Annotated in this window: 39 protein-coding genes and 1 pseudogene (1 of these 40 running past the window's edge); 20 read left to right on the forward strand and 20 right to left on the reverse strand. The window is 62.0% G+C overall.

The window, feature by feature from the left end; genetic code table 11:
• The first annotated feature begins 38 nt into the window (after nucleotides 1-38).
• From JNK74_14470 to JNK74_14500, 7 genes are all read left to right on the forward strand, one after another.
• Nucleotides 39-665, forward strand: a complete 627-nt coding sequence (locus JNK74_14470; protein ID MBL7647387.1) for a cyclase family protein — start codon at nucleotides 39-41, stop codon at nucleotides 663-665.
• An 11-nt stretch (nucleotides 666-676) separates the two neighbouring features.
• Nucleotides 677-1,807 carry an HlyD family efflux transporter periplasmic adaptor subunit gene (locus tag JNK74_14475; GenBank protein ID MBL7647388.1) on the forward strand — a complete coding sequence of 377 codons (1,131 nt, stop codon included), beginning with the start codon at nucleotides 677-679 and terminating at the stop codon, nucleotides 1,805-1,807.
• Entirely contained in the window at nucleotides 1,807-2,757 is a 951-nt protein-coding gene (locus tag JNK74_14480) for an ABC transporter ATP-binding protein (protein MBL7647389.1), read from the forward strand. The genes JNK74_14475 and JNK74_14480 overlap by 1 nt, the downstream gene beginning before the upstream one ends.
• Complete coding sequence (locus JNK74_14485; protein MBL7647390.1) at nucleotides 2,750-3,865, forward strand: ABC transporter permease; 1,116 nt, start codon at nucleotides 2,750-2,752, stop codon at nucleotides 3,863-3,865. The genes JNK74_14480 and JNK74_14485 overlap by 8 nt, the downstream gene beginning before the upstream one ends.
• Nucleotides 3,866-3,955: 90 nt before the next feature.
• The gene (locus JNK74_14490) at nucleotides 3,956-4,351 is read left to right on the forward strand and encodes an HNH nuclease family protein (protein ID MBL7647391.1); all 396 of its coding nucleotides are present in this window, start codon (nucleotides 3,956-3,958) and stop codon (nucleotides 4,349-4,351) included.
• Between the two features lie 177 nt (nucleotides 4,352-4,528).
• On the forward strand, nucleotides 4,529-5,221 hold the full coding sequence (locus JNK74_14495) for a TetR family transcriptional regulator (protein ID MBL7647392.1): 693 nt from the start codon (nucleotides 4,529-4,531) through the stop codon (nucleotides 5,219-5,221).
• A 14-nt stretch (nucleotides 5,222-5,235) separates the two neighbouring features.
• Complete coding sequence (locus tag JNK74_14500) at nucleotides 5,236-6,081, forward strand: TIGR02757 family protein (protein ID MBL7647393.1); 846 nt, start codon at nucleotides 5,236-5,238, stop codon at nucleotides 6,079-6,081.
• 17 nt (nucleotides 6,082-6,098) lie between these two features.
• Here the strand turns inward: JNK74_14500 and JNK74_14505 are convergent, their stop codons facing one another.
• The 8 genes from JNK74_14505 to JNK74_14540 all read right to left on the reverse strand — a co-directional run bounded on the left by JNK74_14505 (nucleotide 6,099) and on the right by JNK74_14540 (nucleotide 15,054).
• The gene (locus tag JNK74_14505; GenBank protein ID MBL7647394.1) at nucleotides 6,099-7,325 is read right to left on the reverse strand and encodes an aminotransferase class I/II-fold pyridoxal phosphate-dependent enzyme; all 1,227 of its coding nucleotides are present in this window, start codon (nucleotides 7,323-7,325) and stop codon (nucleotides 6,099-6,101) included.
• Nucleotides 7,326-7,595: 270 nt separating this feature from the next.
• Nucleotides 7,596-8,822 (reverse strand): oligosaccharide flippase family protein, encoded by a 1,227-nt coding sequence (locus JNK74_14510; GenBank protein MBL7647395.1) that lies wholly within the window; start codon nucleotides 8,820-8,822, stop codon nucleotides 7,596-7,598.
• Entirely contained in the window at nucleotides 8,806-9,645 is an 840-nt protein-coding gene (locus JNK74_14515; protein ID MBL7647396.1) for a glycosyltransferase, read from the reverse strand. Before JNK74_14515 ends, JNK74_14510 begins: the two co-directional genes overlap by 17 nt.
• Before the next feature lie 80 nt (nucleotides 9,646-9,725).
• Nucleotides 9,726-10,937, reverse strand: coding sequence for a glycosyltransferase family 4 protein (locus JNK74_14520; protein MBL7647397.1), 1,212 nt, complete (start codon nucleotides 10,935-10,937; stop codon nucleotides 9,726-9,728).
• On the reverse strand, nucleotides 10,934-11,860 hold the full coding sequence (locus JNK74_14525) for a hypothetical protein (GenBank protein ID MBL7647398.1): 927 nt from the start codon (nucleotides 11,858-11,860) through the stop codon (nucleotides 10,934-10,936). The genes JNK74_14520 and JNK74_14525 overlap by 4 nt, the downstream gene beginning before the upstream one ends.
• Nucleotides 11,861-11,878: 18 nt before the next feature.
• Nucleotides 11,879-12,964, reverse strand: coding sequence for a glycosyltransferase (locus tag JNK74_14530; protein ID MBL7647399.1), 1,086 nt, complete (start codon nucleotides 12,962-12,964; stop codon nucleotides 11,879-11,881).
• Between the two features lies 1 nt (nucleotide 12,965).
• Nucleotides 12,966-14,093 (reverse strand): glycosyltransferase family 4 protein, encoded by a 1,128-nt coding sequence (locus JNK74_14535; GenBank protein ID MBL7647400.1) that lies wholly within the window; start codon nucleotides 14,091-14,093, stop codon nucleotides 12,966-12,968.
• A 4-nt stretch (nucleotides 14,094-14,097) separates the two neighbouring features.
• Nucleotides 14,098-15,054: a glycosyltransferase family 2 protein gene (locus tag JNK74_14540; GenBank protein ID MBL7647401.1), complete on the reverse strand. Its 957-nt coding sequence runs from the start codon at nucleotides 15,052-15,054 to the stop codon at nucleotides 14,098-14,100.
• A gap of 207 nt (nucleotides 15,055-15,261) precedes the next feature.
• Between JNK74_14540 and JNK74_14545 the strand changes: the two genes are divergently transcribed.
• From JNK74_14545 to JNK74_14555, 3 genes are all read left to right on the forward strand, one after another.
• Nucleotides 15,262-15,894 carry a hypothetical protein gene (locus JNK74_14545; GenBank protein MBL7647402.1) on the forward strand — a complete coding sequence of 211 codons (633 nt, stop codon included), beginning with the start codon at nucleotides 15,262-15,264 and terminating at the stop codon, nucleotides 15,892-15,894.
• Nucleotides 15,895-15,900: 6 nt separating this feature from the next.
• Entirely contained in the window at nucleotides 15,901-18,654 is a 2,754-nt protein-coding gene (locus JNK74_14550) for a glycosyltransferase family 39 protein (protein ID MBL7647403.1), read from the forward strand.
• Nucleotides 18,655-18,769: 115 nt separating this feature from the next.
• Complete coding sequence (locus tag JNK74_14555) at nucleotides 18,770-20,506, forward strand: hypothetical protein (protein MBL7647404.1); 1,737 nt, start codon at nucleotides 18,770-18,772, stop codon at nucleotides 20,504-20,506.
• A gap of 16 nt (nucleotides 20,507-20,522) precedes the next feature.
• Here the strand turns inward: JNK74_14555 and JNK74_14560 are convergent.
• A pseudogene (locus tag JNK74_14560) lies at nucleotides 20,523-20,750 on the reverse strand (hypothetical protein).
• 65 nt (nucleotides 20,751-20,815) lie between these two features.
• On the opposite strand from JNK74_14560, the gene JNK74_14565 reads away from it, so the two are divergent.
• Nucleotides 20,816-22,255 (forward strand): DUF1501 domain-containing protein, encoded by a 1,440-nt coding sequence (locus JNK74_14565; protein ID MBL7647405.1) that lies wholly within the window; start codon nucleotides 20,816-20,818, stop codon nucleotides 22,253-22,255.
• A 391-nt stretch (nucleotides 22,256-22,646) separates the two neighbouring features.
• Here JNK74_14565 and JNK74_14570 read toward each other — a convergent pair whose 3' ends face one another.
• The 3 genes from JNK74_14570 to JNK74_14580 all read right to left on the reverse strand — a co-directional run bounded on the left by JNK74_14570 (nucleotide 22,647) and on the right by JNK74_14580 (nucleotide 28,698).
• Nucleotides 22,647-26,192 carry an AAA family ATPase gene (locus JNK74_14570; GenBank protein ID MBL7647406.1) on the reverse strand — a complete coding sequence of 1,182 codons (3,546 nt, stop codon included), beginning with the start codon at nucleotides 26,190-26,192 and terminating at the stop codon, nucleotides 22,647-22,649.
• Nucleotides 26,189-27,454 carry a DNA repair exonuclease gene (locus tag JNK74_14575; protein MBL7647407.1) on the reverse strand — a complete coding sequence of 422 codons (1,266 nt, stop codon included), beginning with the start codon at nucleotides 27,452-27,454 and terminating at the stop codon, nucleotides 26,189-26,191. Before JNK74_14575 ends, JNK74_14570 begins: the two co-directional genes overlap by 4 nt.
• Before the next feature lie 119 nt (nucleotides 27,455-27,573).
• Nucleotides 27,574-28,698 (reverse strand): hypothetical protein, encoded by a 1,125-nt coding sequence (locus JNK74_14580; protein MBL7647408.1) that lies wholly within the window; start codon nucleotides 28,696-28,698, stop codon nucleotides 27,574-27,576.
• A 376-nt stretch (nucleotides 28,699-29,074) separates the two neighbouring features.
• Between JNK74_14580 and JNK74_14585 the strand changes: the two genes are divergently transcribed.
• A complete protein-coding gene (locus JNK74_14585; GenBank protein MBL7647409.1) occupies nucleotides 29,075-30,475 on the forward strand; it encodes a serine hydrolase in 1,401 nt (466 codons plus the stop codon).
• Nucleotides 30,476-30,540: 65 nt separating this feature from the next.
• Nucleotides 30,541-31,854, forward strand: coding sequence for a Gfo/Idh/MocA family oxidoreductase (locus JNK74_14590; protein ID MBL7647410.1), 1,314 nt, complete (start codon nucleotides 30,541-30,543; stop codon nucleotides 31,852-31,854).
• Between the two features lie 136 nt (nucleotides 31,855-31,990).
• Here the strand turns inward: JNK74_14590 and JNK74_14595 are convergent, their stop codons facing one another.
• From JNK74_14595 to JNK74_14605, 3 genes are all read right to left on the reverse strand, one after another.
• Nucleotides 31,991-33,037 (reverse strand): OmpA family protein, encoded by a 1,047-nt coding sequence (locus JNK74_14595; protein MBL7647411.1) that lies wholly within the window; start codon nucleotides 33,035-33,037, stop codon nucleotides 31,991-31,993.
• 116 nt (nucleotides 33,038-33,153) lie between these two features.
• Nucleotides 33,154-35,679, reverse strand: coding sequence for a HAMP domain-containing protein (locus JNK74_14600; protein ID MBL7647412.1), 2,526 nt, complete (start codon nucleotides 35,677-35,679; stop codon nucleotides 33,154-33,156).
• Between the two features lie 180 nt (nucleotides 35,680-35,859).
• Complete coding sequence (locus tag JNK74_14605; protein ID MBL7647413.1) at nucleotides 35,860-36,726, reverse strand: inositol oxygenase; 867 nt, start codon at nucleotides 36,724-36,726, stop codon at nucleotides 35,860-35,862.
• A gap of 231 nt (nucleotides 36,727-36,957) precedes the next feature.
• Here JNK74_14605 and JNK74_14610 point away from each other — a divergent pair, with 231 nt between their 5' ends.
• On the forward strand, nucleotides 36,958-38,841 hold the full coding sequence (locus JNK74_14610; protein ID MBL7647414.1) for an MFS transporter: 1,884 nt from the start codon (nucleotides 36,958-36,960) through the stop codon (nucleotides 38,839-38,841).
• A gap of 75 nt (nucleotides 38,842-38,916) precedes the next feature.
• On the opposite strand, the gene JNK74_14615 is transcribed toward JNK74_14610, so the two are convergent.
• Nucleotides 38,917-39,882, reverse strand: coding sequence for a type II secretion system F family protein (locus JNK74_14615; protein MBL7647415.1), 966 nt, complete (start codon nucleotides 39,880-39,882; stop codon nucleotides 38,917-38,919).
• Nucleotides 39,883-40,340: 458 nt separating this feature from the next.
• Here JNK74_14615 and JNK74_14620 point away from each other — a divergent pair, with 458 nt between their 5' ends.
• Complete coding sequence (locus JNK74_14620) at nucleotides 40,341-41,765, forward strand: MBOAT family protein (GenBank protein ID MBL7647416.1); 1,425 nt, start codon at nucleotides 40,341-40,343, stop codon at nucleotides 41,763-41,765.
• A 240-nt stretch (nucleotides 41,766-42,005) separates the two neighbouring features.
• Nucleotides 42,006-43,163, forward strand: coding sequence for a hypothetical protein (locus tag JNK74_14625; protein MBL7647417.1), 1,158 nt, complete (start codon nucleotides 42,006-42,008; stop codon nucleotides 43,161-43,163).
• Nucleotides 43,164-43,222: 59 nt separating this feature from the next.
• Here the strand turns inward: JNK74_14625 and JNK74_14630 are convergent, their stop codons facing one another.
• Nucleotides 43,223-43,822 (reverse strand): ATP-dependent Clp protease proteolytic subunit, encoded by a 600-nt coding sequence (locus JNK74_14630; GenBank protein ID MBL7647418.1) that lies wholly within the window; start codon nucleotides 43,820-43,822, stop codon nucleotides 43,223-43,225.
• Nucleotides 43,823-43,946: 124 nt separating this feature from the next.
• On the reverse strand, nucleotides 43,947-48,029 hold the full coding sequence (locus JNK74_14635) for a hypothetical protein (GenBank protein ID MBL7647419.1): 4,083 nt from the start codon (nucleotides 48,027-48,029) through the stop codon (nucleotides 43,947-43,949).
• Nucleotides 48,030-48,175: 146 nt separating this feature from the next.
• On the opposite strand from JNK74_14635, the gene JNK74_14640 reads away from it, so the two are divergent.
• Complete coding sequence (locus tag JNK74_14640; protein ID MBL7647420.1) at nucleotides 48,176-49,759, forward strand: sialate O-acetylesterase; 1,584 nt, start codon at nucleotides 48,176-48,178, stop codon at nucleotides 49,757-49,759.
• A 194-nt stretch (nucleotides 49,760-49,953) separates the two neighbouring features.
• Here the strand turns inward: JNK74_14640 and JNK74_14645 are convergent, their stop codons facing one another.
• Together JNK74_14645 and JNK74_14650 are read right to left on the reverse strand one after the other, a co-directional pair.
• Nucleotides 49,954-50,703 carry a glycosyltransferase family 2 protein gene (locus tag JNK74_14645; GenBank protein MBL7647421.1) on the reverse strand — a complete coding sequence of 250 codons (750 nt, stop codon included), beginning with the start codon at nucleotides 50,701-50,703 and terminating at the stop codon, nucleotides 49,954-49,956.
• A 278-nt stretch (nucleotides 50,704-50,981) separates the two neighbouring features.
• On the reverse strand, nucleotides 50,982-53,474 hold the full coding sequence (locus JNK74_14650) for a CehA/McbA family metallohydrolase (GenBank protein ID MBL7647422.1): 2,493 nt from the start codon (nucleotides 53,472-53,474) through the stop codon (nucleotides 50,982-50,984).
• 210 nt (nucleotides 53,475-53,684) lie between these two features.
• On the opposite strand from JNK74_14650, the gene JNK74_14655 reads away from it, so the two are divergent.
• The 3 genes from JNK74_14655 to JNK74_14665 form a co-directional block, all read left to right on the forward strand.
• A complete protein-coding gene (locus tag JNK74_14655) occupies nucleotides 53,685-54,275 on the forward strand; it encodes a hypothetical protein (protein ID MBL7647423.1) in 591 nt (196 codons plus the stop codon).
• Nucleotides 54,276-54,364: 89 nt separating this feature from the next.
• Complete coding sequence (locus tag JNK74_14660) at nucleotides 54,365-57,079, forward strand: glycosyltransferase family 39 protein (protein ID MBL7647424.1); 2,715 nt, start codon at nucleotides 54,365-54,367, stop codon at nucleotides 57,077-57,079.
• Between the two features lie 133 nt (nucleotides 57,080-57,212).
• A protein-coding gene (locus JNK74_14665; protein ID MBL7647425.1) for a type IV pilus twitching motility protein PilT crosses the window boundary here: on the forward strand, nucleotides 57,213-57,671 show its 5' end (the start). 624 nt of this gene lie beyond the right edge of the window; only the first 459 of its 1,083 coding nucleotides appear in the window; its start codon is at nucleotides 57,213-57,215; its stop codon lies off the right edge, out of view.

A 57,671-nucleotide genomic window follows, 5' to 3' on the forward strand; every position in this document is an offset into this window, starting at 1 on the left:
GTCCTGTGCGATAATAGGCCCCCATGGAGACATCCCCGATGAACGTGCGCTGGCACGACGTAAGCATCCCCATCCACGACGGCACGACGGTGTGGCCCGGCGACGACCCCGTGCGTCTGGTGGCGGCGAGCCGTATCGCGGAGGGTGCGAGCTGCAACACCTCAACGATTACTCTGCCCACGCACACGGGCACCCATTGCGACGCGCCATGGCACTTCGAAGAAGGGGGGCGAAAGTTGCATGAAATAGACCCGGAAGTCTATTTCGGCGAGGCGACGGTCATTCATTTGCCCGATGTGGAGCGGATCGAAGCTGAACACCTCGGCGCCAGCCCCCTGCCCCGCCGTGTGCTCTTCAAGACGAAGAACAGCGACTACCCGGTGAACGGCCCCTTCAATACCGCCTTTGTGGCCATAGCGCCGGAAGCCGCACGGCGACTGGTGGACGAAGGCGTGCGCCTTGTGGGTATAGACTACCTCTCCATTGCCCCCTACAAGAACTCCGGCCCAACCCACCACACCTTCCTGGAGAACGACGTGTTTGTGGTGGAGGGGCTCTGCCTGCGCGACGTGCCCGCCGGAACGTATCCATTTGTTGTGCTGCCCATGCCCATTCACAATGCGGATGGCGCTCCCTGCCGGGCCTTTGTGGGCCTGCCTCGATAAGGAAAACTCCCTTGTTTAGAATTCTCTGCCTCGCCGGATTGCCACTGATACTCTTGCTTGCCGGGTGCCCAAACACCGACAACGGGGCGATCCACGTCACGGGTGAGATCGAATCGCGCCACACTACGGCGGGTTCCCGAATCGGGGGACGGGTCATGGCCGTGCTGGCGGAAGAAGGCGACACGGTCGCGAAGGATGCGGTGGTGGTCCAGTTGGACGATGCCGAGGCGAAGGCCCTCGTCGCGGCCGCCGAGGCCCAGCTCGCGAGTCGGGAGGCCCTGCTGGCGAAGCTTGTGGCCGGCGCCACACCGGAGCAACTGCGCCAGGGGGAGGCCGCCGCCGCGGCAGCAGCCGCCCAACTCGCCATGGCGCTGAAGGGGGCAAGAAATGAAGAAATTCGGGCCGCCGCCGCCGCGCTGGACGCCGCCCAGGCCCAGCGCGACGTGGCCGTGAAGGAGTTTGACCGCGTCAAGAACCTGCTGAGTCAGGAGGTGGCCTCGCAGCGCCAGTTTGATCAGGCGAAGGCCGCGCTGGATGCGGCCGAGGCCCAGTTCAAGGGCGCGAAAGAGCAGCGCGATCTGGTGCTCAGCGGCGCGCGGGTGGAAGAGATCGACATGGCCCGGGCCTCGAATGACAAGGCCCAGGCCGCACTGGAGGAACTGAGAATCGGCCCGCGGGTGGAGGATATTGACGCCGCCCGCGCCGCGCGGGAAGCCGCCGCCGCCGACCTGGAGCGGGCCCGTGTGGGCCTCCGCGAAATGGCTATCGTCTCGCCGCAGAACGGGGTCATCGAGTCCCTCGATGTGCGTCCCGGTGATTTGGTGAAGCCCGGCCCCGTGGTGCGGATTGTGGATCCGGAAGATCTCGAAGTGACCCTTTTCGTCGGCGCGAAGATGCTCGGCCACCTCCAGCTCCAGCAGGAAATCACCTTTACGGCGGATGCTTTCGGCGCGGAGACCTTCACGGGCAAGATCAAGCAGATTGCGGCGGAAGGTGAATATACCCCGCGCAACCTCCAGACCGAGGAAGAGCGCGTGCAGCAGGTCTTTGGCGTGACCGTTGGCCTGGACTCCCACGGGGGCAAACTCCGCCCCGGCATGGCCGTGACCGCGCGCCTGCCCAAGATAAACGGGGCCAACTGATGGCCAGTGTCATCGAGGTCAAGAATCTCACGCGGCGCTTCGGCGGCATGACGGCTGTGGACAGCGTCAGCATGGAGATCGTGGAGGGCGATATCTACGGCTTTCTCGGCCCCAACGGCTCGGGCAAGACCACGCTCATCCGCATGCTCTGCGGCCTGCTCCACCCCACTTCAGGCACGGGGTCGGTGCTGGGCTACCAGCTTGTGCGCGACAGCGAGGCGATCAAGCGGAGCATCGGCTACATGTCCCAGCAGTTCAGCCTCTACGCTGATCTATCGGTGATGGAGAATCTGAAATTCTATGCGGGTATCTACGGCATCCCTCGTCGTGAGCGCTCGGATCGCATCGATGAAGTCATCGACATCGTGGGCATTGGCGATTTTCGAAAGCAGCTTGCGGGCCGGCTCTCGGGCGGCTGGAAGCAGCGCCTCGCCCTGGCCTGCGCCCTGGTGCACAAGCCCCGCCTCATGTTCCTCGATGAGCCCACGGCGGGCATCGACCCCGTGGCGCGCCGGGACCTGTGGAACCTGCTATTTGACCTGGCGGGCCAGGGCGTGACCTTTTTCGTCACCACGCACTACATGGACGAGGCGGAGCGCTGCAGCCACCTGGGCTATATTTACTATTCGAAACTAATGGTGCACGGCACACCCGGCGAGCTGAAGGCCCTGCCGGAGGTGACGCCCGAGGGCACGGCGCGCTATGAACTGCGCCTCCCCCGCGTTGCCGTGGCCATGCGACGCCTCAATGAAATGCCCTATGTAATGGATGCCACGATTTTCGGCGACGCGCTTCACGTGCTTGCGGAGAGCGGATCGGGCCCCCATCTGAAACGAGATCTGGAAAAGGACGGATTTCCCTCGGCGGAGGTCCGCGAAATTCCCGCCACACTGGAAGATGTCTTCGTAACCCTTACGCGGCTGCGGGCGAAGGAGCGCGCCGGTGTTTAAGGGTCTCGTCTCCATCATGTACAAGGAGTCCCGCCACATTTTGCGAGACCCGCGCACCCTCTTCCTCATGCTGCTGGTGCCCGCGGCCCAGTTGACCGTCTTCGGCTACGCGATCGACATGGATGTGAAGAATATCGCGACGGTGGTCTACAACCTGGACGGCCGGGCCGAGAGCCGGGCGCTCATAGACAGCTTTACCAATTCGGGCTATTTCACCATCAAGCGCGAAGTGACTTCCGGTGCCGAAGTGAACCACGCCATCGTCCGGGGCGAGGCCAAGATCGGCCTGATCATCCCCCACGACTACAGCGATCGCCTTTTGACGGGGGAACATACCGAAATTCAGGTATTGATCGACGGCAGCGACTCCACGGTGGCCATGCAGGCCCTCAACGTGAGCAACGCCATCGCCCTGCGTAAATCCATCGATTTGCTGGCCGATGTTTCCGGCGGTGCGACGGAACCGCCCATCGCGGCCCAGCCCCGGGTGCTCTTCAACCCCGACATGCGCACGGCGAACTTCATGGTGCCGGGCCTCGTGGGCATTATTCTCCAGATGATCACCATGCTGCTGACCGCCTTCGCCATCGTGCGGGAAAAGGAGACCGGCACCCTGGAGCAGCTCATGGTGACCCCCGTGTCGCGGCTGGGATTGATCCTGGGAAAGCTCCTGCCCTACGGCCTGGTGGGCATCATGGAAACCGTGTCGGTGCTGGTGCTCATGCGCTTCCTCTTCCAGGTGCCCATCGCCGGAAGTGTTTTCCTGCTGGCGGGCTTCACGCTCATTTTTCTCTTCACGGCGCTGGGCCTCGGACTCCTCGTCTCTACCTTTGCGGGCAACCAGATCCAGGCGCTCCAGTTCTCTTTCTTCATCATTCTGCCTTCGGTGCTCCTGTCGGGATTCATTTTCCCGCAGGACTCCATGCCCCACATCATCTACCTGATCGGACAGGCGGTGCCCGCGACGTATTTTATCCAGATCCTGCGGGGTATCATCCTGCGGGATACGGGCTTTGAAGACTTGTGGATGAACGGCGTGATCCTGGCGTGCATGGGCGTATTTGTGCTCACCCTGGCCACCCTGCGCTTCCGGAAGAACCTGGGGTAAATCCAAGCATTTGTACCGCTACCTCCGGGACACAAACTTTATGAAAATCGTGAACAGCCAGCACTATTTGCTCAACCCATGGAGCATCTCATGCGACCCAGAAAAGTGAAGATCGACCCCGCGCGCCGAGCGCAGATTGTGGCCAATGCCCGAAAGCATCAGGCGGAGCGGGCGGGTGGTTATCGCGAACAGGCCCTGAAGCTATTCCCCCATGTCTGCGCCCGTTGTGCCCGTGAATTCGAAGGGCCGAATCTTCGCGAGTTAACCGTCCACCATAAGGATCACAATCACAATAACAATCCGCCGGACGGCAGCAACTGGGAATTGCTCTGCCTCTACTGTCACGATGACGAGCATCAGGATGCGGTCCAGCGCGAAGCCGGTACGAGCCCCGGCGCGATCGGGCGCACGGAAGTAACGCTGGGCTTCAATGCCTTCGAGGGTCTGAAAGGCTTGCTGGGAACGGCGGACGAGGACAAGGACTGAAGCCGTAAGGGATTGAAAGTACAAGGCGGTTGCAGTGTGATTCATTGTCCAAGGCTCTGCTATCCCATTCTGCCGCATCGGTCGTTTAAGTCCCTTCCGTCCTTTAAGTCTCTTTCTCCGATTGACCGCACCTTTCCCCCGTGCTAAACTCCGAACACGTTCAGAACGGAGCACCCCATGAGCACCCCCAAGCCCAAGAAAAGCGAAGTTACCAAGGCCCACATCCTCAATACGGCCCTTGCCCTTTTTCAGGAGCATGGCTTCGAAAAAACCACCATGCGCATGATTGCAGCCGCTTGCGAACTATCCCTCGGTGCGGCCTACTACCACTTTGAAACCAAGGAAGCGCTGGTGCTGCACTTCTATGCCCAGACCAGCGCCGAGGCCCGCGAATACAACCAGCAAATCGTGGCCCGTTCTCACGACTTCAAGGAGCGCATGACCGCGCTGCTCCAGTTCAAGCTGGAGCAGATGACCCCTTTTCGGGAGCTGGCCGCCGTCCTCGCGCGGCAGGCGGCGGACTGGAATCACCCCCTTTCCCCCTTCAGCGCCCAGTCTACCCCCATGCGCAACGAGGCCATCAGCCTTATTGACGATGTGATTGCCGGAAGCAACCTGAAAGCCTCGGCTGTGCTGCGCCCTCACCTGGCAAAGATCCTGTGGCTCTACCAGATGGGGATCATCCTCTTCTGGGTAAACGACACCTCGGCGGAGCAAGAGCGCACGAAAAATCTCATCGGGGTCAGTCTGGGCCTCATCGAGAAATTCATCCGCGCCTCTGCGCTTCCCTTCATGCGCGGGCTGAACCAATCCGCGGTGAAAATCGTGGAACTGGTGGAAAGCAGCGCCACCCGCACAACCCCGTCTTGACCGCCCGTCGCCCCATGCCGCCCCGACAAGCAACCTCAATCTTCCTGACGGCGGCACGCAAGCGCCGAATCGCAGCGCTCCACACACCCCTTGAGGACCTCTACGCGCGGTACAACCAGCGCTGCTACGTGGACCCCGATCCGCTGGCACCACTTTACGGCTATTCGGCCCCGCAGGATCAGGAAATCATCGGGCTGATCACGGCTTCCCTGGCCTTTGGCAATGTGAAACAGATTCTGAAGAGCATTGAGCTGGTCCTCCACGCGCTGCCAGAGCCCGCGCAATCACTTCCCGGCCTGTCGAATAGCGAACTGAATCGGCGCCTCGCCGGATTTCGCCACCGTTATGTCACGGGGGTGGAAATGGCCTCGCTGCTGACGGGCGCGGGCACCCTTCTCCGGGAACACGGAACCCTCGGCGCAGCCTTTACCGCGATGGATGAGCCCGAATCACCCACGATTCTGCCCGGTCTCACCCGCTTCGTCCATGCGCTGCGGGACAAAGGACCGCTGGCAAAGAACTATCTGTTGCCCGATCCTGCGCTGGGCAGCGCGTGCAAGCGGTGGTTCATGTATTTGCGATGGATGGTGCGGTGTGACGCGGTGGATCTAGGCCTCTGGCGTTATCTGGGCGCCCACCGGCTTGTCATTCCCGTGGACACGCACATGCACCGCGTGGCCCTCGGCCTCGGCCTCACGAAGCGCAACAGCGCCGACCTCAAGACTGCGCTGGAGATCACCCGGGCCTTCCAGGTGGTGTGTCCCGAGGACCCGGTGCGCTACGACTTTTGTCTGACGCGTCTCGGCATTCGCGACGACGGAGACATGGCTGGGTTTCTTTGCGAGGCGATGAAGAAGTAAAGCGCGGGTCGCCGCGCTTACGCTCCCTCGGCCAGTTTCATTTTCACTTCGCCCGCATGGCGCACGGCGGTCCAGATCACATCGCACACGGCGTCGATCGTGGCTTCGCACATCGCGGTGCCGGTGGGCAGGCAGAGCACCCGCTCCGACAAACGCTCCGTATGGGGCAGGCGAAGACGCGCCTCGGGGAAGAGGGTCTTGTAGGGCTCCATGCGGTGGCAGCAGGGATAAAAATAGCGCCGCGCGAGAATATTCTCCGCGTGAAGCACCTTCAGCAGCTCGTCCCGGCTCAAGCCCGCGCTCTCTTCGTCTACTTCGACGATCACATACTGGTAATTGCGCTGCTCCAGGGTTTCATCGGTGAGCAGCACGACGCCGGGCAGGTCCGCGAGACGGAGGTCGTAGCGCGCCATGTTGCGGCGGTTCACTTCAACGAAGGTGTGCATGCACTCCAGCGAGGCCAGCCCCATGGCCGCGCTGGCCTCGGTCATCTTTCCGTTGATTCCCAAATAGACCACGGAATCCGGGCCATCGAAGCCGAAATTTTTCATCAATCGAAGTCGCCGGGCCAGATCGCCGTCGTTGGTGACAATGGCGCCGCCTTCAAAGGCGTTCAGGAACTTCGTCGCGTGGAAACTGTACACCTCGGCATCGCCAAAGCTGCCGATCATTTTTCCTTTGTGCGAGCATCCGAAGGCGTGGGCCGCGTCGTAGAGCAGCTTCAGATTGTGGCGCTGAGCCACTTCCGCAAGTCCCTCCACATCGCAGGGCTGGCCCCAGAGATGGACACCGATAATGCCGGTGGTTCGCGGGGTAATCAGCGACTCCACCTTTTTCGGATCGAGGGTGCGCGTGCGGGGATCGATATCACAGAAGACCGGCGTGATTTCCTGCCACTGGAGCGCATGGGCCGTGGCGACGAAGGTAAAGGACGGCACGATGACTTCGCCCTTCATCCCCAGCGCGCGGATGGCCAGCTCCAGGGCCACGGTGGCATTGCACGCGGCGATGCAGTGCTTCACACCGGCGGCTTCCGCGATGCGCGCTTCAAATTCCTGCACAAAGGGGCCGTTGTTGCTGAGCCAGTTTCGATCCAGCATCTCCTCCATCCGCGCCAGAATCGCCTTGCGATCACCAATATTCGGGCGCCCGACGTGGAGCGCTTGCTCAAATGCAGGCGGGGCGCCAAACACGGCGAGGGACTCTACTGCGAAGATGGTTTCTTTGACGGTGGTAGGTGCCACGATGATCTGCCTCGACGTCCGGATGCCACCCCGCACAACGGGCCAGCGGGGACCAGTGAACTATACCTGCAAGTGGACCCGAATTTCACGAAGGGGACAGGATGAAGGATGAAGGATGAAGGGTGAAGGATGAAGGATGAAGGGTGAAGGATGAAGGGTGAAGGGTGAAGGATGATACGCGTCGTCAAATCCGCGCCCCCATAAGACCCATAAGACCCATAAGACCCATAAGACCCATAAGACCCATAAGACCCATTCATAATTCATGATTCATAATTCATAATTCACCTTCCCCCAGCGCCACACGTGCAGCACAAAAAGCAGGCCCTGCTCCACGAACTTCATCGCGACCAACCCAGTCAGCCCGGCCCCGTACCACGCTGGCACCGCGAGCGCAAGGCTGGCCACGCGCGAGATGAGCGTGGGCACCATAATCCCGCCGCGATCACCCACAGCGCGGAAGTAGACATTGAAGGTCAGATTCGCCGGCGTCACGATCAACACCAGGGAACAAAGCTGCACCAGGGCCATGGACTCGGGAAACTTCGGGAAGAAAAACTGGATGATGAGGCTGCTGAGTACAAAGGAGGCCGCCGCCGTTGCCATACCGCCCAGGAGCAGATACAGCAGTTTTCGCCAGGTGAGCTTCATTGTTCCGTTGGCGAAGCGCGCAGTAAACACGGCGAATGCCGGGATGAGCACCGAACGCAGCTTCGTGTAGGGCAGCAGGCCGAGATAGAGAATCTCCAACTGCCGCTCCGAACCGAGGCTGCCCACGAGCACCTTGTCAAAATGGTTTTCCACCATGACCACACCACTCACCAGCGTCACAAAGGTGGCAAAGGAAAAGAGGTCGGGGTCATTGCGCCGATCCGTGATGGCGCCCGCGCAATGAAAACAGATGAAGCCCGCGAGCAGCACGTGGGAACCAAAATAGGCCGCGATGGCCGCCCACGCATCGTCGGGACGCCAAAGGGCCGCGAGAATAACGGCAATAACTCGACCGGTGAACAGGAGGGTGGTCCAGGCGCTCTCCCGCGCGAACTGCTGCTTGCCGTTGAGGTAGGCGGTGTAGTTCAGCAGGGGCCGGTAGAGCGGAAAAAAGAGGGCGCACAGGGCCACGCTGATTGCCGTCTCCCGATTGCCCGTCACGCCCCAGTTCCACGCGGCCAGCCCCGCCAGCAGGACGGCCCCGCTGAAGGACACTAGCGCCGCGCGCCGAGTTCCCACGATGAAAGAATAGTCATAGCCGCGCGCCACGGATCGGGAAAGGCTGTCGCCGATACCCATGTAGGAAAAGACCGCGAACAGCTCCATGAGCGAGATGGCGTAGATATAGCCCCCGAAGAGATTGCCTCCGGTAAAATTGGCAAGATACCATGTAAGCACGACGCTCGAAACAAGCTGCGCGCCGGTTTGCATCAATTTCCACGGCGCGCCGCTCACGAAAAAGCGCACATCCCCGTGGGACCAGATGCGGCTAAGCCTCGCGCGCATGACGTTGACTCCCGAGGCGCTGCTTCAGCCCCTTGAATGATGCGGGAACGAGCAGGCGCAACATGTCGGGCACCAGGTGCATGAGCTCATGCCACGGACGCCGGTGCAGGCGGTGATATTTCCATCGGATCGCCAGGCTGCAGCGCAACTGGGGCTTCCAGCGCGCGTAGGAAATGGCAGAGAACTCGTGGGTACTTCGCTGGCAGAGGGGCTCGGGCAAATTATGGCCGCGGGTGCACTCGAGCAGGCGGAAGTAAAGATCGTAGTCCTGAGCGTAGGGGAACGCGGGATCATAACCGCCGCACGCGCGCAGGCAATCGAGGCGCACCACGATTGTTGAATGAATAAAGGGGCAGAAGCGCGGGAGTGCACTCGCAATGGCGTCGTGCTCAACGGGTTTCCGCTTCACCACGACGGCGCCGGTCTGGCGGTTGGTGTCCTCGCTCCAGCACCCGATCAGGCCTGTATCCGGATGCGCCGCGCAATACGCGAGCTGTCGCGCCAGCTTTGCGGGATGCCAGGTATCCCCCGCGTCAATGCGGGCAAGCCAAAGGCCCCGTGCTTCGTCCACACCCCGCTTCAGCGCGCGGGTCAGCCCTGCATTGGCCTCCAGCGTGATAAATCGCACGCGCGGGTCCCGCGCGGCAAACTCACGGATTATGTCACCCGTTTCATCAGTTGACCCGTCATCCACTACGATGCATTCCCAATCCGCCATGGACTGAGCAAGCACGCTATCCAGCGTGGCGGACAGCGTCGTAGCGGCGTTGCGGGCCCCGATGACGATGGAGACCGTGGGCGATGTGGTGAAATCAGGGGACATGGTTGGCTCAAGGTGGCGGCTTCGGCGCGTATTCTACGGCGCGCGGGTGGGCAAAACAATTTGCCGCATGGGACTGTTGCTTAATGCAGGCTGATTCGCGCGGACCAATTGCGGACCCAGCGGCTGTTACGAATCTGCCGCCAGAGGCGACCGGTCGCGCCGGGTGGATGGTGGGCATCGTGGATGAAGTCCTCGGTCATGCGCCGCTCTTCCGCCGCGATCCAGGCCGCAGGCCAGGGCCTGAGCGGGGTGCTTGGTGACACGCGGTCGATTCGATTGGAGAAATTATTGAAAGCGGTGGCATACAGCTCCGTGGCGTGAAGTGCGGACTGTTCCCAGCGGTAGCCATTGATTATCGTGGTCACCGCCGCGCGGGCAATAGACGCGCAGCGCGTCGGATCGCCCATCAGGGTCGCCGTGCACGCTGCAAACGCAGGGGCATCGTCGAAGGGCAGCAGGAAACCGTTTTCGCCATTTCGGATCGCTTCGGGCACCATCCCTACTTGCGTCGAAAGACAACAGACACCGGAGGCCATGGCCTCCAGCACAGGCACCGGGCCGCCCTCGATGGTGGAGGTGCACCAGTAGACGTCCATGGCGCGATAGAGGGCCGCGAATTCCGCCTCGCCCACGACAAAGGGCTTCCAGAGACACTGGACGCCCGAGGAAGACAGGGACGCGATGAATTCCCCCCATCCTGGACCGACTATCAGGACTTGCGGGACGTGGCCCATTCCGAGTAACACCCGCATGCCTTTCACGAAGGTGTCGGTGCCCTTGCGCCCGCCCGCGTCGCTCGATCGCTTCCCCACGAAGCCTATAGTGAAGCATCCCGGATCCAGACCGAGTGCGGCGCGTATTGCAGGCTTCTCTTCCACCGCCGGTGGTCGAAAAGTTTCCGCTTGGATGCCATAGGGAACGATGGCAAGTTTCTGCTCGTCCACGCCGGATTCACACAGGCGCCCGTACCACTGGCGAGAAGCGGTCATTACAGCGTCGGCGCGATCAACGCTGCCCATGCTCGAAGCACCCTGCACGTGGTGGATCGTGGTCACCGTGGCAATGCGCCCGCAAAACGCGTCGATGGTCTTGTTGGCGTCTTGTGGCGTAAGAAAGTGCGCCAAATCAAAATGCCCGGCGTAACGTTCCAGCCCAGGCAGCGCGCGGAGCACGGGTCCTGAGCATAGGGTGGCGTCGATGCCGGGTGTATGGGTCGCGATGGCCCGGGCGATAGTGCCGCAAATCCAATAGGGCACATCGGGCACGAGCAGCACGCGCAGGGGTTGGTTCACGGTACGCCGCCCTGTGAAACGTCCACATAATTCAAGTCACGAATCAATTCAAACTGGCTTTTCCAGTCCCGCAGTGGCGTACACCAGTCTCCCGCGCGGCGAACATCTTCCGTGGCGCCATTCCGGTCGCTGAGATTGTCCTGGAACGCGAGCCCCTCCAAGCTATCTGCAAAGCCGTCTTGAAAGCGGCGGGGGTGAATGAAAAAAGCATTGACGCCATTGGAATCGACCGTGACGAAGCGATAGCCCCGAGAGCCGAGGAGCGCATGCCAGGCTTCAAGTGAGGCGCCATAATAAAGTCGCGTCGGGTGCGCCGCCATCCGCGAAAAACCGGGATCATAAGGTACGGTGATCGCCCTTTCGGGGCCGAAGGCGCTGTTGTACTCGACCACGACAATGCCGGGGCTAAAGCCGAGCGACAACACCGCCTCCAGAATATGGTAGTCGATGCCGTCAATATCGAGTATGAACACATCGGGGTTGCGATAGGGGCAGCGCTTCATCAGCTTCTCGATATTGTCCCGATCCACCAACTCCTGCACGGCGGAGACATTGTGGCAGCGCAGTTCACGGATCACCCGTTTGCAGCGCGCCGTCAGTCGCGGATTCCCCTCCACCATCACCCCGCCATAACGCCGCGCGAAGGCCAGCCAGGCCGAGCAATTCTGCAGACCATCCGCCGAGCCGATTTCCATGAAGAAACGATTTCGCTCCAGCATCCGAGCACAGAGATAATCGATGATGCCATCCTCCCCGTGCTGGCTGAATCCGGAAAACTCCCACGACAGGGGCCGCGTCGGGTCCACCTCGCGCGCCGCCGCCGTGGCCGCCGCGCGGGCATAGGCGGCCGCCACCCGTGACTGGCATTCCAGGCGCTCGGGCGTGCGCAGCACGTGGAGGATTTTCTTCATCATCCGATACATGGCATCTCTCGCAGATTCTCAGACAAGCGAACGGTAAGCCGCCGCGAACTCGGCCACTGTCTGGTCCAGGGTGAAATCCTTCAGCACGCGGTCCCGCGCGGCCGCGCCCCACTCCAGGCGCTTGTGGGGCGATTCTACACAGTCAGCGATGGCCTCGACCAGATGGCGGGTGCCACCACGCTGAAACAAGAGTCCATTTTCTCCGTCCACGATGATCTCCCGCGCGGATGGGAAGTCCGACACCAGACAGGGCAGGCCGGTGCCCATGGCCTCCAGCAAGGCCATCGGAAAACCCTCTGCCTCCGATGCCATTACATACCCGTCGAGGGCATGAAGTACGGGCAGGACATCTTCCCGGAAGCCCGCAAAGTGCACGCGATCCGTCAGGCCATGATCTCCGCACCAGGCTTTCAGCGCGCCTTCCTCCGGCCCGCTTCCCGCCACGAGCAGGCGCAATTGGGGATACCGTTCGCGACAGGCATGGAGGGCCTCGCACACCCGGCGCTGTCCTTTGTCCAACCTGATGCGGCCCGTCATGCCCAGCACAAAGTCGTCCGGCCCAATGCCGAAACACGTCCGGGCCTCCGCACGCTCGGCCGCACTCGGCGGGCAAAAGCGCGAGGGGTCAATGCCATTGTAGATGATTCGCGTTTGCACCGGCGTGATCACGCTGGCCGCCGCGGCTTTGGAGCAGGCCAGCAGCACATCGCATTTGCGATAGCGGGTGCGCTCCATCCACTGCTGGCTCAGGCTGCCGCCGCCGCGAATATGGTGAAGGTGCTCCACCAGTCGAGGGGGCCGCGCCCACTCCGAAAAGAGGCACGACGGCGCGCCGTGGGCATGGACGATATCCGGCGCTTCGGCGCGAAGCAGCCCGCGCAGTTTCCAGGGGATGCGCGGGTCCCATCGAGAGGCCGCCAGATGGCGCGGTGGAATTCCTCGCTCCGCAAAAGCTCCCGAAAAGGCCCCCGGCCCATGGAGTACCGCCAGGGTGCAGTCGATGTCCAGATCCGCCAGTCGAGGGAGCACGGAAAGCAGCAGGGTCTGGACGCCCCCCAATTTCATACTGTCCACCACATGGACCACGCGCAACCGACGCCCCATCTCAGGCACCCGACCCCGCGGCGGTGCGATAATGGGCAAGATAGGCCGCGGCAACATCGTTCCAGCCCCGGGCCTCCGCCTTCGCGCGGGAATGTGCGCCGTGGCTGCGGATCAACGCGGGCCGTTGCAGATAGGCGTTGAGCGCCCGGGCAATATCGGCACCGTCCGGTGCGATGAAATCGCCGTTAAGTCCCGGCTCGATCAGCTCCAGCGCACCACCCGTCCGCGTCTTGAGGATGGGCAGGCCCGAGGCCATGGCCTCCAGCACGGTGTTGCTCATCCCTTCATTCAGCGAGGGGAGCACGAAAACATCGTGGGTGCGATAGACCGACGGCAATTGCTCGTGGGGGACCGCCCCCAGAAAGCGCACGCGCTCACCCAGTTCCGCCGCACGCGCCGCCAGGGCTTCGCGCTGGTTGCCCTCGCCCACGATGGTGAGGGTCGCGCGGTCATCGCCCAGTTGCGTCATGGCATCGATGACGTGCTCGATGCCCTTGCGCTGGATCAGACGCGCCACGGTGAGTATCCGCAGTCCGCCGTTGGTGTCCAGCGGTTCGCCCGGCCGGAAGGTGGTCGTATCCACACCATTGGGGATCACGTCGATGGTCTGGCCCGGCGCGGATTGCAGGGCGAGGTCGCGCAACCCCTCGGAATTCGCCACCACGACGGCCGCCCTGCGCCACACGTGGGCACTGAGTCTCTTAAATAAAAGCGTGTCCGCGACGCGAAAGCGCGCATTGTAAAAGGGCACATCAGAGCCTCGCAGCGAAACGATATAGGGCAGGTTCAGCCGCCAGGCCATGACCCCGCAGGGAATTCCAAAGAAGGCATGGCACAGGTCGTATCGGTGCCGCTTTGTCAGTACACGCGCATAGCGGTAAGCCCTCAGGCTGTAGGTCATCAAATCGCGATTTGTCTGGTAGTGGAGACTGCCGCGTTTGCCGATGTCCACAAAGTGAACGGTCTGACCGGGCGCGATTTGCTCCTGACGGCTCTCGCCCGCAGAGGAGGTGACCAGATCGATTACCAGATCGGCCTGGCCCGCCATCGCGCCAAGGATATTGCGATTGGCCTGGGCTGCGCCGCCGCCCAGCGGGGGAAACTCGTAGTTGAGCATGAGCACGCGCACGGGCTCAGTCTCCACCGATGATTTCACGTACCGTGTAAATAGTCTTGTTCTGACTCTCGTAGTAGGTGCGCACACTCAATTCGCCCAGGAGCCCCATGCCAATGAGCTGCAGCCCGCCGAGTCCGAACAGAATGCAGATGTACATCCACGCGTTGTCCGTTACGTCTTGTCCGTAGGCGAGTTTTTCCCCGAGTGTTATCGTCCCCGCGACAAAGCCCATGAAGAGCGCGTAGAGCCCCCACTTGCCAAATACCTGCATGGGCTTGGTCCGGTAGGACATCAGAAATTTGATCGTAATCAAGTCGAGCACCACGCGAAACGTTCGGTCGATGCCATATTTCGAATGGCCAAAGCTGCGGGGCCGGTGATTCACGGGAATCTCCACCACGCTGGCCCCCGCCCAACTCGCCAGCACTGGAAGGAATCGGTGCATTTCGCCATAGAGGTGCATGTGCTCCGCCAGGTCGCGGTTGTAGGCTTTCAGGGAGCAACCGTAATCATGAAGCTTGACGCCCGTAATCCGAGAAATGAGCCAATTGGCCACGAGGCTCGGGAGCCGCCGTGAAAAGAACTCGTCCTGACGCCGGGCACGCCAGCCACTGACCACATCAAAACCCTCCTCCATCTTCTCCAGCAATCGGGGAATGTCCCTGGGGTCATTCTGCAGATCGGCATCCAGCGGCACGATCACCGCGCCCCGCGCGGCATCGAAACCCGCCGCCATCGCCGCAGTCTGTCCGAAGTTGCGTCGGAATATAATCGCCCGCACGCCTGCACGGGCGGCCAGGGTGCGGCAAATCTTTGCGGAGCCGTCGGTGCTTCCATCATCCACGAAGATTACCTCGTAACGCCGACCAGGGAGCAATTCCATGGCTGCGCAGATCTCTCCATAGAGCTGGAGAAGGGAGTCCTCCTCGTTAAATACCGGTATGACAATGGATACGGCGTAAGGATGGTTCATCGGGCACCTGTTGGAAACCGCAGCGGGCGCGGCGGGGGGCGGCGCATCATACCCAAGGGGCCCCGGCCTGTTCAATGCGCCCGCAGTTCCGGAGCGATTGCGCCCGTGGAAGCGCCGTCGCCCGGCCTCCCTTTTGCATCCCACGGCGGGACTTACTATAATGCGCTCTCTCTCCTGAAGCCCTTTCCACCCGAACGCGAGGTATCCATGCATTCCGATACGGACGCTTTGCCCGCCGCCATCGACACGCCGGCAGCCCCCGCTCCAACGCGTCATACCTTTCCGGAGCATACCATCCTCTCGCTGGCGCTCATGCTGCTCTTGTCCTGCGGCGTGCTCTATGGCATGAATTGGGCCTATAAGGAAGACGTTAAAGTCGTACAGCAGTGGGACTTCTCCGCCCTGGCTGGTGAAGGCCCCTGGACCTTTCCAAAGGCGGATCAGTCCCGGACCGAATCAGGCATGGTCTATACCGCCGCGCAGACGGGTCCGGGCCCCGCGCTTACCCTCAATTTTGACGCCGCAACGGTGCGCAACATCCGCGTCACCATGGCCGTGAGCAGGGTGGAAGATGGCATGCCCATCCCCTATGCGCTGGAGTGGTACTGGGCAAGTCCCGACGACGTGGCGGCGGCCGGCGAAGGCTGGCCCTTTTCGACGGATCGAGGCACGCCTTTTGTGCAGCCCGACCGCCACAAGGAAGAGGAGCGCCTCGTGCGCATTCACGAGCACCCACGATGGCGGGGGCCGATTGCGAAGGCCTTTCTCAGTGTGAAGCTTCCGAACAGCGCCATCGGCCCCTTCAGGGTGGAAACGAAGAAAATAGAGTTTCTGGAGTAACGCGCCATGGGCGGATATTGGAACGATAAGCGAATTGCCCGGAGCGCGGCCTGCCTGGTGTTGTTCGCCATCGTGGGCTATGGGGCCTTTCTCCGGATTCATGATCTCGGTGTGAGCCTGTACGACGATGAACTGTATACGCGCGAGCGCGCCATGCAGTCCATTCCCTTCACACTTGAAACGCGGAGCTATCCGCTTTATTACCTTCTCGCGAAAGTCAGTCTGGCCTTCGGCGACACGGAAGCCGCCCTGCGCCTTCCCAGTTTCATCGCGGGGCTTCTCACCATCATTCTCGCTTATGGCGTGGTGCGCCAGGTTCATTCCCGCACGGCGGGACTCGTCGCGGCCGCCATCGTAGCCTTTGCCCCCTTCCACATTTACTACAGCACCTTCGCGCGCTATTACGCGCTGATGATGTTCTTCGCGCTCCTGGCCCTCTGGTATCTCTATGGCGTGCTGGAACGGGGCCGCCTGCGCGACTGGCTGGGCTACACCCTGGCCGCTTTCCTCGCTTTGGCCTCTCATGTCTGCTTTGCGCCCGCCCTCGCGATGATGAACATCGTGGCCGCCGTCTATCTCCTGTGCCAGCGTTCCCGGGGCTCCATCCGCCGTCGCGTGGGTCTCGTGAGTCTGCTGGCCCTGTGTACCTTGGCCGCAAGCAGCCTCCTGATTCAGAAAAATGTGGACCCATCGAAAATCTTCGCGCTGGCGTCGAAGTCAACAGTGGCCGCTCCGGCGGCGAGCGTTGCGACGGCGGAAGCGCCTCCGGCGCAACCAAACCCCGCAGTTGCACCCGCCGCCAGTCGCCCCCTGGGCGGCGGACTGGCCTTCACCGATCCCGCCACGGGAAAAACCCGCTATCGCCTCACCTTCTACGATTGCGTCGAGTATCTGAAGACCTATTTCTGGAATGACACCGACTGGCTCTGGCCCCTCCTGCTGGTGCTTGGGATCTGGGGCTTTGTAGACCTGTGGTATCGCGTGCCCGCCCTGGCCGCGCCCCTCACGGGAGGTCTTCTCCTGGGCCCGCTCAGTCTCTTCTTCGTCACCTCCGGGCATTGGTACCACTCGCGCTATCTCTCGTTCACCGCCGTTTTCGCCGTGGTCCTGGTGGCCTGCGGTGCCTGCGTGCTGCCGCGCTTCGTCGCCCGGCTGCTGACGGTCCCGAGGAGCATTCAACTGTGGCGTCGCACCGCCGCATCCGTCCCGGAGCGCAATCTATCGCGAACGAACCTGCTCCAGTCGGGGCTGATGCTGGGACTGGCCATTCCGCTGGCTCCCGTACTCAATGAGGCCTACAACACCTACCCCGTGGACGGCTACCTCCCCCGGGGGCCGCTCGTGACCAATCGGGCGCCCATCCGCGACTGGAAAAACCTGCACAGCCTCACATCGCAGACCGTGCGCGATGGCGACTTCTTCCTCTTCATGACCCCGGAGCATGAGCATGGCGCGCCCTACACCCGCTACTACATGAGCCGCTTCCTGCCCTGGCGCGAGGAGGAGATGCGCTTTGTGGAGCAATACGGCGCGCCCACCCCGGAACTGCTGCGCGATGTGGCGGCGAAGTATCCCTTCTCCAACCTGTGGTTCATCGGCTACCAGAACTACAACGCCCCCGACTTCCAGGACTTCTTCAACGATGCGGGGGCCGAGCAGTATAACTTCGCGTCGGGCAATGTGCCCAAGGGTCTCCGGCTCTTTATGCTGGGCGCACCCACGACCAATTACATTCACAATGGCGGCTTCGAAGGCCGGACCAGGGGCGAGCAACCGGAAGGCGTGAGCAAAACGGTGGACGATGTCTATGCGGGCAGCGTGGCGCTGCAGGTAGCATTGAAGGAGGAGGATGTGGCGGGTAAAGATGCCTGGGAAACCATGTTTCGCACGGCGGTCAGTCCTGCGAAGTACCGCCTGCGCAACAACGCCTTTGAGGCATGGGCTGGCGGCATGCCGGTGGGCTGGAAGATCCGGGGCGCTTCGGCCCTCTCCATGACGGAAGCGGGCTTCGAAGATACACGGGGACTGAAATTCGCCGTCGCACCGGAGACAACCATTGTGCAGCAATCGATTGACGTGGGTACGGCGCCGGGGCGTACGCTGGAAGTGAAGGCCATGGCCCAGAGCAGTTCGCCCGACAATCTTCATCTCGTGCTTCGCTATGCCGGTCCGGGTTTTCAAGAGGAGATTCACGCCGCCCATCCGGGCACGGGTGCCTGGGCCGAAATAAGACTTGAAGCCCCAATCCCCCCGGAGACCGATCCACGCAGTATAACCGTGGAAGTGTGGCGGTTGGCCGGTGGCGATGGAGACGCGCTGCTGGATGACGTACGTCTCAGCGTGTCCGGGGACAACCTCAGCCTCGATCCGTTGAAGCCCTATGTGCTTTCGTTGGCCACCTCGACGGAGAACCTCACCCACAAGAGCGGTTCCAACAGGATTCCCGCCGGACGCGTTCGCCTGGCCTGGATCGACCGGGAAGGGAAGGCGGGCGTCACCAATCTGCTCCACCTGAGCGATGAAGGCACGTGGCGCAAACTCGCGGTAGTGTTCCGGCCGGGTACGGATTTCCCGGCCGACTTGAAAGAGCTTTACCTCGAGGCCGGTATCGTGGACGGCACGGGAATAGTCCGCTTTGATCAGATCCAGATCGAGGAAGGCACCCGGCCGAGCCCCTTCACCAATACAACACGCCTGCCCCATGACGAAACGATCGGCCCTCGTGACCTGTCCGCCCATGCGGTCAAGGTGACCTGGTGATGACCTGCGCCCGGCGGGGCGGCGGCTTCGGAGGGCCGGACCGGCAACCAAGATCGCGCGAATAACCCAGTTCACCCTCGCCCTGGCGGCGCAACTCCAACGGCCCCGCGCCGCCGTGATAGCCGCTCTTCTGGTGGCCCTGCCCACCATCGGCGCGGGCTTCTTCTTTGACGATTATCTCCACCTGCTTACCCTTCGCGGCGATGGCTTCGGCGCCACCCCCCTCGATCTCTTCCTCTTCGCCACGGGCGATGAGACCGCCATGGCGAAATACATCAACACCGGCCCCTATCCCTGGTACACCTGGCCCGCGTTGAAGCTCCACTTCTTCCGTCCCCTTTCGTCCGCAACCATGATGCTGGACGTTTACCTTTTCGGTGAGCGCCCCGTCTTTCACCATCTCCACAGCATCCTGTGGTATGGCCTGCTGGTCTGGGCGGTCTTCCTGATTTACCGGCGCCTCTTTACCCTCCCCGTGGCGGGGCTGTGCATTCTTCTTTATATCGTCGACGAGGGCCACCTGCTCCCCGTGTTGTGGCTTTCAAACCGCAATGCCCTCGTTTCCGCCGCACCCGCGCTGCTGGGGCTCGCCGCGCACCTCCGGTGGCGCGAGGAAGGGTGGCGGCCCGGATTGCCCCTGTCGATTGCCGGCTATGCCACCGGTCTGCTCGGAGGCGAAACCGCCCTCGGGATTTTCGGCTTCGTCGCCGCCTATGAGCTGCTCGGTAGCGGCTCCTGGCGGACGCGCGCCCGGTGCCTCGCACCCGCCGCGCTGCTGAGTGTGGTCTACATCATCGGCTACAAGCTCGGCGGTTATGGCGCCGAAGGTTCCGGGGTCTATTTCGACCCCATCGGCGAGTGGCGTCTCTTCCTTGCTCAAGCCCCCGGCCGAATGCTGGAGCTGGCCGGTGCCCAGTTTTTCAGTCTGCCCGTGGAACTCTCCGTGTTTCTTCCCGGCGCGGGCCTTCTCATGCCCCTTCTCGCGCTCGCCCTGCTGGTGCTTTTCTCCGCCGCCGCCCAACCCGTCTGGCGCACCCTCGAAATCCGCACGCGACGGAATCTTTCATGGCTGCTGCTGGGTTCCCTCCTCGCGACCCTGCCCGCCCTCGCCACCTTTCCTTCCGGGCGCCTGCTCACGCTGCCTTCGCTCGGGGCCTGCGCGCTCCTGGGCGTCTTTCTCGATCCCTGCCTGCGCCGGGCCGCCGCCGTTATCCCAAGGCTCTCCCGCGTGATCGCTCTTGGACTAGTCATCATCCATGTGGTCCTCGCGCCTCTGGGCTGGTTGGGGGCGAGCGCGATCATTCCCGCCTTTACCCGACTCTCCGAAGACGCCTTCCGCGATGTGGAATTGGATACTGAAAAGGTGACCGGACAACGCGTTTTCTGCCTTTTCGCCGCCGACCCCTATACTGGTTTTTATCCCGTGGTCATGCGCCGCTACCTGAACTACCCGCGTCCGCTCGGCTGGCAAACTCTCAGCATGGCTCCGGCGGATCACGAGGTTACCCGCACGGGTAAGAACTGTTTCGAACTTCGTGTGCTGAACGGAGAAATGCTTGCGACACCTTTTGAAAGGCTCATGCGCAGCCATGCCTACCCGTACCAGGCCGGTGACGTGGTGTCGTGCGCTGGTTTCCAGATTCGAATCCTGGAGACCGGCGACTGGGGCCCCCGGAAAATCTCCCTGGAGTTCGACAAGGCGCTGGAAGACGATGCATATGCCTTTCTCGCCTGGCAGGAAGGCAAACTGAAGGGGTTTCACTGGCCCCCCATCGGAGAGAGCACCCACCTGAAGGTCAGTGAAGGCTATTTCGGGCCCAAATACTTCAAAACACGCCTGAGCGTGTTATAAGATCGGTGCACCGGACTCAGAGTGCGATCTGAGTCTTACGGGGCGGGTTTCGTGTCACCCAATCCCCACCAGTCCCACAAGACCCATAAGACCCATAAGACCCATAAGACCCATAAGACCCATAAGACCCATAAGACCCATAAGACCCATACCCATAAGACCCATAAGACCCATAAGACCCATAAGACCCATAAGACCCATAAGACCCATAAGACCCATAAGACCCATAAGACCCAAAAGACCCATAAGACCCATAAGACCCATAAGAACGCTCTGCATTCCGTGCACCGCACGTGGAGAAATATAGCTATGAGCCATCACAAGCCGACCGTCGACGACTTCATCCTGAACCGTCGCGATTTCCTCAAGCGTACGGGTATGGGCTTCGGCGCGATGGGTCTGGCCAGCACCCTGCTCGGCGGGAGCACCAATGCCTTCGGCGCGCTGAATCCCACCGCGCCGCGTCAGCCCCATTTCGAGGGCAAGGCCAAACGCGTGGTGCATATCTTCCACAACGGTGGGCTTTCCCAGGTGGACTCCTTTGACCCGAAACCCTCGCTGACGAAATACGCGGGCCAGAACCTGCCCAACTTGAACCTGCGCACGGAGCGGCCCACGGGCGCGGCTTTTCCCTCTCCCTTCACTTTCAAAGAGTATGGCGAGAGCCGGATTCCCGTGAGCAGCCTCTTCCCCCACATCGCCGAGTGCGTGGACGACATGTGCATCGTGCGCTCCCTGTGCGCCGACGTTCCAAATCATGAGCCGTCCCTGCTGCTCATGAATTGCGGCGACGCGCGCCAGATCCGGCCCAGTGTGGGCTCGTGGGTCACCTATGGCCTGGGAACGGAAAACCAGAACCTGCCCGGCTTCATCTCCATGTGTCCCAGTGGCTACCCGATCCAGGAATCGCAAAACTGGCAGTCGGGTTTCCTCCCCGGCGTGTATCAGGGCACCTACATCGACACGCAGCACACGGAGATGGAAAAGCTCATCGCCCATATACAGAACAACTATCAATCGAGCAAATCCCAGCGCGATCAGCTCGACCTGCTGAGCGAACTGAACCAACGCCACCTCGCCGCGCGCGACCAGGACAGCGAACTGGAAACGCGTCTCCAGAGCTTCGAACTGGCCTATCGCATGCAGCTCGACGCCACGGACGCCTTCGACATTTCCCGCGAGCCGGAAAGCATCCGCGAAATGTACGGGCCGGGCGTGCACGGGCGTCAATGCCTTATCACGCGGCGGCTGCTGGAGCGGGGTGTGCGCTTCGTCCAGCTCTGGCACGGCGCGGGCCAGCCCTGGGACAGCCACGATGACATCGAAAAACTTCACGGCAACCTGGCTAAGGAGTGCGACCAGGGCATCGCCGCGCTCCTGAAGGATTTGAAACAGCGCGGGATGCTGGACGAGACACTGGTGCTCTGCACGGGCGAATTCGGTCGCACACCCACCGTGGAACTGCCCACACCGGGCGCCAATGCGGGTAAAGTGAATGGCCGCGACCACAATCACTACGGCTTCACGGCCTGGATGGCGGGCGGCGGTGTGAAGGGCGGCCACATCCACGGCGCGACGGATGAATTCGGCTTCCAGGCGGTGGAAAACCGCGTGCACGTCCACGACCTGCATGCCACCATGCTGCACCTGCTCGGCTTCGACCACGAGCTACTGACCTATCGCTACGCGGGCCGCGATTTCCGGCTGACGGACGTTCACGGAAACGTGGTGCGGGATATTATCGCGTAGGGAACGTTGAACCTCGAACGGACGCCGTGTTGCGGATGCAGCACGGCGTTTTCTATTTCAGGATAGACCCGCGTCGCGCCACGTTTCGACAACGCCGATTCGTGTGCCCGTCGCGGGGTAGACCGGGCTATACCGAGAACGTTTCGGAGCGCGGCAGCCGAGGAGCTCGGACATTCCTGTCCGAGGCAAGACACACGGTAACACTGAAACGGCCCTGCGGACGTGTAGCACCAACTTGAATCTATGCAACCCGGAATCATGTAACTCGCCGCGGGACCCTTTGGAATTTGGCGCTTACTTTGTCGCGGACAAGAATGTCCGCGATCCTGTGCCAGGGATTTCAGACATTCATGTCCAAGATCCCTCGTTTCGCGAGCTTGGCACAATCGATTCACCCATTCAGCGCGTGGACAAACAAGGTCTTCGTCCCCACCTCGGCCTTCGCCAGTTCCACCAGATGCTGGTGATGGGTGAAGTAGATCACCTGGGTTCGCTCGGACAGCCCCGCCAGCACCTCCAGCGCGGCGGCCGCGCGGGCGTCGTCGAAATTCACCAGAATATCGTCGAGGACAAAAGGAATGGGCGCGTGGCGCTCCAAATGCCGCTCCAGGCTGGCGATGCGCAACGCGAGGTAAAGCTGGTCCGCCGTACCTTCGCTCATGCCCGCCACTTCGACCAGCGATGCCGTCTCCGCGCGAACACCCAGAAGCACGTGGCGATCCCGATCATCTACGTCGGCGCGAAGCTCCGCGAAGGATCCCAGCGTCAAGGTACGAAAGATCTCCCCCGCGCGAGCCAGCATGGGCTCTTGATTGGCCGCACGGTAGTGCTCGATGGCACGGCTCAAAGCGAAGTGGGCGATGCGCAGGCGCGCATACTCTTCGGCGTCTTCCGCGATGCTCGCGATAAGGCCTTGAGCCTCCGCGGCGGCATCGGCGGCCTGACTCCCGCCGTTCATCCGGGCAAGTTTGCTCTTGATGTCGCCGATGGACTCCTGCAGGGCGAGGCGTTCATCGTCGAGGTCTTCGATGCGCTCGTCGAGGGTCTCCAACGTCGGGATAAGCGCATTCGCGTTCTCGGCGTTCACCATGGCGACGACGCCGTCCATTGACTCACCCGGAACGAGAGCGAAGAGGCGCTTGTCGATGTCGTGCAGGAGTCCTTCAATACGCTGCCGTTCGGCAGCGCCTTTTTCCGCGTCAGGCAGCGCGGCGGCATCTTCCACGCGCGCCTCGGCGCACAACGCGGCCAGCTCACCTTCCGCACGGGCCAGAGCCGCATCCGCGGCGCGATGGCGCTCCTCTTCCTCGCGGAGTTGCTTCGTCAGGCGCTTCTGTTCGCCGTCCGCTTCCCGATTCTGCTTCAGCGCCTGATAGAGGGACCGTACGACGGCGTACTCGTCCCCTTCGGCCTCCAGCCCAACTGCCGAAGCCAAGGCACGGGCCTCGCGCCGAAACTCGGCGTCGTCCCGCAAGATAAAATCCACGCGCTGCTGAAGCTCCACCGAACTTGCGTGCTTCATCAGTACCTCGTCGATCGCCTCCACGATGGCGAGAGCCTCTGCACCGACGGCATCCGGACGGGCGCCGATGACCTGCATCATTGCCGACCAGGCATCGCGCCAGGCATCTTCTTCCTCCCGCGCGCGGGTGAGGGACGCTTTGGCGGCGGGGCAATCCACGCGCTCAAGTTTATCCAGCGTCTTTTCCAGATGAATGCGCTGTTGGGCGATCTCGCCCTGCCGCTTCAATTCAATCTCGGCGTGTTCGGTCAGGGCCGCCAGAGACAGCCCGGAGACGCCTTCGAGGCCGCAGTTTTCCAAGGCCTTGCTCAAATCGGCGTAGTGCTTCGCGATGGTCTCGCGCAGGACACCGGCTGATTTCTCACTCTCGTGCAGTGCGGCAATCTCTCCCTGAATCGCATCAACGGATTTGCGCAACACCGCCATCTCCGCCGGACTGCGGGGTTCGATACCAGCGGGCGCCCACAGCGTGGACCAGGCGGACTCGAGTCGCTCATGGTGCGCGGAAGCCGCCACCAGAGCATCTTCCTGTTGTGTGCATTTCTCTTGAAGCAGGAGCAGCGCGCTTTCCAGTTGTGCGCGCTGCGCAACGCGATCGGCCTCCGTGCGGAGACGATCAGACAGATCGTCGGCATCCGCCGTCAGGGCCGCAACGGCGTCCGCCAGGTTCTGGACCTCCGGGTGACGCTCGCGGATGTCGTCCACGATAGCGCGTACTTCGGGGGCGGAGACCTGATTGGGCGGCGTGGCCCTTTCCCAGGCAGCCCGCGCGAAGGCCCAACTTTGCTGACGCTGGCCCCGCGCTCTTTCAAGTGCTTCGAGGGAAGGTGCGTGAAACTGATGTTGATAGGCGGCGAGGTCAGACTTGGCCCGCTCCCGCTCCGCCACGCTCGCGGCCAACTGTTTCTCCGCCTCAATGACGCGTCGCGCCGCTTCCCCCAAATCTATTCGAAACTGCTCGATGCTCTCCAACGAGGGAAGGGGCAGGACTTCCAGGGCTTCCATCGCACCTGACCAACAGCCCAGACGAGCGATGCCCGACCGTATGGACTGAATCAATGCTTCCGTACGCGCTTCACATTCGCGCAGCATGACCTCACTGTCGCCGGCCTTGCGAACGCGCTTTAGTACTGCTTCGAGAAGCGCCGTGTCGGCGGTTGCGCCCGTACGGGCGTGCTCCGCAATCGTCTGCTCCCGCTGCCGTTCAACATGGTCGAGGGTGGCAGCGGCGTGGTTCACGGCATCCCGGCAGGACTGGCCGCGCCGGTCCAATTCCACCAGACGCTGCTTCTGGCCCGGCGGCAGGCGCAATTCCTCAGCCTGGTCCAGCGACCAGTGGGGACGAAGGTGGTGGAGTGTACGTTCCGCCTCATCGCGCAGACGCGCAAGTTCGGGGGCAAGCTTGCGCTCGAGGTCGTTTCGAGCTTTCTCATTGACCCCGAGCTCCAGATGGAGCTTTTCGATTTCGTCTTCGCGGGCCAGCAACAGCGTATTGACGTTTAGTGGCTCCAACTCCAGCTTCAAGCGAGCGATGGCATCGCCAGCCTGCGCGAGGATCTCGCGCGCGTTTCGACCAGCGTTTTGCGCGTGAATACGCCGTTCGGAGAAATCCGTGGGCAGCAAAACCGCCGCCGACACGGGCGCCAGCGCCTCGAGCAACGCCGCCCGCCGGGATACGAGCGGCAGCGCCTCCTGGATGCGTTTCAAGCGCGCCTGCTCGGCGCGGGCCTCGCCAAGTTGTCCATCAAGCTCCGTGCGGCGCGCCTCGGCGGCCTGCCGTTCACTCTCCAGCGTTTCCCACTCGCGCGAAGACAGTTGCGCCACCTTAACGGCCTTGCGCGTGGTGGCGAGTTGGCCGAGGGCGCTGTTGATGCGCGGCCTGGATGCGCTGGGCTTGAAGAGTTCGCCCGCGTCGCTGTCGAGCTTGGCCAGGAGCGCGCGGAGCTGGCCCATGCCCGACGCGGCGGAAAAGAGAGCCTGGCCCACATCGCCTTCGCCCTGAACGAGCGCCTGGCCGCCGCGAACCAGTTGGTCATGGGTGAGCCCGAAGAGGTTGCGGAAAGCATCCACATCCACCCCGCCAAGATAGGGCGCGAGGACATCGTCGGGCAGGGCTGTTTTTTCGTCTTCGGCCAGAAGCGTGGCCTTGTTGCCCTTGCGGCGATAGAGCGTGATGCTTTGCTTTTCATTGGCGAGGGTCGCACCGATACGCAACTCCGCCATTCGGTGGAGGAAATCGTCCGCCGTGCGAGTCTCGATACCGTAGAGCAATTGGGTGATCGCGCGGAGGGTCGTGCTCTTGCCGGCCTCGTTGGGCCCGTGAATGAGATGGAGCCCTTCTTTCCCGCCGGAGAGGTCGAGGCTGCGATCGGTAAAGGCGCCGAAGGCTTTGAGGTGGAGCCGCTGGATTTTCACTCGCCCATCTCCAGGCGCTGCCCGACCGCGCGCAGGAGCGCCTCGGATTCATCGAGCCATTCCACGAGCCGCTGGGGCTGGTCGAGGCCGAGGGCGCTTTCGCCTTCCGCGAGTTCCACGGGCAGTTTTCCATGCAGCGGTTCAAGCAGGGCGGCCAGTTCAGCGAGAGAAGCCTCGTCCGTCTTCATGAAGGCGATCACGTGCGCCAGTTCCGCGAGGGGCCCCTCGTCGAGGGGCTCGCCGGCGGACTTCGGCACGGTAGTGCGCACTTTCACCTTTTCAATCCATACCTGATCGCCGCCGTGGATATTGGCGATGTTGCGAATCTCACCCAGCAACCGCTTGGGCCGCGCCAGCAGTTCACCGTGGGCCTTGCTGGCGCCGGTGAAGATCGGGCGCACGGCAAGTAGACGTTCGCCGGCGGTGTCGATTGCTTTCAACAAGGCGTCCTTGAAATCATCCACGCATTCGTCCAGCGTGGCGCAGCGCGATGCGTCCACGGCAATCTCCGCCCAGCGCACCACATCGAGTTCGCGAAAATCGACCTCGTGATTACCGCTATCATCCACGCTGACCACCAGGCAACCTTTGGGCCCGGTCTCCCGGATGTGCCGGCCCTGGATGTTGCCGGGAAACCAGATCGCCGGATCGAAGACACGCACGGCCTCCTGCTTGTGGATGTGGCCCAGGGCCCAGTAGTCGTAGCCCGGCTTTCTCAAGCCTTCGACGGTGCACGGGGCATAGTTGTCGTGGCCTTCGTAGCCGGTTAGGCTGGTGTGGAGCAGACCGATGTTGTAAACACCCGGCACGGCTATTGGGTAGTTGGCGCTCAGGTCCACCGTCACCGCACGGGTGGCAAAGCCCTGGCCGTGAATGGCCACGCCAATGTCTTCCAGGTGCATCGTCGCCGCCTTCTTCGTGGGGAATCGGTGTATGTTGTCCGGCAGTTGGAGGCTCTTGGTCACGACGCTCTGGGCATCATGATTGCCCGAGATCAGGTAGACCGGGATCTTCGCATCGCGCAGGCGCGCCATCTGGCGTGTAAAGAAAAGACCCGTATTGTGATCGAGCCAGTCGCCGTCGTAGACATCGCCCGCAATGAGCACAAAATCGACTTCCTCTTCCAGCGCAACGTGAACCAGATTTTCCAGCGCGCGGCGGGTGGCGCCGCGCAGGGCTTCTTGCGGCGCGCCTTCATACTGGGCGAGCCCGCGCAGGGGGCTGTCGAGGTGCAAGTCGGCGGCGTGGATGAATTTAAACATGGGATTCTCGGGGTTGAGGCATTCGGACGCACTTCAATGTACACGGTACGGCGGATGGCCGCAAGTGATGAGAGGCCCCGCCTTATCCCCGCCCCCCGGAAGCGCCGCGCCCGAAACCGTCAGGCGGCGCCCCCGCCATGAATCGGGGCCGCGGGGGAAAGGCCGGAAGCGCAGGTGTGAACCGTGTGCACGCAGAGCAGGTAAATGGCCGGCAGGGCCAGGTAATACACGCGAATCTCATCGATAGCGCCAAAGACGATATAGAGCGGCGTCAGCACCGCCATCATGGCTAGAAACATTCGCTTGACCCAGATCGGCTTCTCCTTCCAGGCGAGAAACACGAGCGGAATAAAAAGCGCCAGGTTAAGCACGTTGTACGAACGCGGCACGGGGATTAAGAGGGCGAAGTTGTCCGTGAATGTGTAGTAGGTGGAAGGCCGCATGAAGAAGGCGAGGTTTTCCCACAGATGAAATTCCGCGTGGGTACCGGGATTGTCCGCCAGGGCGGCGCGCACCGATAGCACGGTGATCCCGCCCAGCAGGACGTGCAACGCCAGGTGAAGGGCGACCTGGCGGCCGGGCATGGTGACGGCATAGAGGGCGAGGAAGTAAATCACGGTGAGTACGCCGGTCTCCTTGTTGAGACAGGCCAGTACGAAGCATAAATAGTAGGGAATCCATCGCTTCGCCAGAAGCAGGGCGAGGCAGGCCAGGGCCCAGAAGATCTCGGGTATGTCATAAACGAAACCGCAATTGAGAAAGGTCAAGGGCAGGAAGAGAATGGCCACGACGGGAGCGAAGTCGACGAAGAGTTGCGAATAGCCGTAGACCCGGCGGGTGATGTGGCGCAGGAGCAGCAGGGCGCAGAAGAGATTCGCAAATAGAAAGCACTGCCCAACGATGCGTTCCACCGTGCGCTCGGTGCGCCAGTTGTAGACTTTTCTCACTTCGCGAAGCTTGATGGAGAGGGCCGACTCGGGCGCCACCGTCTCGACCGTCTCGATCCGGTTGCGGATTCCGTCGGGCACGACCGCCGAGAGCATGTTGATAACGGCGGGAGTCAGCACGCGGTAGGCGTAGGGACGTTTGGTCTCGTGATCCATGTAGCGCTGGAAATTGAGCCAGGAGTGTTTGGCGTCGCCAAAGCCAAACTCTCCCATGAACAGGTGAAGCACGATGGCGGAGGCCAGGATATAGGCGAAAAGAAGGAGGTAGTAATACACGGCGCGACGCGGTTGAAGCATCGGCCGGGTCCCGCCCAACTCGGCGGATATAACAGGAGGGAGGGAAGGCTCCATGGGGTACCCCTGTAAATTGGGTCGGCTCTGACACGAAGATGCCGACGAACACACATTGACGCCACCTGACCCGACGCGAAGGACGGCTGCCACCTTAAACGAGGTTTACCCAAGCATACCTGGAGATCCGCACAAGATCAAGCCGATCCGAAGGAAACAATATGGCCGTGCAACCGCGTCGAGCGCCTTCGGGGCCTTACCCGTGGGATGCTGTTGTTTTCAGTTCGTTGGCTCCGGTAGTCTTGCTGCGGTGGTGTTCGGGCCGCGCGAAGTGCAATTCGGGGGCGCGCCGCCCGACCGGTCGCGCATTCTGGAGAGTGGTATGTGGAAGAGTCGGTGGTTCTGGTTGAAACTCTGCGCGGCGCTGGTGGGAGCGGCTCTGGTCGGGGTACTGGTGCTCGCCGCGACCGTGCTCCCCGTCTTGACGGGCTACAAGGCCAAGGTGCTCGCCTCGGGCGTGTTTGTGGCGCGCCGCCCCTTCGAATCGGTCATTGAGCAGGATGTGGATTTTCTGGCCCGCAAACTGAACTGGTCCATCGATCAGGAGGAGCGATCTGTCACGGTCTCCCTTTGGGGCTTTGCCCCGCGCACCGCGCTGGTTCACACAGGACTCGGCGCGACGCTGCTCCCGGAGAATCGCGAAGCGGTTTCCTTCGATCCCGGTTACACCCTGCACCCCGTTCCCAAGCCCGACCTGGATGCCTATTGGCCGCTGGGAGACGACACCTCGAAACGGGCAATGGCGCCGGATAAACGCGCCGCCCTGGATGCCGCGGTCGAATGGGCCTTCGCCGATCCCGCGCCGGACGAATCGTGGGGCACGCGGGCGACCATCGTGGCCCAACACGGCAACATCCTGTCGGAGCGCTACAATCGGGGCTTCGGCATGAGCACGCCGCTCCACGGCTGGTCCATGTCGAAGAGCATCGTGAATGCCCTGGTCGGCATCCTCGTTATGGAAGGCAAGCTGGACATTCAGAAAGCGGCGCCGGTGCGGGAGTGGAGCGATTCCGGCGATCCGCGTAGCGCGATTACGGTCCATCAATTGCTCCAGATGAGCAGCGGCCTGGCCTTTAACGAGTCCTACATGAATCCCTATGGCGATGTGCTGCGCATGCTATTCCGGGAAGGTGACTTCGCCGGCTATGCGGTGAAGCAGCCCCTGGCGGCGGCGCCCGGAACGGTCTGGTCGTACTCCAGCGGCACAACCAATCTCCTCTGCCGCATCATTCGCCAGCGGGTCGGCGGAAGCGACGGCGACTATTTCAATTTCCCCCGGACCGCGCTTTTCGGCAAACTGGGCATGACCAGCGCGATCCTCGAACCGGACGCGTCGGGCACCTTCGCCGGATCATCCTACGCCTATGCCACGGCGCGGGACTGGGCGCGCTTCGGACAATTTTTTTTGCAGGACGGCGTCTGGAACGGGGAGCGACTGCTGCCGGAAGGGTGGGTCAAGTACTCCACCACCCCGGCGCCCGGCGCACCCCAGGGAAAGTACGGCGCCCATTGGTGGCTCAATACGGGCGAACCGGAGCATCCGGACAACCGGACCTTTCCAAGCCTGCCGCCGGACTTGTACTATGCTTCGGGCCATGAAGGGCAGTACGTCGTGATCGTCCCATCGCGAAGCGCCGTCATCGTACGTCTCGGCGTAACGCGCGGGCGGGATTTTGATCTCGAAACCTTCGTCGGGAAAATACTGGATTCGCTGGAAGAATGAGTCTCTACGTTGTACAGTTGACAGACTTCAGACTTCAGCCTACGGCCTTCACTTAAGGAGATCCCATGCTTCACTCTGTTTCACGTCGCAGCTTCATGATGGGCGGTGCGGCCGCATCACTGGGGCTGGCGACCGCACTGGCCTCGGGCCGTGCGGCGGGCGCAAACGAGCGCGTGCGCCTCGGCTTCATCGGCATCGCGAATCGGGGCAGCCAACTCATCGAAGCGACCCTCCCCCACGCCGACGCCGATATTGTGGCGCTCTGCGATATTGACGAAAACGCGATCAATCTCTGGAAGGGCAATCCCAAGCTTCCGCTGCAGCCCCAGATTTACAAGGACCATCGGGAGTTGCTTGCCAGGACGGATATCGACGCGGTGGTTATCGCCACGCCGGATCACTGGCACGCCATTCAGACCATGGAAGCCTGCGACGCGGGCAAGGACGTGTACATCGAGAAGCCCCTGGCGATGACGGTGTACGAAGGCCGGCGCATGGTGGAGAAGGCGCGGCAGACGAATCGCGTGGTCCAGGTGGGGCTCCACCGCCGCTCCTCGAAATTGCTGCTGGAACTGCGCGACTTGGTTCGCTCGGGAAAGCTCGGCAAGATCACCATGGGCCGTTCCTACCGGCTGAGCAACATGTACCCCAACGGCATCGGTAAGATGGCCCCCGGCGACCCGCCGCCCACGCTGGACTGGGACCGCTGGCTCGGGCCCCGGGCCTTCCGTCAATTCCAGGGCAACATCGCCCCCTACAAGTTCCGCTGGTGGCTGCCCTACAGCTCCCAACTGGGCAACTGGGGCGTCCACTACTTCGACCTCATTCGCTGGATGCTTGACGAGGAAGCCCCCGCATCGGTTTCCTCCCATGGGGGGCGCTTCGCCATTGATGATGATCGCACCATTCCCGATACCTTGGAAACCATCTTCGAGTTCGCCTCGGGACGCCTGATGCTCTTCGGCCAGTTGGAGGCCAGCGGCGCGCCCATGCTCGACCACGGGGCCGAATTTGAATTGCGGGGCACTCAGGGCATCGTCCACGGCCACGCGAGCCGCTGCAAGATCATCGGCGAGAAGGGCGGCCAGTTCCAGGACGCCGCCCTGCGGATGGAGGAGATGGAATTGACGACGGACGAGGGCGATCTGACGGAGGCCCACATGCGCAATTTCCTGGACTGCATCAAGAGCCGGGCCATGCCCAACTGCGACGTGGAAGAGGGGCACAAGTCGACCATCTTCGCCCATCTGGGCAACATGGCCCTGGCGGCGGAGGCGCGGATCAAATGGGACCCGGCGGGCGAGCGGGTGCTCAGCCCGGAATCGGCCAATGAAATGCTCCACTACGAGTACCGGGCGCCTTGGAGACTGCCGGAGTAGGCGACGGCGCAGCGCAATGTGAGCGGCTTATTGAAAAAGCGCCAAGGCGTGCCACGCGATTCGGAGCTCTCTTGTTCGGCCAAAAATTGCAAACCCCGCGAGGCCTGGACCTCGCGGGGTTTGTGGATACGTGATCTTACTTCGCGACGGAAAGCTCGACGCGACGGTTCTTCTGGCGACCTTCCCGCGTGCCGTTGTCCGCGGCGGGGGACTCTTCGCCGTAGTACTTCAACTCCAGGCTGCCATCGCCCACGCCCTGAGCGCGAAGGGCGGCGGCCACGGCTTCGGCACGGCGCTTGGACAGCGCCATGTTGTAGCCGTTGGAGGCGGTGTAGTCGGTGTGGCCCTGCACCCGAACGATCATGCCGGGCGTAGCCTTGATGGTGCCGGCCACATTCTTCAGCATGTCGAGGTACTCGCTCTTCACCACGGACTTGTCGGTGTCGAAGTAGACGATTCCCAGCACATTCCGGCTGCCGTCCGCGGATACCGTTTCCAGCACCGCAAGATCCTGGAAGAAGACTTCGCGGATAAAGGCGTCCATACCGGTATCGGTGGCGATGCTGTCCCCGTGGCGGAAGGTGCCGCAGGGGGTGACCGTGGCCAGATCGGCCAGCAACTTGCCGCCCGCCGCATCGTCGTTCACCTGGATGGTGTGGATGCAAAGGTTTCCGCCATAGGCCATCTGCACGGCCGTGTCCAGCAGGGGATGAGACGGTGTCTTGCCGTCGGAGATGATGATCAGGGCCCGATTCGCGGAAGTGCTGAAATACTTCTTGCCCACGTAGTCGATGGCTTCGTTCAGGGGCGTGGAGCCCGTGAGGAAGCGAAGGTCATCGGCGGACCGCTCCAGCGTCGGGCGGTTCAAGGGCACCATTGGGTGATCGATCCACTGGAAGGTCCACTCGCCGCCGTAGGAAAGCAGACCGGCCTTGTAGGTTCCATCGGGAAAGGCCTTGACCATGGACTGGGTCAAGGCCTTGGCATAGGCGAAGGAAGTCCCGGGATACATGGAGCCGGAAGCGTCCACGACCACCATCACTTCGTGAAGGCTGACGTATTCCCCGGGGCCCGGAACGGTAACGGAGGCGGGAACGACGGTCTTGTTCCCCATGGTGGTGCAGCCGGTGAGGGCCGCGCCCAGCGCAATCAGGGTTACCGCCCACGAATATTTGAGTTGCATGGTTTGCTCCTTAGTTCAACAGACAACGGATGCCGGGTACCCCAGCGGTTTCTCTCGTGACAATCATAGTACGGTTCCGCCCGGCGCGTGTCAACTGTTTTCCCGAGTTCAATCCCTCAAACTTTGAACTCGCTCACCAGCTTCTGGAGTTGCTCCGCCATTACCGTCAGCTCCAGCGCCGCGCGGCTGGTCTCCTCGGCGCCCTGGGCCGTCTCTTCCGTGGCGTTCTGGATGCTTGAGACGTTCTCCGTCACCTCGGTCATTGCCCCGGCCACGTCGCCCGCGGACGTGCTGATTTCATTGGCGCCCGTGGCGATGCGGGCAATGCTGTGGGAGACTTCATTGGTGCCGGCGACGGCCTGCTGGATATTCCGGGAGACTTCCATGGCGGCGGTGGCCGCCTCCTGAATGTTGCGCGAAACTTCCGTGGAACCCTGGGCAACCTCGGAGACGCTCCGGGATATCTCGTTCGTGGCGTTGGTCTGCTCGTTGACCGAGGTGGCGATATTGGCGGAAATGGTGTTGATCTCCCCGATGACGGCCACAATGTGTTCGATGGCGCTCAAGGCCTGATCCGTGTTCTGCTGCATCTCGGTGATCTGCTTCTGGATCTCATCCGTCGCGGTCGCGGTTTGCTTCGCAAGCTCCTTGACCTCGTTCGCCACGACCGCGAAGCCCCGACCCGCTTCTCCCGCGGACGCGGCCTCGATGGTGGCGTTCAGCGCCAGCAGGTTCGTCTGGGATGCGATATCGGTGATCATCTCCACGACCTTGTTGATCTCACGGGCGGAACGGCCCAGGGCGTTCATCGTACGCGTGGTGTCTTCCGCGGCGCGGGCCGCGCCGTCGGCCACTTGGGCCGCCTGGGTCGAGTTGGCCGATACCTCGGTGAGGGAAGCCGACATCTCTTCCACCGCGCTGGCCACGGAATTGACCGATGCGGTCATCTCTTCGGCGGCCGAGGAGATGGAATCCATCATGGAGGACATTTCCTCGGTGGCGGCCCCCACCGCGTTGAGGTTGGAGGTAATTTCCTCCGTGGCCGCCGCGACAACATTGATGCTGCCCGTGATTTCCTGCACATTGCCCACCATCCCGTGCACCTTGTCGGACGCGACCGAAGTGGTCTGGTTGGCCGCGTCGGACTGGACCGCCATCACCGTGGCCTTTTCGAGCATCACTTCGGAAGTTGTGCTCAATTCCGTGGACGCGCTGGCGAGCAGGCCCGCGTTGCGATTGATGCTGTCGATTATACTACGAAGATTGGCGGACATGCCGTTCAGCGAGGCCGCCAGCGTGCCCGTTTCGTCCTGGGGCACAGTGGCCAGATCGATGCTCCCCGTCAGGTCCGCGCCGGCAATGGTCGCCGCGAGCGCGACACATTTGGTTACGCTGCGGACGATGCCCGCGGAAATCACATAGGCGGCCGCCACACCGATTACAAATGCGCCGACCCCCGTGATCACCATGAAAACGGTCCACCGACCGGCCGTCCTTTCGACGGCGCCGACTTTCTCCTCCCGGAGGTCCGCCACCGCGGCGAGTATGGCACCCACCGGCTCGTCCACTTTGCGTATGACGTTTCGCATCTCTTCGACGGATGCGGCCGCCGCCGTATTGCTCGATTCCAATTCGCCGAAGAGGGTCTCGTATTCCGCAAGCTGGGCCGTCAATTTCTCGCGATACTCGGGAAGTATGGCGGACCGCTCCGCGTCTTCCCGGAGCACAGCCAGCTCTTCCCGCAGTCGCGCGGCCTGCGCCGGGTCGTCGCTGCGAAGATAGTCGCTTTCCGCCGATTCGATCCGGAAGACATGGACAGCGGCGCGCGGGACCATGATTTCAGTAAGCCCGTCCTCCATGATATGGGCAAGCTCCCGGATTTTTTCGTAGTCCGCCTTGGCCTCGGCTGGCTGCGCGGCCTCGCCGGCTCCCGAGACTTCGTGCTTCATATAACTTTCAAAGGTTGCACGATAGCCCTGAACGGCATCCAACTGAGTCTTTTTCCGGTCCTCCGTGATGGAGCTGGTTTCGACGGCGCGCGCATAGTCGTCCAGCGTCTTCAGCAGGTTATCCTTGTACTTCGCATCGCTGGTGCGGATGTAATCTTTCTCCCAGCGGCGGAGCAGCAGGTATTGCATGTAGGGCAACTCGCCGTCGAGTTCGCGAAGCAGCGCGGACCAACTGTCTGAAACGGCATTGATCCGGCCCCGGATACCGCTGGACTCATCCAGACCCATGGCCGTGTAGGTCTGCCCCACGCGCGTCATGATGGCCTCGTATTCGGCGGCCATGCCCGCCAGACTTTCCGCCAGGCCCGCCTCCGTCTCGAATCCGGCCCCCTTCGCGATGGCCTCGATCTCCCCCGCCCGCGCCGCGAGATTGCGGGCATTGACGACAGCCGCGTCCGCATATTTGATATCGCTTCGCGCGAGAAAGTCTTTTTCATTCCGGCGCGCTTCGAGCATCTGGATATTGACCTCGCGCGCGAGGTCCTGCATCTTGATTTCCGTGGCGATCAGGTCGCTGAAGGCTACGGTCGTGCCGTGTATCACCGACCACGCGACCACGACGAGAACAACGACCAGGGTCAGGACGACCCCAAATCCCAGAAACATTTTTGCGCCCAGCTTCCTGATCTTCATAGTCAGTCCCTTCCCGATTGATCGTGCCAGATGGTCCCGCTGCCCGGAACCCGATTCGAGAGATGCGACCTTTACTATAATCCAAAGTCCGCGCTGCGTAAACCATGAAATTCAAGAAGCAAAGGCCGCATACGCCGAAAGGCCCCTCCGGCATAGTCACGGGATTGTAGCGCGCGGGCTTTACCAGGCCAGCGCGTTGGGGAAATAGCGGCTGATCAGGTCTTCGTAGTACGGGCGGAGGGCCGCCACATCCGGCGGGGCGTCGCTCTTGGTGTAGAGGTCGTAGGGATTGAAGGCGCGGACCCATTGAAACAGGGCCTGATCATGGTCATTCATCAAGTGATCGTAGGCCCGTTCGCGATGAGCGGCGTAGAAGGAGTGGTAACGGATCATGTAGAGGGCTTCCTCGGGCAAATAATCCTTCACGACCTGATAGAGGTATTCGTCGTGGCCCCAGCTCAGGTGGACCCGATCCAGACCGCAACCGGGTTCATAGATGCCACATTCGGTGGAGAGCTCGGCCCGATGGATGTCTGGATTGGCCGCGAAATACTCTGGATAGACCACTTTCTCCGAAAAGGCGCAGCCCACGGGAAAGGTGTCCCCCACCACGGCCCACTGGGGTTCGCCGTGGAGACAGAGCACCTTACCGAGGTCATGGATGAGGCCGGTGAGGATGAACCAGTCGGGATGGCCGTCCTTTCGTATGCCCTCGGCGGTTTGCAGGAGGTGCTGGATTTGGGACATCTCCGTGTCGGGATCGGAGTCGTCCACCAGCGTGTTCAGAAACTCCATGGACTCCCAGATGCTGCGCTTGCCGTGGAGCCCCGGTTTAAATTCGGCCTTTTTTCCAAGGACAAAGTCCAGGGTTTGATGCTCGTGGTTGATGCGATAGAATTCTCGGACCGTGTCGCGCCCAGGCGCATCGTAGTTGCGGAAGGCCTCTTTCGCCTTGCCATTGGGGTCGTAGTCCGTTTCGGGGTAGCGACGCTTGAGGTCGTCCTCCCAGGCTTCTTCGAGGGCGAGGTCGTAGGTGCTGTGACTCATGGTGCTGCTCCGTAGTTGGCGGTAGTTTACCATGGCTTGGGCGATTGCGGAAAAGGTATAGGACGGATTTGACGGATAGGACGGATTTGAACCGTCGGTCCGATCTATCGGTCCTATCGGTCTTATCGGTCCTATGGCGATGGCGCCACCACTACTAACTGTTGCATTTCTAACAATCGCATGGTAGGATTCCGAGTACGCAACAGCAGTGACGGAAAGGGAAGGAACACAATGCATTCCATGGGACTACTTCGCCAGCGGCGCTTTGCGCCCCTGTTCTGGATTCAGGCGCTGGGCGCGTTTAACGACAACGTGTTCAAGAACGCGCTGATCATCCTGGTGACCTTCAAGTCCATGGGCATCGCGGGGCTGGACCCCTCCTCCACCGTGGCCCTGTGCGGCGGCCTATTCATCCTTCCTTTTTTCCTGTTCTCCGCCGTGGCGGGGCAAATGGCGGACCGCTGGCCAAAGACGCGAATCATCCCCTGGATCAAGTTTGCCGAGATCCTGATCATGCTCCTGGCCACCGTGGGGCTGTTCACCGAGCACTTGAGCCTTCTGCTGATCGTCTTGTTTCTCATGGGCGTACACTCCGCCTTCTTCGGTCCGATCAAGTTTGGCATCCTGCCGGAGATCCTGGACGAGGAAAATCTGGTGGGTGGCAACGCCCTGGTGGAGATGGCGACCTTCCTCGCGATCCTGCTGGGGACGCTGACGGGCGGCATCCTGATCGCCCTGCCGGGCGGCGCGTGGTGGGTGAGCGCCGCGGTGCTGGTCGTCGCGATCGTAGGCTGGCTCGCCACCTTTCTACTCCTCCCCACACCCGCAAACAATCCGGGCAAGAAGATCAATATCAATCCGCTATCCGCCGCGTTTCACATCCTCCGGGGCGTCAGCCAGACACGGGGGATCTATCTCCCCATCCTGGGCATTTCGTGGTTCTGGTTTTTCGGGGGCAGTATGTTGACCCTGTTCCCCGTTTTCTCGAAAGATGTGCTTCAGGGCACGGAGCACCTGGTCACCTTCTTCCTCGCGGTTTTCTCCATCGGTGTGGGAATCGGCTCCATCCTCTGCGAGCGCCTTTCCAAGGGCCGGCTGGAACTGGGTCTGGTGCCGATTGGCTCCATGGGACTGACGATTTTCGCGCTGGATCTGTTTCTTGCGGGAACGCCCTCGCTGTCGGGCGAATTTACCCTGCGCGCATTCCTCTCCGACTGGACGGGCCTGCGCATCACCGTGGACATTCTACTCCTCAGTGTCTTTGGCGGCTTCTACATCGTGCCGCTGAATACCATGATCCAGCAGCGCTCCGAGGCCGCCCAGCGGGCCTCGGTGATCGCGGGCAACAACATCGTCAACGCCCTGTTCATGGTGGCCTCGGCCCTGTTGCTGATTGTGTTTCAGGAGGCGGGACTTAACGCGCCTTACATCTTTATGGTGCTCGCGCTGATGAACGCGGCCATCGCGGTGTACATCTACCTCCTGATCCCCGAGTTCCTATATCGCCTGTGCTGCTGGATGCTCGCGAACGTGCTCTACCGCCTGCGGATTACCGGCGAGGAACACATCCCCAAAGAAGGCCCCGCCGTACTGGCAAGCAACCATGTCACCTTTGTGGACTGGATGCTCATCGCCGGGGCCTGTCACCGCCCCGCGCGCTTCGTGATGCACCACAGCTTCATGAAGATCCCCGTGGCGAAGTGGTTCTTCAAAGGCGCGCAGGTTATCCCCATCGCGTCGGCGAAGGAATCCCCCGCCGTTTTGAAACAGGCCTTCGAAGACATTGCCCAGGCGTTGGAGAACGGCGAAGTTGTTTGCATCTTCCCCGAAGGTCAGATCACGCGGGACGGCAACTTCAATGAGTTCAAGGCGGGCATCGAACGGATCGTGGAACGCAACCCGGCGCCCGTGGTGCCGATCGCGTTGCATGGCCTATGGGGCAGTTGGTTCAGCCGCAAGGAAGGCCGGGCGTTGAAAGGCAGCCCGCTCCGCTGGCTTCGGGCGAGGGTGGAGCTGAGAATTGGCGCCGTGATCCCGGCGGCGGAGGTGAAGGCGGAGTTGGTAAAGGAGCGGGTGGCGGAATTGTATGGTGGCGAGATGAAGACCGGCGAGTGACCTGTAACGTAGTACCGCAAATGCATCTACGGGGTGCTTGCCGGCTCCGGTGGTTTCCGCAATCCGTAACGCCCCTCACATCCCCTTCATCACCAAGCCACCCAACAGCAACACCGCAAGCGGTTCGATCAAGCCGATGAGAATCCGCAGCTTGAACACTGCGCTGTCGTAGAGCAGCCCCGAAAGCTTTTCGAAGGCCACGTCCAACTTGCCGGTGTGCTCGCCGGTGTTGATATACATCAGATTCTTCTTCGGGAAGAACTTCGACTGGGTAAGGGCCTCCTCCAGCGTGAAACCCGCTTGCAGCAGCGGGGCCAGCTTTTCAAAGTCCGACGCGATGCGTTTGGCGCCGGTCACCTCGCCCGACATCCGCACGGCGTGGTGCAGGGGAAGTCCGGCGCGGGTGAAGACCATCATGGCCCAGGCAAAGCGGGAGAGCAGAATGCTACGCACGATCCCGGCGATGGGCCAGCAGTGCATGAGGATGGACTCGCGGGTGGTCAGCAAAAGGGTGAGTCGGGCGATGAGGACCACTGCGAGCAGCGCGCCGCCCACGGTGAGGCCGAAGTTCGACAGAATCCAGAAAAGCTGAACTTCGAAAGGCGCTCTGGCGATCCCTGCCACGTCGGAAAGGAACGCCTCGAGTATGGGAATGCCCACGACCATGGCCACGAGCACCGCAGCGGGATAGGCCACCTGCCGGATGACGGCGTTGTACATTGCCCGTAGATCTTCGTAGTACTTCGTAAGCTGGGGCATTACAACGGCGAGCCCGCCGGTCTTCTCCGCAACAGAAATCAGCTTCACAAAGACCGGCGAGAGACGCCTGCTATGGAACTCGACCGCCTGAGCAAGGGTCGCACCCTGCTCGATGGCTTGGCGGAGTTCCCGGGCGATATTCCTGAGCTCCCGGCTACCACCGCTTTCCTCCAGCACCTTGAAGGCGCGCACCAGGGGCACACCGCCATCATACAAAGTCGAAAGGGTATGGCAGAGCCGCGCCATGTCTTTGCTGGGGAGTGATGAAGAGATCAGGCCCACGAAGGGTTCCCGCTGAAGGATGTGCCTACACCCCGTCTGTAACAGTAAATCACGAATGGACTCGTAATTTCACGAACCAAAAAACCACCCCCCCATTTGACCATAGCGAAAGATCTTTCCCATAGATTCACACAGATCTGCACAGATGAAATAGAAAACGTACGCTCTCATCTCGGCGGAAAATCTAGCATGCCACCTACACCTTGCTCAACTGACTTTCACAACGGGCCGCGCTGGCAACGATTCCTCTTATCTGCGCGAATCTGTGTAGATCTGTGGGAAAATCGTTCTCTCCAGGATGAATGAGACCGGAGTTCTAGCCGCTTGCATCTCGTCAGCGTTAGGGTTAGCATACAGCACGCTGCGGGAAAACTCCGAGCGCACAACGCGCTATTCCTTTGCGTTCTCTTGCGGCTAAGTTTCCTTGAGCCCTTGCCCGATAAGGAGAAACACAGACCGTGGTATTCAGTTCCATCGTCTTCCTGTTTCTCTTCCTCCCCATCGTGGCCACAGCCTACTTCCTTGTTCCCCGAAGCGCGCGCAATGTGCTGCTCCTCGCCGCGAGCCTGTTTTTCTACGCCTGGGGTGAGACCACCTTCGTCTTTGTAATGCTGCTTTCCATCGCGCTGAACTACGGCTTCGGCCTGTGGATCGGCTGGACGCAAGGTACCGCACGCGCGCGGTTGCCGCTGGTGCTGGCTGTGCTGGTGAACCTGGAGCTGCTGGCGCTTTACAAATACAGCACCTTCTTCATCGATAATCTGAACGTGGCCATCGGCTGGTTTGGCGGCGCGCCGATCCTGCTGGAAGGACGACACCTTCCCGCTGGCATTTCTTTCTTCACCTTTCAGGCCATGTCCTACATCATCGACGTCTACCGGAACGAAGCGCGGCCCCAGAAAAACCCGCTGAACCTCGCGCTCTATATCGCGCTGTTTCCCCAGCTCATCGCCGGGCCCATTGTGCGCTACCAACAGATCGCGGAAGAGATTCTATCGCGGGAATCGCGGCTAAACGACGTGGCCGAGGGCATCAAGCGTTTTATCATCGGCCTGGCGAAGAAGGTGCTGATCGCAAACACGGCGGCGGCGGGCGCGGATCTTGTGTTTGACCTGCCCGCCCATGAACTGACCACGCCCCTCGCCTGGTTTGGCATTGCCTGCTATACCATACAGATTTACTTCGATTTCTCTGGCTATTCCGACATGGCTATCGGTCTGGGGCGCATCTTTGGCTTTCACTTTCTGGAGAACTTCCAGTGGCCCTATGCTGCACGATCGATCCAGGATTTCTGGCGGCGCTGGCATATCTCCCTGTCAAGCTGGTTCCGCGACTATGTGTACATTCCCCTCGGCGGTAATCGGGGCAGTCGCGGGCGCACGGCCTTCAACCTCGTGGCCGTTTTCTTCCTCTGTGGCCTGTGGCACGGCGCCGCGTGGAACTTCGCCATCTGGGGTCTGTTTCACGGCGCCTTTCTGGTGCTGGAGCGCGGGCGTTTTGGCACGTGGCTGGGCGCACGGCCACGCTCTCTGCAACACGGCTATACGCTTCTCGTCGTGATGGCGGGCTGGGTCCTCTTTCGCGTAGAAAGCCTGGCAGAGGCGGGCGTCTTTTTCAGCGCACTCGCGGGCTTCGCCGAAGGCAGCAGCGCGGTGCGGCCCCTGGCCATGTATTGCACGCCCGATCGCGTGCTGGCGCTCGCCGTGGGGGGCGTAGCGGCAATGCCGGTGCTTCCGTCCCTGCGCGAGTGGCTGGCGCGGCGGGATCGTGGAAGGGGGTTGGTGGAGTGGGGTTCATTCGCGGGCCATGTGGCCCTGCTCTATGCCTGCGCGGTGACGCTCTCCGCGCAAACCTACAACCCGTTCATCTATTTCAGGTTTTGAGATGGGCAACTCGTTCACAATCCGGCAACTGGCACCGACGGCTGAGGAGTGCGCTTGCATGGAGAGTTTACCCCCCCTGCCCCCCCGTAAGCGGGGGGAACCCTTTCATGCGAGATGGCTTCCACTGTGCCCGAGCTTTTGGAAACATCCCCGCCGCGCGACTCCCGCATTTGCTCCCCCCCGCTTGCGGGGGGGCAGGGGGGGTATTCTACGCTCGCGTCCAACCTGTGGGGGGCAAGGATGACGCGCCCTTTCCAAATCGCCCTGGTGGCAATTTTCTTCACCCTGCTCTGGCTGCCGCTGGCGGACAATTTGCTCCATCTGGATCGCAGCCGGCCTTCCGATGAAAACCGAAGCCTCTCCCCCGCACCCCGCCTCGCATTGACCGAACAAGCCCTGAAAGAATTCCCCCGGAGCTTCGAGGCCTTCTACGACGACCGATTCGGATTCCGGAATTTTCTGGTGCGTCAATTCCACACCGTAAACTTCGGCTGGCTCGGCATCGCGGATCCCGAAAAGGTCGTGAAAGGAAAAGAGGGCTGGCTCTATCTCGGCCGCAAAGTGCTCATTGACGAATCGCGTGGCTTGAACCCGTTGAAGGAAGATGAAGTCCACGCCTGGGCCACGAAAATCGACGCCATCCGGCAATGGCAGGAGGCGCGCGGCGGGTCCTTTCTATTTGTGCTTGTACCCGACAAGCAGCGGGTCTTCCCGGAGTATCTGCCGGATTGGTACGTGCCCTCGGAGTCGCGGCGCAAAGAGCAATTGCTACAGGCGCTCGCCCCGATGGGCACGCCGGTGCTGGATCTGACGGAGTCGCTTCGCGAGGCGAAGAAGACGGGTGATGATCCGGTTTGGCTCAAGACCGACACCCACTGGAGCGGTGTGGGTGCGTGGCACGGCTATCGGGCTATCCTGGAGCGGCTGCAACAAGCGATTCCAGGGCTTCAGCCCCTGGAACGGAGCGCCATCACCCGAACAGGGGAACCCGGACTCGGTGCGGAGGCGTGGCGTTCCACAAGCGATCTGGCGGGGCTGCTGGGTGTGCGAGATCTGGCGCCGGAGCCCTGGGTGGGGCTGTTGCCCGCCGCGCCGCGTGCCCGCGCATCGCAGGACATTCCCGCACCCACACGCAACGTGGGCGGGGTCAATGTGCCCTACGCGACAGCAATTGATGATCCAGGGCTTCCCACGGCGCTGGTCATCGGTGGCTCCTTCCGCTGGGCGCTGGTGCCCCTGCTTTCGGAGCATTTCCGGCGCGCGCTCTACACCGACTTCCGCTACTGTTTTTTCGATCCAGCCTTGGCCGACGCGGAGCATCCAGACGTCATCCTCTTCGTACTCACGGAGCAGCAGCTCGTGTGGTTTCCACAACCACCGGCGGAGACAACGTGGTAAAACGAAGACGCCGGACCGGCGCCTGCGCACCAGTCCGGCGTAACGATGGTCTATTCCGATCAGACGACTTCCGTCAGTTTTGTAACGATTTTCGTCACGAGACCGTAGGCCAGCGCCTCGTCCGCATTCATCCAGAAGTTGCGGTCGCTGTCCTTGGCAATCTTTTCAACGGGCTGGCCGGTTTCGCCGGCGATCAACTGATTGATGCGCTGGCGGATCTTGAGAATCTCCTGCGCCTCGATGCGGATATCGGAAGCCTGGCCGCCCGCGCCGCCGCTGGGCTGGTGCAGGAGGTAGCGTGTGTTCGGAAGGGAGAAGCGCTTGCCCTTGTCGCCGCCAAAAAGAATCGGCACCGCGATACTGGCGACCCAGCCCGCGCCGATGGTGTAGACGGGCGACTCGATGCATCGCATGACGTCGTGAATGGCGTAGCCGGAATCCACGTGCCCGCCGGGCGAGGTAATGATAACCTTAATCGGGTCGTGGGAGTCGGTGTTCAGGATGATGAGCTGGCCGATGACCTTCTCCGCCAGTTCCTGGTCCACCGTACCGGAAACGAGAATAGTGCGGGACTTCAGCATTTTCTGCATGATGCCCTCACCACCCTTTTCGTCTTTCTTCTTCGCATCGTCTTCGTCGTCGTGCCAGATGTCGGTCATCTCGGGTCCTCGTAGCGGCGTACCATGCCGGGGTGATTGAGTGGATGGGCCGCGATTCGCGCGGGCCGTGGGTATAGCCCGCTATTGTGTCACGATCCGGCAATTTGGTTCAAGGCGCGGTCGCTCAGAAGGCGCCATAGTAATTGTCGATCGCGCCCATGATGTGGGAGGGCGTCCCCACCACGGGGGTAATCTCCCGCTGGCTTACATCGCGCAATTTCATGATGGCGGACTCGTCCAGGGGGTTGGCCATGGCCACCACCAGACGATCCTCCGTGATGCGCAACGGAATGCACACGTGCCACGTGCACAGATCGCGGTGGAGCGCATCAATGGCTTGCTGCTGGATATGAACCTCCATCGGATTGACCACGGGCTTCTCCAACTGGCACGCGACCGCCTGGGCAATGGCGTCATCCGTAGTGAATTCACGCTCGATGAGAATGGTTCCCAGGAGCTGTGTGGGGTCGTTCTGTTGCACATCCAGGGCCTCCGCAAGCTGCTCGCGGCTGAGAATGCCCGCTTTGACCAGGATATCGCCCAGGCTGCGGCTTTCGCCGGGCCGGGCAAGCTCCGACAGCAGTATTTCCTGCTGTCGGGCCCTTTCCTCCCGCGATTCCAGCGCCTCGACCGCACTTTTTCCGGCCCCGGCCGTTCCCGCAAAAATGCGCTCCCGGCGCGACTTCTCCGCCTCCAGCTCCTCCGAAAGCTCGTCACGCTCCTGGAGCACCTGGCTCATCTGGGCCAGGGCCTCGCGGATCTCGTCCTGACGGGCCTGGGTCTCCTCGCTAAGCAGGGTCTTCTCCAATTCCGCCGCCTCCAGAGCGGCTTTCTTCTCATCCAGCTCGGCGGCGATCACGGCAAGATTTTGCTCATGCTCCGCCGCGCCGGCGCGGGCGGCTTCGGCCTCCGCACGGGCCTCGGAAATGGCTTCCCGCCGGGTGGCCTCCCGGGCGCGCAGCCCTTCTATTTCCGCGGCGTTGGCCTCGTGCTGCCGGGTCAATTCATCCAGTTGCCCGCTCAGGACGGCATGGGCGCCGACACTTTCCTCCAGCAGGCGCTCGAGCTCCGCGATCCGGTCCTCGGCGCTCTGGCTGGACTCCTTGAGTACCCCCAACTCGCGGAGCTGCGCCTGGACCACGGCCTCGCTGGCCGTAAGGGCCGCAGTCAACTCGCCGTCGGGCTCAAGGTCCCGCGCGGCGTCCAGCGAGGCCTCCAGCATCGCCACGCGGTCGCGCGCGATCTGCAGGGACTCTTCGAGTGCCGCGGCCTTCATGAGCGTTTCCGCGTGGCCCGAAAGGTCGGCTTCCAGCGCGGCAATGCGGCCTTCCCGTTCTTCCGCCTCCCGTTCCCAGGCCTCGCGCCCGGCGGACGCACGCTCGCGCTCCTCCTGAGCAAGCGCCTGCAGTGCGTCGAATTCCCGCTGCAACGCGGCCAAAGAGCGGCTCGCGGCATCCAGTTCTTCCGCCTGCGCCGCGACGAGGGTCGTGAGGCGCTCGGCCTCCTCGGCGGTCTTCGCAAGGGCCATTTTCTCCCCTTCGAGACGCTCTACGGCGGCATAGAGATCGGCCAGGTCAGCCTCATCGATGCGGCTACCGGTGGCCTCCGCAAGCGCCACGGCCATTTCGTCCCGGGCGGCTTCGGCGGCGGCCAGAGCGGCCCCGACGGCGGCAAGCTGCTGCTGGCGCTCGGTCAGGGCATCCTGAAGGCGGGATGCCTCGTTGCGGGACTGGGACAGGGCCGTGGCCTGCGCCGCCTCGTAGGTGCGGTGCGTCTCCATCTCCACCAGCAGGGTGCGCGCCGTGGTCACCGTCTCTTCTTCACGGCGCTTCATCGTGGCCAGTTCGCTTTCCATGGCGGTCAGCGCGGCTTGAAGTCCGGCCCGTTCGGCGCTCATCGCCTCCACCTGGGACTGCTCGGACGAGGCGAGTCGGAGCTTGAGGTCTTGGACCTCATCTTCGAGCTCTTCGACCCGCTCGCGCGCGAATTCAAGTTCGCCGGGTTCTGGCCGCTCATTCAGGTCGTTCATGAGCGACTGCATCGACGACAATTGTTCGCGAAGCGCATTGGCCTCGGCGGCCATCTCGGATGCCGCTTCGCTGTCGGCCCGAAGACTTTCCAGTGCCCGCTCCAACGTCTCGACCCGATCACTTTGTGCGGCAAGTTCTTCCACCGTCGGGCGCGTGGAGAGATCCGCGAGTTCCGACTCCAGCGCCGCAATGCGCGACTCAAGCTCGGCGGCACGCTCCGTGCTCGCGGCAAGTTCTTCCACCGTCGGGCGCGTGGAGAGATCCGCGAGTTCCGACTCAAGCGCCGCAATGCGTGATTCGAGTTCGGCCGCACGCTCCGTGCTCGCGGCATGTTCCTCCGTCGTCGGGCGCGTGGACAGTTCCGCGAGCTCCGACTCAAGCTCCGCAATGCGCAATTCAAGCTCGGTGGCGCGTTCCGTGCTCGCGGCATGTTCTTCCATCGTGGGGCGCAAGGAAAGATCCGCGAGTTCCGACTCCAGCGCCGCAATGCGCGATTCGAGTTCGGCTGCACGCTCCGTGCTCGCGGCCAACTCTTCCGCTGTCGGGCGCGTGGAGAGCCCCGCGAGCTCCGACTCCAGCGCCGCAATGCGCGATTCGAGTTCGGCTGCACGCTCCGTGCTCGCAGCAAGTTCTTCCACCGTCGGGCGCGTGGAGAGATCCGCGAGCTCCGACTCCAGCGCCGCAATCCGCGATTCAAGCTCGGCTGCACGCTCCGTGCTCGCGGCAAGTTCTTCCACCGTCGGGCGCGTGGAGAGCCCCGCGAGCTCCGACTCCAGCGCCGCAATGCGCGATTCGAGTTCGGCTGCACGCTCCGTGCTCGCAGCAAGTTCTTCCACCGTCGGGCGCGTGGAAAGCTCCGCGAGCTCCAGTTCCAACGCTGCGATGCGTTCCGCCACTGCGGATTCCTCGCCATCGGGTGTAGCCGTCTCGGAAGACGCGGAATCGCGCTGCGCGAGCGCCAACTGGAGAGCGGTCAATTGATCCGCGCTGGGGGCTTCGGCGAGCGCGGCTTCCAGGGATTGAACCTTCTCCTGCAGGGACTGCAAGGTCTCTTCTGACGGGCGCTGTTCCAGCACCGCCAGTTGCTCTTTCAGGGCCGCGATGCGCTCTTCGAGCACCGCCACTTCCTGGCGCTCAAGTTCCATCTGGGTCAACCGCGACTCCAGTGACGCGATGCGCGCTTCCGCTTCCTCGAGGGCCACGCCGCCGACAGCCCCTTCTCCGGGATCGTTGATGTCCCCTTCATGGGTGGTAAGCTGCACATCTTCCCCGAGAAAGGCCCGGCGCAGGGCTTCCATCTCGCGGGAAAGTGCGCTCAGGGCGCTCACATGTTGCGCTGTTTCCGCGCGCTGGAGATCAACCGCACTCTGAAGACGCTCTTCGGAAATCTGGAGCCTGGCCGCCTCTTTGCGCAGGAGGTCGGCCTCGCGCGCCAGCTCTTCGTGTTCCCGTCGCCGACTTTCCAGTTCGGTGTCGCGCTCCGCCAGCGCCGACTCAAGACGCTCAATTTCCCGGCGGTGCTTGACCACCCGCTCCGTTTCGGCGGCGAGATTGGCCGAGGCGAAATTCTCCTGCTCGAGGCGAAAAGATTCCATTTCAATATTGAGAGCGTGCACCTCGGAACTCAAAATACGATTCTCGTGGCGGAGCTGCTCCACTTCTTCGAGCAGGGCGGGATCCTGCGCCGCGACGGGGTGTTCCGCCTGTGCGGGTGGGGTGGCGGCGCCCGGTGCAAGAATTTCGAGCAGTTCGGCAAGCTGGCGATTCGCCGTGGCAAACTGCGACAGCAGCCCGGACTGCGAACCCGTAACCTGGGTGGTCCAGGACTGGACCGCCCCATGGAGCCGCCCGATGGTGCTCTCAAGTTCGCGAAGCATGCCGTCCCCGGAGGGTGTGCGGGCGGGCGCGGCGGAAGCCACGGTATAGCGCGTCATGGCGCCTGCGGGCAGTTGCTCCTGCCCCAGGGCCTGTTTCAGGCGATTAAGTTCGTCATTCGCCTGGGCCAGCGCGGCGGTAAGCTGCTGCCGCTCCTGCAGCACGGCCAGCAAACGGCTCAATTGCGTGTTCGCCCCGTCGATCTGTCGTGAGAGCCCCTGCTGCGCCGCCCCAACTTCGGCGGTCCAACTGGAAATAGCGCCACGAAGCTGGGCGAGCAACTCGCTGTTCGGTGTTCCCATAGGTTCCTTGCCTGATGCACGAATGCACGCATGTTCAGGAGGGATTATAGGGCCCGGCGGGGAACTGATCAAAATAGTCCCGCGAAGCATTGCGATCCGCCGGCCCGGACATCGCCCACTTGAACACCGGGATACTTTTCCCTACCATGCGACCAAACCTTTTTCTTCAACGGGAGCACATCGCCATGATGAAAATGACCGCTTACTGCGCCGGGATTATCGCCGCAGGCCTTGCACTCGCCGCCGGGGCCGAAGTTCGCATGCCCGCGCTTTTTTCCGACAACATGGTCCTGCAGCAGGGCAGCGTCCTGCCCGTGTGGGGCTGGGCCGGGGACGGTGAAGAAATCACCGTCAAATTGCTGGATCAGGAAGTGACCGCCACGGCCGCCGCAGGCAAATGGAGGGTCCTACTGGAAGCGGTGCCGCCGGGCGGTCCCCACGAGATGATCATCCGGGGCGAAAACGAAATTACGATCAAGAACATTCTGGTGGGCGAAAACTGGATCTGCGGCGGCCAGTCCAACATGGCATGGCCGGTGGAAAAGTCTTCGACCTCGGCGGAAGCGATTGCGGGGGCAAATTTCCCCCAGATTCGTCTGTTTCAGGTGGAGATCGCCGGGGCCGACACCCCCCAGGAGGATGTGAAAGCCCAATGGGTGGAATGCTCGCCCGAAACGGTGGCGAAGTTTTCCGCGGTGGGCTATTTCTTCGGCCAGGGTCTCCACGGCCACCTGAATACACCGGTGGGCCTCATCCAGTCCTGCCTCGGCGGCACCAATGCCTCATCCTGGCTGCCCAGGGAGGTACTGGCGGCGACCCCGGAATTTGCCGATATCCTCGCCGAGTATGACAAGGCCCTTGCCGAGTATCCCGAGAAAAAAGCGGCCTGGGACACCGCCATGGCGGAGCACAAAGCCAAACTGGAGAAGGCGAAGGCGGATGGTGTTGAACTGAGTGCCCAGGAGCTCCGGGCGCCTGCCGAGCCCATGGGCCCCCAGCACGTGAAGCGGCCTGGCGCCTTGTTCAACGCCATGATCGCGCCGCTCCAGCCCTATGCGGTAAAGGGAGCCATCTGGTACCAGGGCGAGGCCAATGCCAAATCCGTGGCCTCGGCGGAGCAGTACAAGTTGCTCTTTCCCGCCGTCATCAACGAATGGCGCAAGGGCTGGGGACAACCCCGATTCCCCTTCCTCTTCGTCCAGCTTGCCGCCTATTCGGACAATCCCGCGTGGCCCGTGCTGCGCGACGCCCAGACCGCCGCGCTGGCCCTGCCCGACACGGCCATGGCGGTAACCATCGACGTGGGCCAGAAAGACGATATCCACCCGACCGACAAAGCCACCGTGGGAAAACGACTGTTGGCGGCGGCGCGCAATGCGGCCTACAGCGAGGATGTTGAATCCACCGGCCCCCTCTTCCTCGAGCTGGAGAAGCGCGAGGGCCTTGCCATTGTGTACTTCCGAAACGTGTCCGAAGGTTTGAAAAGCAGCGCCAAGCCGCTCACAGGCTTTGAAGTCGCCGGCGAGGACGGCGTGTTCGTCCCGGCGAACGCCGCCATTGCTGGTCAGACAGTAATCGTGCGGTCTGAGCGTGTGGCAAAGCCGGTTCACGTGCGCTACGGATGGCAGGCCTTCCCCGACCCGCCCTGCACGCTCTACAACGGCTCGGGACTGCCAGCGGTACCCTTCCGAACGGACGAACTGCCGGTGGCGGACGCCGCGCCGAAGTGATTGCATGGATAGTCGTTCGGTTTTGACTGATTTGAAAACATGCGGGTCAAGGAACCAGAACGCGAAAACGGTATTTTCCCGACCGGGAACATACCCCCCTGCCCCCCCGCAAGCGGGGGGAACCTCGCTCGTAAAAGTGAACCGCTTGTAGCCCCCCGCTTGCGGGGGGGGGGGAGGGGGGGGTAAAACTCCGACTATTCTGAGTCGCGTGGCGCCGCTGTCCCTGCGCTGTCTGGTACCCGAACTTCAAAGACGACCTGCCGCTTCGCAAGCCACGCGACGCCTACGAGATCATACAATCCGCGCCACAGCCGGTTGTTGATGCCGTACTTGGAGACCCCTGAGTGACGGGGATGGTGCAGCACCGGGCACTCCACGATGGAAAAGCCCTGGGCTCGCATGAAGACTGCAAGAAAACGATGGACACCATTGAACGCAACGAGATGCTGAACACAGTGGCGGCGGAAGCCCTTGCTGCCGCAACCAGAATCCCGAATACCATCGTGCAGCACGGCATTGCGAACCGCATTGGCCACGCGGCTTGATACACGCCGCACCCACGTGTCGTTGCGATTGGCCCGGTAACCGCAGACGCAGTCAAATTCTTTCAGCAACTCCAGGAAGCGTGGAAAATCGGCCGGATCATTTTGCAGGTCGCCGTCGAGGGTCAGGATAAACTCGCCTCTGGCATGGCGCATGCCCGCAACCACCGCCGCGGACTGACCCGAATTGCGAACCAGGGTCAACGGCCTTACGCGCGGATCCTGAAGCTGCGCCTCAGCCAGCCGGTCGCCGGTCTGGTCGGTACTGCCGTCGTTTACGAGGATGCACTCCAGGTCATATTCGCTCAGGGGCGCAAAGGCGTCGAGGATTTTCTCCGCGAGAGGCGCGACATTATCTTGTTCATTGTATAGAGGTACTACGACGCTGACGAGCGTTTTCATGGGCACGCTTCACCTGTGGGTGGGAAAGATACTTTGGGGATTTGGGGGGATCGGGGCGATAGTATACCTGATCCAGACCACAAAAGGCGCATTTTACCGGCGACCCATACGACCCATACGACCCATACGACCCATACGACCCATAAGACCCATAAGACCCATAAGACCCATAAGACCCATAAGTCCCATAAGTCCCATAAGTCCCATCATTGTGCCGCAATAGTCGGCACCCGGCTCTGAACGACCCCGCCCGCTTCAGCGCGATCCGCCGTCACCCGTCAGTTTCGGGGCGCGGGCGGTCGATCATCCACCGATTCCGCGATGGCCACATCATAGGCGCGGCGGGCGTAGTCATACGCGGCCACGGCGGCCGCCATATCGTCCTTGCGAATCTGCGCCTCCTTCATCTTCCAGCACTGATCCACGGCGGCGCGGCACCACTCCGCGCTGCGGCGCGATGCGCGGATGGGCTTGTCGCCCACGAGGGTGTAAATGGGGTTGGTGTGGGCGGCCGCCGTCACGCGGAGCGCGATCCAGCTTGAGTGGTGCACGGCCTGGGTAAACTTCAATTCGTGCTCCCGGCCGTCCGCTACGATCTCCTGCTTTTGCACCGCGTAACCGTTCACAATGAGCTCCACCGCCACCTTGCGCGTCCCGGGGATGCGGGCCTTCTCCACGTGCCAGTAGGGACGCCCCATAAACCCGCCCTCGGCGATCTTCTTGCCAGCGTCATCCTGCGCCTCGGGCAGCCAGGCGGCCGCCGTGGCCGTCACCGTAACATCCCGCGGTGCCGCCAGGTGCACCTCGTTCTTATTGGCACCCAACTCATTCCCCTCCACCTTGAAGTTGTAGAGGTGGGCGCGCCCGTCGGAAACATAGTTGGCGCCCTCTTTAATCTTTTCCACGAAACTGTCGAAATCCAGCTTCTCGCCGAGCCGCGTGTAGCTCCGGGCCATGCCGATACGGTCATCAAAAATGCAGGGGAAATCCGTTTCACCGCTGATCGCGGTGCGGAAGCCGCTATTGAGCACGTGGTACCAGATATTCAACTCCATGTGGAGGGGCGTGTCGCCCGCGGAGATGAAATCGACGGCGTCGTGGGTCGCCGTAACGATGTACTCATTCGCACCGATGCCGTCAAACTTCGCCATGACATAGTTGGGGATTTCCTCGGTGGGTGTTTGGGGAGCCAAGCCCCAGCCACTGTGGGAATAGCCCACGATACCGCCCTGTTCCTTGCCCCACTTGAGCACGGGAAGGGTCCAGCTCGGCCATTCCTCTATCAGCGTCGTGCCCGGATAATCATCTTCTTTGAGGCGAAGCAGGCAGAGGTGCCCGGCGTGACTGGAAGGAAACCCTGAAACTTCCACATCGTAACGCATGATGTTTTCCGGGGTGGAAAGCTTATGGACCTCGCCTTCGAAGAAGGTCTTCTGGTGATACCAGCAGGGCCCCCAGGTAAGCACGCAGGACACATCCAGATCCTCGCCCTGGGCCTGGCGCAGCATGGCCTCGGGGCGGACCCCCGCTTCGGGGCTCTCATAGTGGCTGCAGCCGCCCGCATGGACATGGTGATCCGCGCTGAAGAAGCCTTTCTCCTTCATGCTGATCCAGCGCTCCAACTGGAAGGTCTCCGTGTGCTCCTTCACACCTTCGGGCACGGTAATGGTGCGCGAGTGGGCCAGGTACTCTGGACCGCGCGTCCAAGTGACGTCGTAGGTCCCCGGCGGAAGATACACGTGCTCTCCGTCCGCGCGATACACCTGGGGATGGAAAAAGAAGTCCGGATAGTCGCTCTCCGTTGTTACCCGACGGGACGGCAGAGGATAAACACCGACCAGAGGCTGGGCCGAAAGGCCCGGGCGGGCCCACGGTTCATTAAGCGCCTTGCTCTGGCGATAGTCATTGGGCAGGGCCGGCTTCTCCGAAGCATCCACCAGCCGCTGGACGTTGTCCCGGATGATGAAGGACGCCATGGCCGGGCCGCCATCGTGATCCTTTACTTGAAGCTGGACCTTGACCGAAGGCTTGCAGTCAAAAAACACCGTCACGGCATTGCGGTAGCCCACATCCTGCGAGCCCTGGCCCACATGGAAGCCCAGCTTGGCCTCCCGGGGACCCACCTCATCGGTGTACACCTGGAGCACCTTGTACTCCACAGGAATCCCCGAAAGCGCGGTCGTCAAGGGGCGGCTCTCATAAAAACTCAGCTCCAGATAGCGGTTCGCCGCCTCTCCGGGCGAAAGAAGATTCTCCGGCTTCGGCTCCGGTCTTCCCGTGGAAACATGGAGCCTCGGCTCGGCGTTCGGAGACTCCCATTCGATGGGCGCGCGGGTGCCGGACTCGTTGTGCACTTTGATCAGGAAGCTCTTCCAGCCGCCCTGTTGCAGGTCGGCATCCGCCGGACCCCGCATGACTTTCACCCGCGCTTCGGGATTGATATTGACCGCGGCGAGGCAGTAGGGATCAAGTATCGACTGAATCTCTTCGGCCACGGCGGGTGTGTGCTCTTTCTCCGACAGCGCCTTGAGACGAGCGGAATCGGCCTCACTCAGTCCGCTGCCGAGGTAACGCAGGGCTTCGTCCAGGCGCAGACTCGCGGCCATGATGGGCTGGACCGGGACGTTCGGGATAATGTCCAGCGTCTCTACCGGCTCTTCGAGCGCCGCGCGAGGTCCCGTGGTCTTGCAGCCAACCAGCACCAGCACCGAGAAGGCCAGCACCGCCGCCGGACGAACACCGCGACTGAAGTTGTTCAGGTATGAAATCATGACAAGATCGCTCTCCACGGGTTCCAAAAGCCTCGCTGCTTCGCTCCCTGTCCCACAGTATGCCCCGCGGGACGCCCCGGTGCAAGTGAGGCCCCGGCAGCCCGGGAATCAAGTAGCGGCCCCGGAACCGGGCTTTTTTGCCGGCGCCCTCCGCCGGGGCCTATACTATGCGCTAACCTTTTCCTAACAGTCAGTGGAGTATACTTCCGAATGAAAGTCGAAAATCCCGGTTCCTTTCTGGATCACTTTCTACGCCAGACCCGCATTCATCACGTCCAGTTGAGCGGCATGGCGGATGTAAAAGCGAACATGATGTTAACCGTGGCGTCGGTGGTGTTGACTTTCACCGTGGGTTATCTCGCCGATCCGGCGTTTCAGTGGGCCGCGCTGACCTTGATTGTGTTTTGCTTTGCCTCCATTGTCGCGGCGATCTACTCCGCCATGCCCCGGGTGCAACTGCCGGCGAAAAACCGCCCCCGCCCGGATACGAAGGACCCCAATTACAACCCCCTCTTTTTTGGTACGTTCATCCACATGACGCTGGACGAATACAACGATGTGATGGAACAGGCGGTGAACGACCCTTCGGAGGCCGTGGAGCTGATGGTGCGGGAAATCTACACGCTGGGGTGCTTCCTGGCCTATCGGAAGTACCGCTACCTGCGCTGGGCCTACCTCCTGTTCCTGAGTGGTCTGCTGGTGGCCGGCCTCGTCCAGGGCTTGTGTGTGACGCTTCAGAATATGGGTATTCAGCCCTGGCAGTTCCACCTGGCGCCCATGTCGTCGACCGTGGGTGGCTGAGCGACGTCCAGGGTGAACGCGTTGCCGCCCCGCTATGACAAAGGTGCCCTTGTTCGCAATTCTCACCTCTGACTCTGGAGACTCATCCCGTGACCGATCCCTCGCTTGACCCGATGCTACCGCCCCGCCCTATCGGAGAATCCTCCGACGAGCCGGAGGCGGCGCGGCTCCACGGGGGAGAAACTACATTGGAATCCCTGGCCGAAACCCGCATTCTCCACGATACGGCGGAGGAGAAGGAGGCCGAATCCCCTAGAACGGTGGACATCGGACTGGAGCCAATGCTGCCACCGCGCCCCCCCGTGGAATCCCCCGAGCGGCCCGCGGTACGACCACAAGTGGCCCCCCCGATTGAACTGGAGCCCCTGGTGCTCCCGCACCGTTCCCGGGAGACTTCGCTGGAGGCGCTGAACGCGGAAAGCGATGAGGAGCGGCACCATGGCGACGAAGGCACGAGCTGGCTGGCGCCCTTCCTGCTCATGCTCTGCCTGGCCGCCTTCCACGTAATAGCGAATCTCTGGTGGCTCCACCAGGACAACCACCCCATCCGCACCGATGAAGAAGGGCACATGCTCTTCGCACGGCAATACCACGAGGTGCTCTTCGTGCGGGACTATCCCGATCCCGTCCGCCGTCTCATCGCCGTATCCCAGATACGCCCCGGAATCCCCGCGCACCCGCCCCTTTTCCAATTGCTGGGCGCGCTGATGATCGAAATCTTTGGCTACAGCCCGGATACCATCGCCGCCACGAGCACCGTCATGTTCGTGCTGCTCCTGTTCGGCTGCTATGCCCTCGCGCGAACGTTTCTCCTTCCGTGGCAGAGCCTCTTCGCGGTCTTTGTCGTGAGCATGACACCCATTGTATTCGCCTCGTCCCGCTTTTTCATGACGGACTTCGGCTCCGCCGTCATCGCGGTCTGGTCGATCTTCGCGCTGGTGAAGAGCCAGGGTCTCCGGCACCCGGGCTGGGTGCTGCTTTTCGCCGTGCTCAGCGGGCTTGGGATCCTCACGCGCACCGTGACCTTTGCGTATTTCCTCGTCCCCGCTATCCTGACCGGCCTGGCAGGCATCGCGGCCACGCTCCGCCGCGAGCCCTGGGAGCCCGGATGGGGAACCCTCGCCGTGAATGTCGCCATGGCCCTCGTGGTGACCGTGGGCATTTTCGCCCCATGGTACTGCGCCAATCTCGAACCCTTCTACGACTATTGGTCCAACAAGGAAATCTCGGGCACGCGCGGCCCCCTGACCAACTTCGCACCGCCCCCCCCGGTCAACGCCGCGAATGCGGCGCCGGATGCGCCCCCCACGCTGATGGCCGATCAAAGCACCTATGCCCGTATCGTCCGGACCGTATCTGAAAAGGCCGCAAACCCGCCGGTGGCCTGGATCCGCTATCCCGTCTACCTGGTCAACGACGGGCTCTTCGCCGTACTCGCGGGACTGGCGCTGCTTGGGATGCTCATCGCGCCGCTCCGGGCGCAGTTTCGCGCCTTTCCGCTGGCGTGCTTCTATTTCTGGATTCTGGGCAGTTGGGGCTTCTTCTCCGTCATTATTCGTTCCGCCACCCCGCGCTATGGCCTGCCGGTGGCCCCGGCCCTCGCCCTCTTCGCCGCCCTCGCCATTCTGGCCCTGCCCGGACGCTGGATACGCATGACGGCCGCGGCGCTCCTGAGTGTCGTGCTGCTGTTTCAATATGCCCTGCTTACCATCCAACCCATGGGGCCCAAAGCGCGCCTGGACATCCCCGTTACCTTTCCCCAGGACAAGGCCCACTACTTCGCCGATCCAGGCCTGGTCGTATTCAAAGACAACCTCGCCCTGGGCTTTTCCTACGCGCGCCTGGGCGCGCCGGAGAAGGAAAACTATCAGGAGCGCCTGATCCTGGCCATGCTGAAGCACGAGAAGGAACTCCCCGTGCGTACGGGGCAGTTCGCCAACTATCAAAAACTGAACGCGCGCGGCCTGGAGTTTTACGAGCGCCACTACTGGCCGGGGGACAACCCCTATCGCCTGCCTTCCCTCGCCCCGGCGGATGTCCCCGAGCGGCGCCTGACCATGATCCACATGGGCACGGAGCCGGAACAGCTCCTGCCGCGGCTTGGCGAAACGGACTACATCATCTTTGAGGCCCCCGCGGCAAAGCAGGAAATTGCGACGGGTTATCAGGCCTTCTTCGAGTCGCGGGGCTATTCCTTGATAGAAAGTTTTGACGTGCCCGAATTTGGCTGGGTACCCGCCGCGCGCTATGGCGTGCTCGCGCGCAAGCTTCAAGGCGATCTGGTGCCCGTCACGGCGGAATCCATCGCCGCCATGGATCTCTACGATATTCACGCGCTGAAATACTCCGCGGACTTTCAACGCCTTTCACCGGAACTCCGGGACCTGGCGCAGCGCACCTTCACGAACAAGCTGCAGGCGGTGGCGACTCCATTCCAGTTGAATGAAGCCGTGACCTTCATGGCGGCCGATACGACCCGCGTCGATACGACAACCTATCGCGTCCGCATGGTGTTCCAGGTGGACAAGGCCCTGGATCGAAACTGGCGCATGCTTTTCCACGGTTTTGTGTCACCGGAAAACCTTTCGAAACTGCCCGCCGACAAACAGGCCCAGGGCTATATGGACTGGAACTTCGATCCCCAGCCACCCGCGACCGAATGGGTGCCGGGCGACTTTGTCATTCTGACAAACCAGATCGTGGCCGAGCCCCTCCAATGGCAATTCAAATTCGGACTCTTCCAGGGCGACGTACTCTTTGGCCGGACCGGTCTCTTGAAGGTCATGGATCTCGGGGCGATGTAGCACGAAAGCCGTCCGCGAATGCAGTCCCCGCAAGTTATCGGGTATGATAGTATTTGTGGTGCGGCACCGGCTTCGTTCGGGCGGCGAGAGATTGCGGAATCATGCGTTCGCGGAAGCGAGGAGGAGCATAGCTATGGCCATGACAGTGGAACAGTTGATGCAGGACGCCCTGGATAAGAATGCGTCGGATATCCACTTGAAAGAGGGAAATCCGCCCATCCTGCGCATCGACGGCGAACTGGTGCGCCTGGAGGACCAGCCCGTGCTCACCGAAGAGGACCTCCAGGAGATGCTGACGCAAATTGCGTCGCCCGCCGACATCGTGAAGTTCCAGAAGGTCATGGAACTGGACAATTCCTATTTCTATGAAGGAAAAGCCCGATTCCGCATCAACGTCTGCAAGGACGACGGCGACACGCGCATCGTCATGCGACTGATCCCCCTCATCATCAAGACCATGGAAGAGTTGAAACTCCCGACCGTGCTGAAAAAGCTCTGCGTGCTGAAGAATGGCCTTGTACTCGTCACCGGCCCGACCGGTAGCGGCAAATCCACCACGCTCGCGGCCCTCATTAACGACATCAACACCGAA

The sequence above is a fragment of the Candidatus Hydrogenedentota bacterium genome (assembly GCA_016791475.1).
Lineage (GTDB): Bacteria > Hydrogenedentota > Hydrogenedentia > Hydrogenedentales > JAEUWI01 > JAEUWI01.

Bases quoted from the DNA above. Each gene is read 5' to 3' on its own strand.
- JNK74_14470 (MBL7647387.1), top strand. From the start codon at position 39: ATGAACGTGCGCTGGCACGACGTAAGCATCCCCATCCACGACGGCACG.
- JNK74_14655 (MBL7647423.1), top strand. From the start codon at position 53,685: ATGAAAGTCGAAAATCCCGGTTCCTTTCTGGATCACTTTCTACGCCAG.
- JNK74_14565 (MBL7647405.1), top strand. From the start codon at position 20,816: ATGAGCCATCACAAGCCGACCGTCGACGACTTCATCCTGAACCGTCGC.
- JNK74_14530 (MBL7647399.1), bottom strand. From the start codon at position 12,964: ATGGGGCGTCGGTTGCGCGTGGTCCATGTGGTGGACAGTATGAAATTG.
- JNK74_14500 (MBL7647393.1), top strand. From the start codon at position 5,236: ATGCCGCCCCGACAAGCAACCTCAATCTTCCTGACGGCGGCACGCAAG.
- JNK74_14585 (MBL7647409.1), top strand. From the start codon at position 29,075: ATGTGGAAGAGTCGGTGGTTCTGGTTGAAACTCTGCGCGGCGCTGGTG.
- JNK74_14605 (MBL7647413.1), bottom strand. From the start codon at position 36,726: ATGAGTCACAGCACCTACGACCTCGCCCTCGAAGAAGCCTGGGAGGAC.
- JNK74_14640 (MBL7647420.1), top strand. From the start codon at position 48,176: ATGCGACCAAACCTTTTTCTTCAACGGGAGCACATCGCCATGATGAAA.
- JNK74_14645 (MBL7647421.1), bottom strand. From the start codon at position 50,703: ATGAAAACGCTCGTCAGCGTCGTAGTACCTCTATACAATGAACAAGAT.
- JNK74_14540 (MBL7647401.1), bottom strand. From the start codon at position 15,054: ATGAACCATCCTTACGCCGTATCCATTGTCATACCGGTATTTAACGAG.
- JNK74_14550 (MBL7647403.1), top strand. From the start codon at position 15,901: ATGGGCGGATATTGGAACGATAAGCGAATTGCCCGGAGCGCGGCCTGC.
- JNK74_14525 (MBL7647398.1), bottom strand. From the start codon at position 11,860: ATGTATCGGATGATGAAGAAAATCCTCCACGTGCTGCGCACGCCCGAG.
- JNK74_14630 (MBL7647418.1), bottom strand. From the start codon at position 43,822: ATGACCGACATCTGGCACGACGACGAAGACGATGCGAAGAAGAAAGAC.
- JNK74_14575 (MBL7647407.1), bottom strand. From the start codon at position 27,454: ATGTTTAAATTCATCCACGCCGCCGACTTGCACCTCGACAGCCCCCTG.
- JNK74_14495 (MBL7647392.1), top strand. From the start codon at position 4,529: ATGAGCACCCCCAAGCCCAAGAAAAGCGAAGTTACCAAGGCCCACATC.
- JNK74_14515 (MBL7647396.1), bottom strand. From the start codon at position 9,645: ATGTCCCCTGATTTCACCACATCGCCCACGGTCTCCATCGTCATCGGG.
- JNK74_14595 (MBL7647411.1), bottom strand. From the start codon at position 33,037: ATGCAACTCAAATATTCGTGGGCGGTAACCCTGATTGCGCTGGGCGCG.
- JNK74_14600 (MBL7647412.1), bottom strand. From the start codon at position 35,679: ATGAAGATCAGGAAGCTGGGCGCAAAAATGTTTCTGGGATTTGGGGTC.
- JNK74_14610 (MBL7647414.1), top strand. From the start codon at position 36,958: ATGCATTCCATGGGACTACTTCGCCAGCGGCGCTTTGCGCCCCTGTTC.
- JNK74_14635 (MBL7647419.1), bottom strand. From the start codon at position 48,029: ATGGGAACACCGAACAGCGAGTTGCTCGCCCAGCTTCGTGGCGCTATT.
- JNK74_14545 (MBL7647402.1), top strand. From the start codon at position 15,262: ATGCATTCCGATACGGACGCTTTGCCCGCCGCCATCGACACGCCGGCA.
- JNK74_14625 (MBL7647417.1), top strand. From the start codon at position 42,006: ATGACGCGCCCTTTCCAAATCGCCCTGGTGGCAATTTTCTTCACCCTG.
- JNK74_14490 (MBL7647391.1), top strand. From the start codon at position 3,956: ATGCGACCCAGAAAAGTGAAGATCGACCCCGCGCGCCGAGCGCAGATT.
- JNK74_14480 (MBL7647389.1), top strand. From the start codon at position 1,807: ATGGCCAGTGTCATCGAGGTCAAGAATCTCACGCGGCGCTTCGGCGGC.
- JNK74_14580 (MBL7647408.1), bottom strand. From the start codon at position 28,698: ATGCTTCAACCGCGTCGCGCCGTGTATTACTACCTCCTTCTTTTCGCC.
- JNK74_14510 (MBL7647395.1), bottom strand. From the start codon at position 8,822: ATGCGCGCGAGGCTTAGCCGCATCTGGTCCCACGGGGATGTGCGCTTT.
- JNK74_14650 (MBL7647422.1), bottom strand. From the start codon at position 53,474: ATGATTTCATACCTGAACAACTTCAGTCGCGGTGTTCGTCCGGCGGCG.
- JNK74_14590 (MBL7647410.1), top strand. From the start codon at position 30,541: ATGCTTCACTCTGTTTCACGTCGCAGCTTCATGATGGGCGGTGCGGCC.